The organism is Flavobacterium sp. (assembly GCF_027482425.1).
Taxonomy (GTDB): Bacteria; Bacteroidota; Bacteroidia; order Flavobacteriales; family Flavobacteriaceae; genus Flavobacterium.
Map to the genome: position 1 here is coordinate 1 of NZ_JAIXWA010000013.1, position 43,616 is coordinate 43,616.

General features: G+C 42.6%; 40 protein-coding genes. 24 read left to right on the plus strand and 16 right to left on the minus strand.

All coding sequences use genetic code 11. The features are described 5' to 3' along the window. Positions 1 to 170: 170 nt before the first annotated feature. From Q0037_RS00820 to Q0037_RS00845, 6 genes are all read right to left on the minus strand, one after another. The gene (locus tag Q0037_RS00820) at positions 171 to 395 is read right to left on the minus strand and encodes a hypothetical protein (RefSeq protein ID WP_297513940.1); all 225 of its coding nucleotides are present in this window, start codon (positions 393 to 395) and stop codon (positions 171 to 173) included. 8 nt (positions 396 to 403) lie between these two features. Continuing rightward, positions 404 to 991: a nicotinate (nicotinamide) nucleotide adenylyltransferase gene (gene nadD / locus Q0037_RS00825; protein ID WP_297513943.1), complete on the minus strand. Its 588-nt coding sequence runs from the start codon at positions 989 to 991 to the stop codon at positions 404 to 406. A gap of 77 nt (positions 992 to 1,068) precedes the next feature. Next, a complete protein-coding gene (gene gmk, locus Q0037_RS00830) occupies positions 1,069 to 1,647 on the minus strand; it encodes a guanylate kinase (protein WP_297513946.1) in 579 nt (192 codons plus the stop codon). Positions 1,648 to 1,671: 24 nt separating this feature from the next. After that, complete coding sequence (locus tag Q0037_RS00835; RefSeq protein ID WP_297513949.1) at positions 1,672 to 2,532, minus strand: YicC/YloC family endoribonuclease; 861 nt, start codon at positions 2,530 to 2,532, stop codon at positions 1,672 to 1,674. A gap of 193 nt (positions 2,533 to 2,725) precedes the next feature. Next, a complete protein-coding gene (locus Q0037_RS00840) occupies positions 2,726 to 3,643 on the minus strand; it encodes a DMT family transporter (RefSeq protein ID WP_297513952.1) in 918 nt (305 codons plus the stop codon). Next, complete coding sequence (locus tag Q0037_RS00845) at positions 3,640 to 3,990, minus strand: arsenate reductase family protein (RefSeq protein ID WP_297513955.1); 351 nt, start codon at positions 3,988 to 3,990, stop codon at positions 3,640 to 3,642. The genes Q0037_RS00840 and Q0037_RS00845 overlap by 4 nt, the downstream gene beginning before the upstream one ends. A gap of 204 nt (positions 3,991 to 4,194) precedes the next feature. Between Q0037_RS00845 and Q0037_RS00850 the strand changes: the two genes are divergently transcribed. Then, positions 4,195 to 5,337 carry a cystathionine gamma-synthase gene (locus Q0037_RS00850; protein WP_297513958.1) on the plus strand — a complete coding sequence of 381 codons (1,143 nt, stop codon included), beginning with the start codon at positions 4,195 to 4,197 and terminating at the stop codon, positions 5,335 to 5,337. Positions 5,338 to 5,413: 76 nt separating this feature from the next. Here Q0037_RS00850 and Q0037_RS00855 read toward each other — a convergent pair whose 3' ends face one another. Beyond that, the gene (locus tag Q0037_RS00855) at positions 5,414 to 6,208 is read right to left on the minus strand and encodes a glutamate dehydrogenase (protein WP_297513961.1); all 795 of its coding nucleotides are present in this window, start codon (positions 6,206 to 6,208) and stop codon (positions 5,414 to 5,416) included. Positions 6,209 to 6,463: 255 nt separating this feature from the next. On the opposite strand from Q0037_RS00855, the gene gdhA reads away from it, so the two are divergent. From gdhA to Q0037_RS00885, 6 genes are all read left to right on the plus strand, one after another. Continuing rightward, a complete protein-coding gene (gdhA, locus tag Q0037_RS00860) occupies positions 6,464 to 7,807 on the plus strand; it encodes an NADP-specific glutamate dehydrogenase (RefSeq protein ID WP_297513965.1) in 1,344 nt (447 codons plus the stop codon). A 113-nt stretch (positions 7,808 to 7,920) separates the two neighbouring features. Next, entirely contained in the window at positions 7,921 to 10,248 is a 2,328-nt protein-coding gene (locus Q0037_RS00865) for a T9SS type A sorting domain-containing protein (RefSeq protein WP_297513969.1), read from the plus strand. 79 nt (positions 10,249 to 10,327) lie between these two features. Then, entirely contained in the window at positions 10,328 to 11,041 is a 714-nt protein-coding gene (recO, locus tag Q0037_RS00870; RefSeq protein ID WP_297513972.1) for a DNA repair protein RecO, read from the plus strand. A gap of 212 nt (positions 11,042 to 11,253) precedes the next feature. Next, on the plus strand, positions 11,254 to 14,655 hold the full coding sequence (ileS, locus tag Q0037_RS00875; protein ID WP_297513975.1) for an isoleucine--tRNA ligase: 3,402 nt from the start codon (positions 11,254 to 11,256) through the stop codon (positions 14,653 to 14,655). A 7-nt stretch (positions 14,656 to 14,662) separates the two neighbouring features. Continuing rightward, a complete protein-coding gene (locus Q0037_RS00880) occupies positions 14,663 to 15,043 on the plus strand; it encodes a TraR/DksA C4-type zinc finger protein (RefSeq protein WP_073361760.1) in 381 nt (126 codons plus the stop codon). Positions 15,044 to 15,147: 104 nt separating this feature from the next. Further along, positions 15,148 to 15,819, plus strand: coding sequence for a lipoprotein signal peptidase (locus tag Q0037_RS00885; protein ID WP_297514055.1), 672 nt, complete (start codon positions 15,148 to 15,150; stop codon positions 15,817 to 15,819). Here the strand turns inward: Q0037_RS00885 and Q0037_RS00890 are convergent. After that, positions 15,789 to 16,370 (minus strand): 5-formyltetrahydrofolate cyclo-ligase, encoded by a 582-nt coding sequence (locus tag Q0037_RS00890; protein ID WP_297513981.1) that lies wholly within the window; start codon positions 16,368 to 16,370, stop codon positions 15,789 to 15,791. The two genes, Q0037_RS00885 and Q0037_RS00890, sit on opposite strands and share 31 nt — an antisense overlap. 179 nt (positions 16,371 to 16,549) lie before the next feature. Between Q0037_RS00890 and uvrC the strand changes: the two genes are divergently transcribed. The 12 genes from uvrC (at position 16,550) to Q0037_RS00950 (ending at position 31,387) form a co-directional block, all read left to right on the plus strand. After that, positions 16,550 to 18,376: an excinuclease ABC subunit UvrC gene (uvrC, locus tag Q0037_RS00895; protein ID WP_297513984.1), complete on the plus strand. Its 1,827-nt coding sequence runs from the start codon at positions 16,550 to 16,552 to the stop codon at positions 18,374 to 18,376. Then, a complete protein-coding gene (locus tag Q0037_RS00900; RefSeq protein ID WP_297513987.1) occupies positions 18,369 to 20,603 on the plus strand; it encodes a patatin-like phospholipase family protein in 2,235 nt (744 codons plus the stop codon). The genes uvrC and Q0037_RS00900 overlap by 8 nt, the downstream gene beginning before the upstream one ends. Positions 20,604 to 20,681: 78 nt before the next feature. Then, the gene (locus Q0037_RS00905; RefSeq protein WP_297513990.1) at positions 20,682 to 22,322 is read left to right on the plus strand and encodes an amino acid permease; all 1,641 of its coding nucleotides are present in this window, start codon (positions 20,682 to 20,684) and stop codon (positions 22,320 to 22,322) included. A 179-nt stretch (positions 22,323 to 22,501) separates the two neighbouring features. Further along, positions 22,502 to 23,659 carry a homogentisate 1,2-dioxygenase gene (locus Q0037_RS00910; protein WP_297513994.1) on the plus strand — a complete coding sequence of 386 codons (1,158 nt, stop codon included), beginning with the start codon at positions 22,502 to 22,504 and terminating at the stop codon, positions 23,657 to 23,659. 4 nt (positions 23,660 to 23,663) lie between these two features. Next, positions 23,664 to 24,125 carry a hypothetical protein gene (locus Q0037_RS00915; protein ID WP_297513997.1) on the plus strand — a complete coding sequence of 154 codons (462 nt, stop codon included), beginning with the start codon at positions 23,664 to 23,666 and terminating at the stop codon, positions 24,123 to 24,125. 11 nt (positions 24,126 to 24,136) lie between these two features. Continuing rightward, the gene (gene hppD / locus Q0037_RS00920) at positions 24,137 to 25,297 is read left to right on the plus strand and encodes a 4-hydroxyphenylpyruvate dioxygenase (RefSeq protein WP_297513999.1); all 1,161 of its coding nucleotides are present in this window, start codon (positions 24,137 to 24,139) and stop codon (positions 25,295 to 25,297) included. A 290-nt stretch (positions 25,298 to 25,587) separates the two neighbouring features. After that, the gene (locus tag Q0037_RS00925) at positions 25,588 to 26,364 is read left to right on the plus strand and encodes a DUF3108 domain-containing protein (protein ID WP_297514002.1); all 777 of its coding nucleotides are present in this window, start codon (positions 25,588 to 25,590) and stop codon (positions 26,362 to 26,364) included. Next, positions 26,361 to 27,293, plus strand: coding sequence for a tryptophan 2,3-dioxygenase family protein (locus Q0037_RS00930; RefSeq protein WP_297514004.1), 933 nt, complete (start codon positions 26,361 to 26,363; stop codon positions 27,291 to 27,293). Before Q0037_RS00925 ends, Q0037_RS00930 begins: the two co-directional genes overlap by 4 nt. Next, complete coding sequence (locus Q0037_RS00935) at positions 27,290 to 28,528, plus strand: peptidoglycan DD-metalloendopeptidase family protein (RefSeq protein ID WP_297514007.1); 1,239 nt, start codon at positions 27,290 to 27,292, stop codon at positions 28,526 to 28,528. Before Q0037_RS00930 ends, Q0037_RS00935 begins: the two co-directional genes overlap by 4 nt. A 109-nt stretch (positions 28,529 to 28,637) precedes the next feature. Beyond that, positions 28,638 to 30,281, plus strand: coding sequence for a glucose-6-phosphate isomerase (pgi, locus tag Q0037_RS00940; RefSeq protein ID WP_297514012.1), 1,644 nt, complete (start codon positions 28,638 to 28,640; stop codon positions 30,279 to 30,281). A 102-nt stretch (positions 30,282 to 30,383) separates the two neighbouring features. After that, positions 30,384 to 30,806 (plus strand): hypothetical protein, encoded by a 423-nt coding sequence (locus Q0037_RS00945; protein ID WP_297514057.1) that lies wholly within the window; start codon positions 30,384 to 30,386, stop codon positions 30,804 to 30,806. Positions 30,807 to 30,880: 74 nt separating this feature from the next. Continuing rightward, on the plus strand, positions 30,881 to 31,387 hold the full coding sequence (locus Q0037_RS00950; RefSeq protein ID WP_297514015.1) for a septal ring lytic transglycosylase RlpA family protein: 507 nt from the start codon (positions 30,881 to 30,883) through the stop codon (positions 31,385 to 31,387). Here the strand turns inward: Q0037_RS00950 and Q0037_RS00955 are convergent. Next, the gene (locus Q0037_RS00955) at positions 31,379 to 31,846 is read right to left on the minus strand and encodes a CYTH domain-containing protein (RefSeq protein ID WP_297514018.1); all 468 of its coding nucleotides are present in this window, start codon (positions 31,844 to 31,846) and stop codon (positions 31,379 to 31,381) included. The two genes, Q0037_RS00950 and Q0037_RS00955, sit on opposite strands and share 9 nt — an antisense overlap. 82 nt (positions 31,847 to 31,928) lie before the next feature. Here Q0037_RS00955 and dinB point away from each other — a divergent pair, with 82 nt between their 5' ends. Then, complete coding sequence (gene dinB, locus Q0037_RS00960; RefSeq protein WP_297514021.1) at positions 31,929 to 33,011, plus strand: DNA polymerase IV; 1,083 nt, start codon at positions 31,929 to 31,931, stop codon at positions 33,009 to 33,011. Positions 33,012 to 33,300: 289 nt separating this feature from the next. Here dinB and Q0037_RS00965 read toward each other — a convergent pair whose 3' ends face one another. The 6 genes from Q0037_RS00965 to Q0037_RS00990 form a co-directional block, all read right to left on the minus strand. Further along, entirely contained in the window at positions 33,301 to 34,053 is a 753-nt protein-coding gene (locus tag Q0037_RS00965) for a Bax inhibitor-1/YccA family protein (protein ID WP_297514025.1), read from the minus strand. A gap of 109 nt (positions 34,054 to 34,162) precedes the next feature. Next, complete coding sequence (pyk, locus tag Q0037_RS00970; RefSeq protein WP_297514028.1) at positions 34,163 to 35,593, minus strand: pyruvate kinase; 1,431 nt, start codon at positions 35,591 to 35,593, stop codon at positions 34,163 to 34,165. Positions 35,594 to 35,596: 3 nt separating this feature from the next. After that, positions 35,597 to 36,082, minus strand: a complete 486-nt coding sequence (locus Q0037_RS00975) for an IPExxxVDY family protein (RefSeq protein ID WP_297514032.1) — start codon at positions 36,080 to 36,082, stop codon at positions 35,597 to 35,599. Positions 36,083 to 36,195: 113 nt separating this feature from the next. Continuing rightward, a complete protein-coding gene (gene rnc / locus Q0037_RS00980; RefSeq protein ID WP_297514035.1) occupies positions 36,196 to 36,942 on the minus strand; it encodes a ribonuclease III in 747 nt (248 codons plus the stop codon). 8 nt (positions 36,943 to 36,950) lie between these two features. Beyond that, positions 36,951 to 38,204, minus strand: coding sequence for a beta-ketoacyl-ACP synthase II (gene fabF / locus Q0037_RS00985; protein ID WP_297514038.1), 1,254 nt, complete (start codon positions 38,202 to 38,204; stop codon positions 36,951 to 36,953). Positions 38,205 to 38,375: 171 nt separating this feature from the next. After that, positions 38,376 to 38,612 (minus strand): acyl carrier protein, encoded by a 237-nt coding sequence (locus tag Q0037_RS00990; protein ID WP_026980165.1) that lies wholly within the window; start codon positions 38,610 to 38,612, stop codon positions 38,376 to 38,378. Positions 38,613 to 38,802: 190 nt separating this feature from the next. Between Q0037_RS00990 and Q0037_RS00995 the strand changes: the two genes are divergently transcribed. Next, complete coding sequence (locus tag Q0037_RS00995) at positions 38,803 to 39,363, plus strand: phosphoribosylglycinamide formyltransferase (protein ID WP_297514041.1); 561 nt, start codon at positions 38,803 to 38,805, stop codon at positions 39,361 to 39,363. Positions 39,364 to 39,393: 30 nt separating this feature from the next. Continuing rightward, positions 39,394 to 39,870, plus strand: a complete 477-nt coding sequence (gene rnhA / locus Q0037_RS01000; protein ID WP_297514044.1) for a ribonuclease HI — start codon at positions 39,394 to 39,396, stop codon at positions 39,868 to 39,870. Here the strand turns inward: rnhA and Q0037_RS01005 are convergent. Further along, the gene (locus Q0037_RS01005) at positions 39,865 to 40,191 is read right to left on the minus strand and encodes a hypothetical protein (RefSeq protein ID WP_297514047.1); all 327 of its coding nucleotides are present in this window, start codon (positions 40,189 to 40,191) and stop codon (positions 39,865 to 39,867) included. The two genes, rnhA and Q0037_RS01005, sit on opposite strands and share 6 nt — an antisense overlap. Before the next feature lie 319 nt (positions 40,192 to 40,510). Here Q0037_RS01005 and Q0037_RS01010 point away from each other — a divergent pair, with 319 nt between their 5' ends. Both Q0037_RS01010 and Q0037_RS01015 read left to right on the plus strand, forming a co-directional pair. Then, the gene (locus Q0037_RS01010) at positions 40,511 to 41,434 is read left to right on the plus strand and encodes a PfkB family carbohydrate kinase (protein WP_297514050.1); all 924 of its coding nucleotides are present in this window, start codon (positions 40,511 to 40,513) and stop codon (positions 41,432 to 41,434) included. A 129-nt stretch (positions 41,435 to 41,563) separates the two neighbouring features. After that, positions 41,564 to 43,462, plus strand: coding sequence for an amidophosphoribosyltransferase (locus Q0037_RS01015; protein WP_297514053.1), 1,899 nt, complete (start codon positions 41,564 to 41,566; stop codon positions 43,460 to 43,462). Positions 43,463 to 43,616 lie beyond the last annotated feature (154 nt).

The following is a 43,616-nucleotide window of genomic DNA, read 5'->3' on the forward strand; positions in this document are numbered from 1 at the left end:
ATGGACCGGATTGTATAGTTCAAAATTATGCATCATTCAAAAAATTATGAGTCCAAAGGTAATTCATTCCCCCAACAACAGGTGGTAAGGGAATGTTAAGGTTCAAACCATTCTTGTGAAATTATTTTTCCTTTTAAAACCAATTTACGTAAAGAAAATTTGGTTGACTGTTATTTTTTTTCAACCCATCGATGGAGTAAAAATAAACCCAATCCAACGACATAAAATAGAGTAACATATTCAGGGGTGTTTTTTTCCATAAATTTGGCCCCCAATTGAATTAAGGCCCCCACAAAAAGGATAATTAAACCCACAAAGCGTAATTGAAAGCGAAGAAAGGTAAAGAGGGATTTCATTTCAGGATTTACGTTGGGATTGTCATGAGATGATTTCATGTCTAACGCTATTTTTTTTCACGATACAACAAATTCGCATCCACATACGCCCATACCGCTTCGGGAAGCAACGGCCGAACATTCTTCTGTTGGGCAATGCCCTCGCGTATCGCAGTCGAGGAAATTTCGACTACGGGTGCGTTAATTTTATGCACGTTTGGATGCTGTAGCAATTCAGGTAAGGCTTCCCCTGCGGCTATGCGGGGATAGACATAAATCGCATGGTGCGCCAACATGTATTCGTAGTTTTTCCATTTGTGCAACGAATTCAGATTGTCTTCGCCCATAATCAGTGCAAATTCATGCTGGGGAAATTTCTCCTGCAAATGCACCAAGGTAGTCACGGTGTAGTTGGGTTGCGGCAACTTAAATTCAATGTCCGAGGGTTTGATTTTCGGATAGGCTTCTGTGGCCAAATGCACCAAATGCAAGCGTTGGTAATCGTCGAGCAAGGTGCGCTTCTCCTTATGCGGATTATGCGGCGTCACCACCATCCAAATTTGATCCAAATCGGCATACTCCGCCAAATGATTCGCAATAATCAAATGCCCCACATGAATGGGGTTGAAGGTGCCGAAGTAAAGACCGATTTTCATTTGTTTTGAATTGTAAATTATAAATTATAAATGGTATTCGATTCATTCATAATTTATAATATAAAATTTAAAATAGCTTATAACTTTCCGTCAATAAAATCCCTTACCAACTCCACCGCCTCCTGCTTCGCCGTATCCAAATCATAATTCTTGATGATCTTGTCAAACTGGGGAGCCGTTGCCAATTCGACGTGGGCTTTGGCAATGCGCATATTGATTTTTTCGTCGGTTTCGGTAGAGCGCTCTTTCAAGCGGCGTTTCAATTCGTCTACGCTAGGCGGTTTCACAAAGACGGCCAAGGTTTGCTCGGGAAATTTCTTTTTGATGCGCAACCCACCTGCCACGTCGATGTCAAAAATTACATTTTTACCCAAGGCCCAAATGCGTTCCACCTCACTTTTTAAGGTGCCATAAAAATTGTCGCGGTACACTTCTTCCCATTCTACAAAATCCTCCGCTTTGATGTGCTGTTTAAAATCGGCAATGCTCATATAGTAGTAGTCTTTGCTATGGACTTCGGTGCCGCGCGGGGCACGGGTGGTGCAGGAGACCGAGAACTCCAAATTCAAGTCGGGAATACCCAGCAAGTGACGCACAATAGTAGTTTTCCCCGATCCCGAGGGCGCCGAAAAGACGATTAATTTTCCTGTTGCCATGGGTGTTGTATAGCGTGCAAATAGTTATAAAACATTTAGCACCTGTTCCTTAATTTTTTCCAATTCATCCTTCATCAAAACCACGCATTTTTGCATTTCCGCATGATTCGATTTTGACCCCATCGTATTGATTTCACGGCCCATTTCTTGGGTGATAAAGCCCAATTTACGTCCGTTGGCTTCCTTCCCGGCAAGGGTTTCCAGAAAATAGTTGAGGTGATTATCGAGGCGCACGCGTTCTTCCGTAATGTCGTATTTCTCGAGGTAGTAAATAAGTTCCTGCTCAAAGCGGTTTTCATCGACATTGGCTTCCAGTTCTTCCAAAGCGGTACGCAAACGCGTTTTCACCGTTTCGATACGTTCCGCGTCATAACTGACAGCCTCTTGCATTAGCGCGCGAATGTTGGCAATGCGTTGCGTAAATTCTTTTTCCAGCGCCAATCCCTCATCACAGCGAAAGTGAATCATCGCACTCAGGGCCTCGTCAATCACCGTTTGAATCTGGGCCCATTCGGACGCGTCAATATCGTCGCGTTCAGTTTTTAAGGCATCGGGCATGCGCACGGCCATTTTCATGAGTTCGGTGGCATCAGCTTCGGGCAGAATTTCCCGCATTTGTGCGATATAGCCCTTTACTATGGGAGCATTGATCTTAGAAGCCGTTTCCTCGCCCGTAATTTCAATAAACAGCGAAAAATCAACCTTCCCGCGCTCCAGGCGTTGCGAAAGTAAGTTCCGCACTCCCAATTCCATCTCCCGATACAACGAAGGCATCCGCGTATTGACATCCAGCCCCTTACTGTTCAACGATTTGATTTCAACGGTTATTTTCTTGGTGGGCAGTTGCAACGAAGCCTTCCCAAAACCAGTCATGGATTGTATCATAGGTAAAGTAAAGGGGCAAAGATAGTTTTTTTAGGGGGAATGTGGTAATGGGGTAATGAGACAATGTGCCGATGAGACAATGTGCCGATGTGGCAATGAGTCAATTTGAGTGCCTGCCTGCCTGCAGGTTTGAAAATTCACGTCCAAACCCGACTTACGACTTTTCTAACGTCTAACGTCCAACGTCTAACGACTAATCACCATTCCCCCTTTGGGGGCTAGGCGGCTCACTAGTTACTTTCTTCGTCACCAAATACACGCCCGCAAAAATCAATCCCGCCGAGAGGAGCTTAATCAGATTTACGTCGTCTTTGCCCAAACTCACCGCAAAAATCGTGGCAAACAAGGGTTGTAAGTAGATAAATACCGCTACTGTGGTGGGTTTTAACTCCCGCATCGACACCAAGTTCAATAAATAGGTCAGAAACGTTGAAAACACGACCACAAAGCCAATTTTCCAAAGAATGTCAACACCCAGCGTTGGCCAGGCAATGGCTTGAAATTCACTCCACCCAAAGGGCAACACCATAAGGAACCCAAAGGTGTAAATCCATTTCACAAACGTAAAAGCATTGTATTTGTCCATGAGTTTTTTGACGATGATCAGGTAAAACCCATACGATACCGCATTTACAAACACGAGCAGGTTTCCCAACGTTGCATTGGAAGCATTCACTACCGATTTTCCATACAAAATCAAGGTAACTGTTCCGATCAGTCCCAACACGATTCCCAAAATCTTTGAGGTTTTCATGCGCTCTTTCATCAAAAGGGCCGAGAGCACCAGCACAATCATCGGCGTAGTGACCATCAATACAGCACCCATAATTGGCGAGGTATAACTCAATCCTTTGAAAAACGTAAGCATATTGAACGCCACGCCAAACAAGGCTGCGGCGGCAATTCGGGGAAAATCAGTGCGGGCAATTTTTTCTTTGGGTCCAAAAAACGATAACAGCCAAAACAGGATGACCGAACCCCCAACGCGCAACACGATAAACCCAAACGGTTCAACGTATCGCGGCATGACGTCTTTGGCAATCGTAAACGTGACCCCGTAAATGACCGAAACTAAGGTGGCAGCGACTAGCGCCCAGGCACGTTTACTCATGATAAAGCGGCTTGGGCTTGTGCAACAACTTTCGGACTGTTCCCCACAAATACTTGGTCGTCCACCATAATCACCGGACGGTTCAAAAAGGTATAATGCTCAAGGATATAGCGTTTAAAGTCGGTTTCCCCTAAGGTCTCGTCTTTTAATCCCATCTCCTTGTACAGTTTCGCACGCTTGCTAAACAAGACCTCATACGATCCTGTCAGCGCATGAATTTCTTCGAGCTGCGCCACGGTTAATGGTGCTTCTTTGAGGTCCTGAAATACAAATCCTTCCGTGTTGGGGAGCGATTTCAATATCCGTTTGCAGGTATCACACGTTTTGAGGTAGTATATTTTTCGCATGAGAAATTTTTTTGCAAAAGTAGCGATTCTAGTGTAGTTATCAGTATACAGTGTACAGTCCCGAAGGGTCGGGAGCAGTTTTCAGAAATTAACGAATCTAATAACTAATAACTATTCACTATTCACTAATCACTATTCCCCCTTTGGAGGCTAGGGGGCCAACCAAATTCCCTACCTTTGCCCACACATTTAGATTTTTACCCTATGAAATTTAATACTAAAGTAATTCACGGTGGTCAACACCACGAACCTGTTACGGGAGCCGTAATGCCTCCTGTGTTTCAAACGTCAACATATGCGCAAGCGAGTCCCGGAAAACCTGTAGGCGACTACGAATATAGCCGTGCGGCCAATCCTACGCGTCAAGCCCTAGAAGATGCCTTGGCTTCGATTGAAAACGGGGCACGAGGGTTAGCCTTTGCTTCCGGTTTGGCAGCAACCGATTGCTTGTTGCGATTGTTTAAAGCGGGAGATGAAATCATCGCCATGGACGATTTGTATGGCGGTACATACCGTTTGTTTACCCGTTTGTATAAAGACAGCGGCCTCAAGTTTCATTTTGTCGACATGAACGATTTGGAGGCTTTTCAGGCATTGATCAATGAAAACACCAAATTGGTTTGGGTAGAAACCCCTACCAATCCCTTGATGAAATTGGCCGACATTGCTGCTATTGCCGAAATCACCAAGAAACACAACATCTTATTTGCGGTCGACAATACGTTTGCCACCCCGTATTTACAAAAACCGTTAGACCTAGGAGCGGATATCGTGATGCACTCGGCGACCAAATACTTAGGAGGTCATAGCGACGTTATTGCGGGAGCTTTAGTCATCAAAGACAAAGCGCTCGGGGATGAATTACACTTTAAACAATTTGCTACCGGGGGAACCCTCGGCCCTATGGATAGTTATCTCGTATTACGCGGTATCAAAACCTTGCATTTACGTGTACAACGTCATTGCGAAAACGGCCACAAAGTAGCCGAGTTCTTAAGCAGCCATCCAGCCGTTGATAAAGTATTTTACCCAGGCTTACCCGATCATCCTTTTCATACGATTGCCAAAAAACAAATGCGCGATTTCGGAGGAATGGTATCCTTTACGTTTAAATCTGGAAAAGGAGAAGATGCTATTGCCTTCTTAGAGAAAGTAAAAGTGTTTACGTTGGCAGAATCATTAGGCGGTGTAGAATCGTTGGCCAATCACCCGGCGTTGATGACCCATGCCTCGATTCCTGAAGATGTGCGAAAAGCGGGAGGCATCTCTGACGACTTAGTTCGTTTAAGCGTGGGCGTCGAAGATATTGACGATTTGCTTGCCGATTTGGAACAAGCGTTTCGATAGACTGTTTTTAATAAAAGGTATATAAAAATAAAGCTCCAAATGTACTTGGAGCTTTATTTTTTGGAATTAATAAATCCTATTGTAAGTAATAAATATAACCGAAGTTTAATATAAGGTTCCAGTCGTTCGCACGGTTTTCTGTGAAAACGCGCGGATCTGGACTTAAACCATCTACCCAGTTGGAGAAGTAATATTGCCAACGTAATTCTAGCATTAAATCGGATAGTTCCGTTAACTTATATCGGGTTCCGATACTGGATACCAAAGACCATGTTGTACCTCCACGGGTGTCAAACGCTTCCAAATACTTGATAGGCGTTACGGTTGGTAATTCTCCAAGACCAGGTCCCAATTCAGAATAGGCGGTGGGTTTGAAAAACGAGAATTGCGCTCCAAATCCTAAGAACGGAGCCCAAGCTCCAGTTGTCGCTGTAAAATCACGAATACTAAACGGATAAAATTCCAACTGCATTCCAATGTTGGTGACCGCAGTGCTTCCTCGCATGGCGCGTAATTGTTGTGCAATTAACGAGTTTTTCTTAGCGTCTACCCATTGGCCAAAATGCTGTAAGTTGGTTTTATTATAGGAAAGTTCCGTACGTAATTTGAAGTGGTCATTGAAATACGTCTCAGGGGTGTAACAGTTACACTCCGCACGATACGAAAAGTTAAGGTAATGAATCAATCCTATTCCAAATCCTGTATTTCCAGCATTGGTTGAAAAGTCATTACGCTCCCCATAATCGGATTGAAAGGCCACCGGACCAAAAATACCCCCGATTTCGTGGGAAAACCCAAATTGCGCTGCCGTACGGTGGGTTAAACCCAGCAAAAGCAATAAGGTCAAAATAAAATACTTAGACGTCCGCATACGAGTTTTTTCAATTCCCGACAAATATATAAAAACATCATTCACTTGGAAAACAAATTAAAAAAATACTTCTTTATATACGAAAAAAAGCATAAAATGTTTTAAAATGGCTTCAAAACCACAATCTTCTTCAAGATATCTTAACGTTTAAATAAAAATTATGAGGATTTAAAAAAAATGAACCCCATATTTTTATAAAATGTATATTTGTCGAAATTAAAACGAAAACGTTTTCTTAAACAAACTGATAATAGTATGTCACAAGCAATCCACAATTTCTTAGCCGAAGTGGCTAAAAGAAATGCCAATGAGCCTGAGTTCATGCAGGCCGTAAAGGAAGTGGCGGAGACCGTAATTCCTTTCATTGAACAGAATGCCAAATACCAAAACAAAATGCTCTTAGAGCGAATGGTTGAGCCCGAGCGTGTCATCATGTTCCGCGTGTGTTGGATTGATGATCAAGGGAATACACAGGTAAACCGTGGCTATCGTATTCAAATGAATTCAGCCATAGGGCCCTATAAAGGAGGGATTCGTTTCCACCCTTCAGTGAACTTGAGTATTTTGAAATTCCTTGCCTTTGAACAAGTATTCAAAAACAGTTTAACCACACTTCCTATGGGGGGTGGTAAAGGAGGTTCCGATTTTGACCCTAAAGGAAAATCAGACAATGAGATTATGCGTTTTTGTCAGGCCTTTATGACAGAACTTTCGCGCCACATTGGAGCAGATACTGACGTGCCTGCAGGTGATATCGGTGTGGGCGGTCGTGAAGTAGGCTATATGTTTGGTCAATATAAAAAATTACGCAACGAATTTACGGGTGTTTTAACCGGAAAAGGGATCACGTTCGGAGGTTCATTAATCCGTCCTGAAGCGACAGGTTACGGCGATGTTTATTTTGCCCAAAACATGTTGGCTACCCGTGGCAAAAGTTTTGCAGGGAAAACAGTAGTGGTTTCTGGTTCAGGAAACGTAGCCCAATACGCCATCGAAAAAGCAACCCAATTAGGAGGGAAAGTAGTGACCGCTTCCGACTCTTCAGGGTATATTTATGATGCCGATGGAATTGATGCCGATAAATTGGCTTACATTATGGAAATCAAAAATGTACGTTACGGCCGTATCAACGAATATGTTGCGAAATATCCCAATGCAACGTTCGTAGCGGGGAAACGTCCATGGGAAGTGAAATGTGACATCGCGTTACCTTGTGCTACGCAAAATGAATTAAACGGGGATGAAGCCAAAATGTTGATTGCCAACGGTTGTTTTTGTGTGGCAGAGGGAGCCAATATGCCTTCAACACCAGAAGCTATCGAGGCATTCTTGGCGGCCAAAATCTTATTTGCTCCCGGAAAAGCTTCCAATGCAGGTGGGGTGGCGACTTCTGGATTAGAAATGTCGCAAAACTCATTGCGTTTAAGCTGGACCCGTGAGGAAGTAGACCAACGTTTACACAAAATTATGAGTGATATCCACGAATCATGTGTGAAATACGGAAAAGATGAAACTGGATTTGTCGATTACGTTCGTGGCGCAAATATCGCAGGCTTTGTGAAAGTAGCCGATGCGATGTTAGGTCAAGGCGTCGTCTAGTCTTTGAAAACAACACCTTATATCAAACCTTCTCTCGTTTTGAGAGGAGGTTTTTTTATGGTTTCGATATGATTTTACGTAATATTGCGTTACGATACTACGACCCTTTCGCTATGAAAAAAAACGTACTGATCTTCCTTTTTCTCGTCCAAATTGTTGGAGCACAAACCAACCGCTTGTGGCAGGGGTATTTTTCATTTAATCAATTGGGGGCTTTAGCCCAGCGCGAGTCAACAGTATATGCCGCCTCTGAGAACGCTATTTTTTTTCAAAAACCCGATGGATTCTTAGAGACTATTACGAGTGTCAACGGGTTAAAAGCCGAAACGATCACAGCCATACATTACAGTGAAGCTTTTCAAGTGCTTTTAGTAGGCAACAGCAATGGCTTACTTTTGGTTATACAAGCCGATGGAACCGTAGCTTTTAAAAACGGCATCCTTACCGAGGTACCTGTACCCGCAGGCCAAAAGCGTATCAATCATTTTTCGGAGTTCGATGGCAAGGTTTATCTCTCAACCGATTATGGGATTTCGGTCTTCAATTTGAACCAACAAGAATTCAGTGACACCTATTACATTGGGGATGGCGGTGCCCAAACACGGGTTATTCAAACCACTGTGTACAACAATTCGATCTTTGCGGTAATGGGTAACTTCCGTATCAAAAAAGCAGCAGTAACCAATCCGTTTTTGATCGACTTTTCCCAATGGGTCTTGCATGACAGTGGCTTCTGGTATGGCGCTCAAGCTTTTCAAAATCAATCTGTTTTCTTCAATACCGATGGCAACGTTTACCGTTGGAATGGGACGTCGTATACCTTATTGTTTGCTGTGGGACAACCGCCCATTGATTTTCGAACCACCGCCGATTACATTGTTGTCACTACCGCCCAAAAGGTCATGGTCGCCAATGCGGCAGGCGTGGTTTTGGTTAATTACAACACATCCAATTACACGCCGCAACCCGTAACCTTCAATGCTGCCACCGTAGCTGATGAAACAGTGTATATTGCCACCAATGAAGTGGGCTTGCTACAATTTCCCATAAGCGCTCCCAGTAATGCCGCATCGCTTAAACCTGATGGTCCCGATTTGAATCAGCCTTTTCGCTTGAAAAAAACCGAGGATAAATTGTTTGTGACCTATGGGCGTTTCAATTTTACGTACAATCCCTATAATCCAAATCCGCCGTTTCAGCCCTACCTTTTTCCCATCAATTATTTTGATAAAGAACAAGGATGGAGCAAAATCCCAACTACCGATGTACTCAACGCTCGAAGTTTGACGAGCTTGGTGGTTAACCCTTCCAACGCGAATGAAATTTTTATCAGCTCCTATTTCTCGGGCATTTTAAAATTGGAAGATTTGGTACCCACCACTTTATTCAACCAAACGAATACCGGTGCCAATGGGTTGGAATCCCTACAATTGACCCCTCCAGATCCTTCGTATGTTGACATTCGTATCAACGGTTTAGCCTACGATTCCCGCGGGGATTTGTGGTTGACCAATGCCTATGTTGATAAAGGATTGAAAGTGTTTCGTAAAACAGGGCAGTGGCAATCGTATGATTTGACCAATATTCTTACAGAACCCTTTTTTGAGCGTTACGGACAAATGGCCATCGATAAAAACAACACCAAATGGATTCCCACCTACCGGGCCAATGGGTTGGTTGCATTTAACGAAAATTACAGCAATAAATTTTTATTTGTTAAAACCGGAACCGAAGGTAACCTCCCTAGTTTGGATGTGCGTTGTGTAGCCATTGACAACCGAAATCAAGTTTGGATTGGTACGGCTCGGGGACTGCGTACGTTATCCTCAGCCGATGCATTTATCACCGCCGAGTCATTGCAATCACGTCCCATCATCATCAATGAAGTCATCAACGGTCAAACCCTAGCGCAAGAACTCTTTTTTGAACAAGTGGTGTTGGATATTTGTGTCGATGGGGCCAACCGTAAATGGGTTTCACTCGCCGATTCTGGCGTCTATTTGGTGTCTTCCAACGGTCAAGAAACGATTTATCAGTTTACCAAAGAAAATTCCCCTTTACCCAGTAATACCGTTAATGATATCGAAATTGATGGTACAACCGGAGAGGTCTTTTTTGCTACCGAGAAAGGACTGGTTTCCTTTAAAGCCAATGCTACCGCACCCAGCGATGATTTGGCTAGCGTATATGTGTATCCCAATCCCGTTCGTCCAGAATATTCGGGTACGGTAAAAATTGCCGGATTGACCGATAAAGCCGTGATAAAAATTACCGATATCGAAGGGAATTTGGTTTTTGAAACCACCGCAGCGGGAGGCACCATGGAATGGGATACGACCGCTTTTGGAAAATACCGGGTAGCCTCGGGAGTGTACATGATTTTTATTTCGGCCCAAGACGGTGTTGAAACCACCGTTCGTAAGGTCATGATCATTCGATAGGGATACCATGAAAGTTGTGTTTTTACATCAAGTAATTTCTTCATCATTACTTTTTTAAAAAAAAGGGAAATCCTAAACCATGCTTGTTAAAACCAAAGCCATCGTTTTGTCGGCCTTAAAATATCAAGAGAAAAGCTTGATTGTGAAGTGCTACACCCAAAGTGACGGACTTAAATCGTATTTTGTGTCGAATGCGTTTTCGGGAAAAAAGAGCGCCTCCAAAATGGCCTATTTTCAGCCGTTGACGCTGCTCGAAATTGAAGCCAATCACAAGAACAAAGGGACGTTGGAGCATTTTCGGGAAATTCGATTGGCGGTGCCCTACCAATCCATTCCGAGTCATATTGTGAAAAGCACCATCGTGATTTTTCTCTCCGAAATATTACACCACAGCATTCGGGAGGAAGAGAAAAACAGCCCACTGTTTGCCCTGCTAGAATCCGCTTTATTGTGGTTGGATGCCCACGATGATATTGCCAATTTTCATTTAATTTTATTACTGGAAGTCACCAAATACCTCGGATTTTACCCTGAACGCGACAATACCACCGATCCGTTTTTTGAAATGATAGAAGGCATATTTGTGCCTTTTCAAGGGGTGAGTTGCTTGAGTGCGCACGAAACGGTACTATGGCGCAAACTTATGGAACAAAAAATCGAAAATCCCGGAAAAGTGTTCACCAACACCGAACGCGCGATTTTACTCAAAATTCTTTTGGATTTTTATGCCATCCACCTCGATGCTTTCAAAAAACCTAAATCATTGGAGGTGCTGCGGGAGGTGTTTGCTTAGGGGAGAGATTAGCCCCGAAACTCTGGGTCACGAAAAAACCCTCCATCAATCGATCCGTCTTCGTTTAGGTTAACATAGGCTGCCTTAACAATAATGCAATTCTAGCAAACGCTACCCAAATTATTCCTAAAAATCAGTGCCGTTGCATCAAATTTAGCTACTTATATGCCAAATTTCATTACTTTCGCAAACTGATTTAAGAAAACCACAAAATGCGTACTAAGTTTGCTGAATACAAAGGACTTGACTTGCCGCTAGTAGCCGAGGAAGTGCTGAAGTTTTGGAAAGAAAATAACGTTTTTGAACAAAGTGTTACCTCGCGTGACGGAGCTACGCCGTATGTGTTTTTTGAAGGACCTCCATCAGCCAATGGCTTGCCGGGTATTCACCACGTGATGGCACGCGCAATCAAAGATATTTTTTGCCGGTATAAAACCCAAAAAGGGTTCCAAGTCAAACGAAAAGCGGGATGGGATACGCATGGGTTGCCCGTTGAATTAGGAACCGAGAAAGAATTGGGCATTACCAAAGAAGATATCGGCAAAACCATTACGGTAACCGAATATAACGAGGCCTGTAAACGCACCGTTATGCGCTACACCGATGTGTGGAATGATTTGACCGAAAAAATGGGCTACTGGGTCGATATGACCGATCCGTATGTGACCTATAAATCCAAATACATGGAAACGGTATGGTGGTTGTTGCAACAAATCTATAACAAGAACTTGTTGTACAAAGGCTACACCATTCAACCCTATTCGCCCAAAGCAGGAACGGGCTTGTCTTCGCACGAAGTGAACCAGCCCGGCACCTACCGCGATGTGACCGATACCACGATTGTGGCACAATTTAAAGCGGTTCCCAATAGCTTGCCGACGTTCTTACAAGGGTTTGGCGACATTCATTTCTTGGCGTGGACGACGACTCCTTGGACATTACCTTCGAATACCGCGTTGACCGTTGGACCCAAAATCGATTACGTTTTAGTAAAATCATTTAACCAATACACGTTCGAACCCATTCAAGTAATTTTGGCCAAACCCTTATTGGGTAAAGTCTTTGGGGGAAAATATGCAGTTGCTGAAAGTGATGCTGATTTTACCAACTATAAAACGGAAAATAAAAAGATTCCCTTTTCAGTAATCGCAGAAGCCAAAGGAGCTGATTTGGTAGGAATTCGCTACGAACAACTGTTGCCGTATGTGTTGCCGTTCCAATCGCCTGAAAACGCATTCCGCGTGATTGAGGGTGATTTCGTTACCACCGAAGACGGTACCGGTATCGTGCATACCGCGCCCACGTTTGGGGCCGATGACGCCAAAGTAGCCAAAGAAGCTACGCCCGAAGTTCCGCCGATGTTGGTGTTGGATGAGGCAGGGAATCCAGTGCCGCTCGTGGATTTACAAGGGCGTTTCATTCAAGGTTTGGGTGACTTGTCGGGTAAATACGTGAAAAATGAATATTACAACGATGGTGAAGCACCCGAGAAATCGGTGGATGTGGAAATCGCCATTCGTTTAAAGGAAGAAAATAAAGCCTTCAAAGTGGAGAAATACGTACACAGTTATCCCCACTGTTGGCGCACCGATAAACCGATTTTGTATTATCCCCTGGATTCTTGGTTTATCAAAATTACGGAAGTTAAAGACCGTATGTTTGACCTGAACGACACCATCAACTGGAAGCCCAAAGCGACTGGGGAAGGCCGTTTTGGGAATTGGTTGAAAAATGCCAACGATTGGAACTTGTCGCGTTCACGGTATTGGGGAATTCCCCTCCCGATTTGGCGCACCGAAGACAAAACAGAAGAAATCTGTATCGGTTCGGTAGAACAGTTGTACAACGAAATTGAAAAAGCGGTGGCTGCTGGGGTGATGTCCGAAAATCCGTACCGCGGTTTTGAAATCGGCAATATGGACGAAGCCAACTATGATTTGGTGGACTTGCATAAAAACATCGTGGATACCATTGTCTTGGTGGCGCCTTCTGGGAAAGCCATGAAACGGGAATCTGATTTGATTGACGTATGGTTTGATTCGGGTGCGATGCCCTATGCCCAATGGCACTATCCATTTGAAAACAAGGCGTTCATTGACAATAACGAAGCGTTCCCTGCCGATTTTATCGCAGAAGGCGTAGATCAAACCCGTGGATGGTTTTACACCTTACACGCCATTGGAACCTTAGTATTTGATAAAATCGCATACAAAAATGTCGTTTCTAACGGCTTGGTGTTGGATAAAAACGGGCAAAAAATGTCCAAACGTTTAGGCAATGCGGTAGATCCGTTTGAAACACTTAAAGAATACGGTCCTGATGCCACGCGTTGGTACATGATTTCCAATGCGAATCCTTGGGATAACTTGAAATTTGACATCGAAGGCGTTGCGGAAGTGCGACGTAAATTCTTTGGTACCTTGTATAATACGTATTCGTTCTTTGCGTTGTATGCCAATATCGATGGATTTACCAATCAAGAAACCGAAGTGCCGTTAGCGGAGCGCCCTGAAATCGATCGTTGGATTCTCTCCGAATTGCATACGTTAATCCAAACGGTAGATGAAGCCTATGCCGATTACGAACCCACCAAAGCGACCCGAGCGATATCCGATTTCGTCCAAGAGAACCTCAGCAACTGGTATGTGCGTTTGTGTCGTCGTCGTTTTTGGAAAGGGGAATACGGTACCGATAAGATTGCGGCCTATCAAACCTTGTACACTTGTTTGAAAACGGTTGCCCAATTGTCGGCTCCTGTGGCTCCGTTCTTTATGGATCAGTTGTACCGCGACTTAGTTAATGCCACGGGAAGCCCCGATTTTACTAGCGTTCACTTAGCAAACTTCCCTCAATTTGTTGAAAAATTTGTTGATAAATCGCTGGAGCGTAAAATGTTAAAGGCGCAAACCGTTTCTTCGTTGGTGTTATCCCTGCGTAAGAAAGAGATGATTAAAGTTCGTCAACCCCTGCAAAGAGTAATGATTCCAGTACTTGACGCCACTTTTAAAGCAGAGATTGAAGCGGTTACGGACTTGATTAAATCAGAGGTAAATGTCAAAGAAGTGGCATTATTAGACGACGCTTCTGGGGTGTTGGTGAAGCAAATTAAACCTAATTTTAAAACGCTCGGCCCCCGTTTTGGAAAGGATATGGGGTTGATTTCCAAAGCGATACAAGAGTTCACGCAAGAGCAAATCAATACTATTGATACCAAAGGAGAGTTAGCTATTGAAATTTCAGGAAAAAATTTAACTTTAACATCCCAAGACGTGGAGATTACTTCGCAAGACATTCCGGGATGGTTAGTGGCTCACGCAAATGGAATAACAGTCGCTTTAGACATCACGTTAACCGAAGAGTTAAAAGAAGAAGGGATGGCTCGTGAGTTGGTCAATCGAATCCAAAACCTTCGCAAGGATTCAGGATTTGAAGTGACCGACACCATCGAAGTGGTATTGCAACGCAACGGGGAACTAGAACAGGCCATTGAAAACAATAAGGCGTATGTTTGTTCTGAAACGTTAACCCGTTCGTTAACATTTGCCGATGTCTTGGATGGAGGAACCGAACTCGAATTTGATGATATAACAACCAAAATACTAATCTCAAAATAGGAAAATTATGGTAGAAGAAAAATTGAGATATTCAGATGCTGATTTAGCAGAATTCAAAGAATTAATCTTAAAAAAGATTGAAAAAGCACAAGCCGATTTAGAGCTAATTAAAAGTGCGTATATGAACGATTTAAACAACGGAACAGACGATACATCGCCTACGTTTAAAGCGTTTGAAGAAGGAAGTGAAACCATGAGTAAAGAAGCAAACTCTCAATTGGCGATTCGTCAAGAGAAGTTTATTCGCGACTTGAAAAATGCATTATTCCGTGTAGAAAACAAAACCTATGGTATCTGCAAAGTAACCGGGAAATTGATTTCCAAAGAACGCTTAAAAATTGTTCCGCACGCCACGATGAGTATCGAGGCCAAGAACATGCAACGCTAAGAAATTCCAATGATAAAGTGAAACGCTCCGATACGGGGCGTTTTTCTTAAAAAATGAGTACTTTTGCTGCACACAAAAACAAACCCGTTACATTCCTGTTTGTCATGAAATTTAGAAATGCCGCCTTACTAATTTTCCTCTTATTGGTGATCGACCAGTACTCCAAGATTTACGTGAAAACCAATTTTATCTTGGGAGATCAGGTGAAGGTATTTAGTTGGTTTAAATTGTATTTTATAGAAAATGAAGGAATGGCTTGGGGTACCGTGATTCCCGGGGAGTATGGTAAATTGTTTCTAACGCTTTTCCGCATCATCGCCGTGGGAGTCATCGCCTATTGGTTATGGGATTCGGTAAAAAAACGTAAAAACAACTTCTTGATTGTTGCCATCAGTTTAATTTTTGCAGGAGCCCTCGGGAATATTATTGACTCGGTATTCTATGGGGTTATTTTTGACGATAGCACCAATCGTTTGGCCACTCTTTTTACCGATCAACCTTACGGAACGCTTTTTCACGGAAAAGTGGTGGATATGTTTTACTTTCCTATCATTGAAGATTATATGCTGCCCACTTGGATACCCATCTGGGGCGGTAAAGAAATCACCTTCTTCAATGCGATTTTTAATGTAGCCGATGTGGCCATTTCCACAGGCGTCGGTATCTTGATTGTGTTCAACAAACGCGCGTTTGCCCACACGCCTGAACCTTCCAATGTAACAATCGGCCCATGGGAAGGCGAACCTCAAGAGGAAGTTTCAACGCCAAACGAATAAACCTTTTCGGGCGTTACACAATAATCCAAGCGAATATCTTCCACCGATGTATCGGTAATTTCTGGAACCGCTTCAAAGAGCGACAACCCTATTTTTAAAGTGTCTGGCCGACATTTTGCCAAAAATCGGTCATAAAAACCTTTGCCATAGCCTACGCGATTGCCTTGGATATCAAAAGCTAGTAAAGGAATAAAAACCACATCCAATTTGCTTTCGGGCACTTCAATTCCGTCCACTGGTTCAGGAATGCCATAGGTGTTTTTAAGAAGTGAGGTGTTTTCAGTGAGTAAATAATGGGAGAGTGTCCCCAATTCAAAGTCGCTTTTCGACAACACCACTTCTTTATCTTTTCCAAAAAGAATCTGTAAAACACACTCGGTTTGAATTTCATTTTGGGTTTCTATCGTCAAGAAAAGATGGTAATATAAGTAGTCCCAAATGGGCATACGCAGCAGTTGGTTGGCAATTTGCAGGCTTTTGGAATCGATTTGGTCTTCGTTCAATTCCGTGCGTTTGGCTTTGAATAAAGACCGCAATTCTTTTTTGAGCATGGGATGCATTTTCAGTTTCAAGGTAAAGGTACGCAATTGCACTCAAGTCGCCCAAACCATTCGAGATTAGAATACAGAAATAAAAAGCAGGTCGCCCTCAAGTGAGGTATGGCGTTAAAAATTAATTTCAAGACAACTTTCCGCGCTTCTTCTGTGTATTTTTGTAAAAAAAGAATTCGATGGCGCTTCCTCCTTCATTGGAACTTCAAGTACAAACGTTACCCGATAATCCCGGCGTGTATCAGTATTTTGACACCGAGGGAAAGCTCTTGTACGTAGGGAAGGCCAAGAATTTGAAAAAGCGAGTCTCCTCGTATTTCAATAAAGTCCACGACAATGCCAAGACCAATGTCATGGTACGAAAGATTCACGACATTCGCCATATTGTTGTAGCCACCGAAGCAGATGCCTTGTTGTTGGAAAATAATTTGATTAAAAAACTACAGCCACGGTACAACGTATTGTTGAAAGATGATAAGAGCTATCCATGGATTTGCATCAAGCGCGAACCCTTTCCGCGGGTGTTTTCCACCCGAAAAATGATCAAAGACGGGTCGGAATACTTTGGCCCTTATACCAATTTTAAAGTGGTGCATACGATTTTGGACATGATCAAAGAATTGTATCCGTTGCGCACATGTCAGTTGGATTTAAAACCGGCCAACATCAAAAGTGGCAAGTTTAAAGTGTGCTTAGAGTACCATATTGGCAATTGCAAAGGCCCCTGTGAAGGCTTGGAATCGGAGCAACATTATTTGGACCAAGTGGCGGCGATACGTGAAATCTTAAAAGGGAATTTCAAAGACAGTTTGCGTGATTTCAAAAAGAAAATGCAAGACTTTGCCACCGACATGCAGTTTGAAGAAGCCCAAAAGATGAAGGAGAAAATCGAAGTTTTGGAGCATTACCAAGCCCGTTCGACCATTCTCAATCCGAAGATTTCCAATATCGACGTTTTCTCTATCGTTTCCGATGAAAGCTTGGCTTTTGTCAACTTTTTACAAATAGCCCACGGCGCCATCATTCGCTCGCATACCCTAGAACTTAAAAAGAAATTGGACGAAACCGACGAAGAACTCTTAGCCCTTGCTGTTGTGGAAATGCGCGCGCGTTTTGGGTTGACTTCCAAAGAAATTGTGGTGCCTTTTCCCCTAGATTTTGGCGAAAATATAAAAGTGACCGTCCCTCAATTGGGGGATAAAAAGCAAATCTTAGAATTGTCAAAACGCAATGCCAAATACCATCGCTTGGAACAGTTGAAGCAATTGCAAATCGTCGATCCTGAGCGGCATACGCAACGAATCATGGCGCAGATGCAAAAAGACTTGCGCTTGTCGGTTGAACCGAGGCACATCGAGTGTTTTGACAACTCCAATATTCAAGGAACCAATCCCGTTTCGGCTTGTGTAGTGTTTAAAGATGGCAAACCGAGTAAAAAAGACTACCGCCATTTTAACGTAAAAACGGTGGAAGGGGCCAACGATTTTGCCACTATGGAAGAAGTGGTGTACCGACGCTATAAACGCTTGTTGGACGAGAACGAACCCTTGCCTCAGTTAATTATTATTGACGGGGGAAAAGGGCAATTATCGTCGGCATTAAAGAGTTTGGAAGCCTTGAATTTACGAGGTAAAATTGCTATCATTGGCATTGCAAAACGCCTGGAAGAATTGTATTATCCCGGTGATTCCGTCCCATTGTATTTGGATAAAAAATCGGAAACCTTAAAAGTCATTCAGCATTTACGCAACGAAGCCCACCGTTTTGGGATTACCTTTCACCGCGATAAACGGAGCAAGTCGGCCTTACAATCGAGCATGGAAACCATTCCAGGCATTGGAGAAAAGACGATGCAAACGTTATTAAAACATTTTAAAAGTGTTAAAAGATTGAAATTGGCGTCTGAAAGTGAAATTTCGCAGGTTGTAGGGGCCTCAAAAGCCAAAAAAATTTACGAATTTTACCAAACCAATACCAATACAGACCAACTTGAAACCAATGCGTAAACGCCCTATCAAAGTTTTTCCAACCTTTCACATCTTGTGGTTGCTTGGGATGCTATGCTTCGGAATCACTTGGGGGTACAGCCAAGCAGAAACAACGCGTCCCAAAGTAGGAGTGGTTTTGAGCGGTGGTGGTGCCAAAGGGTTTGCTCATATTGGAGTACTGAAGGTTTTGGAGGATGCGGGCGTAAGAATAGACTACATCGGAGGTACTAGTATGGGTGCTGTGGTAGGAGGATTGTATGCTTCAGGATACAGCTCGCGTCAAATTGACTCCATTTTTCATGATACCAATTTCGACGAGTTATTGAGTGATTATATTCCTAGAGAATCCAAAAGTTTTTATGAAAAGCACAACGACGAATTGTATGCGCTGACGCTCCCTTTTGACAAATTGACGATAGGCATTCCAATTGCTTTATCGCGCGGCTTGTATAATTTCAATTTGTTGAATAAACTGCTACACAATGTCCGTCATGTACGAAAATTTGATCAGCTCCCGATACCTTTTGTGTGCGCTGCTACCAATATTGAAACAGGCGAAAAGGTCATATTACGCGAGGGTTATCTCCCTGAGGCCATTCTAGCTAGTTCCGCCTTTCCCAGTTTATTTTCACCCATTGAAATTGATGGGAAGTTATTGATTGATGGTGGCGTTACTAATAATTACCCGGTGGAGGAAATTCGTCGCATGGGTGCCGATATTATTATTGGAGTGGATGTGCAAGATGATTTACAAACCCGCGAAAAGCTCTCGGAAGCTACACGAATTTTGGTGCAAATTTCCAATTTGGAGATGATCCAAAGTATGAAAAGAAAACAGTTGTTGACGGATATTTACATCAAACCCGACATTAAAAATTATTCGGTAATTTCTTTTGATAAAGGTAAAGAGATTATCGCCAAAGGGGAAGAAGCAGCCCGGGAATCGTGGGAAAAAATTAAAAAGCTTACGAACCGCAACTACCAATTGATTGAAAAACCGTTACAACAAGATAGTTTACAAATTGACCGTATTACCATCAATACGTTAAACAATTATACTCGAGCTTTTGTAATCGGGAAATTGGGATTCAAACAAGGGTCGAAAATCAGTTATAGCGATTTAAAAAACGGGATCAACAAACTTACATCCACTGGGAACTTTAGTGCTATTTTATATCAAATTAATCCTTTTAATCAGGGTGAAGAATTGGAACTTCGTTTGACAGAAAGTAAAAACAAAACTTTTGTTCGGTTTGGTCTTCATTATGATGGCCTTTATAAAAGTGCGGCTTTGGTAAATTTGACACAAAAGAAAATCCTTTTTCGCAATGATGTTTTTTCGTTGGATGTTGGGTTAGGCGATAACTTCCGATACAATCTTGATTACTATATTGACAATGGATTTTACTTCAGTTTTGGGTTGAAATCTCGTTTCAATCAATTCAATCGAAATGTATCGACCGATTTCAATAACGGAGCCTTTTTTGATCAAGCAGGCATCAATGCAATCAATGTGGATTATTCCGATTTTTCACACCAAGCCTATCTTCAAACGGTATTTGCGCAGAAGTTCTTAATCGGAGGTGGAATCGAATTGAAGCATTTAGAAATTAAATCCAAAACCCTTGAAAATCAAAATCAGGTTTTTGAAGATAGCAATTATTTTAGTGTTTTTGGCTATTTAAAATACGATTCGCTGGACAACAAATACTTCCCCAAAAAAGGGTGGTTTTTTAACGGGGAGCTCAATTCCTATCTTTACTCTTCTGACTATGCCAACAATTTTGAGCGGTTCACCATCATCAAAGGGGAAGCAGGCATCACGCGAACGTTTTATAAAATTTTCAACCTGCGCTTACAGTCCGAAGCGGGCATCAATATCGGGGATAACGGGTCGCATTATTTAGACTTTGTTTTGGGCGGGTATGGCTATCAAACCATCAACAACTTTAGGCATTTTTACGGGTACGACTTTGTGGGTTCTGCTGCTGACAGTTACATTAGAGTGTTGGCCACTGTAGATGTGGAATTCTACAAAAAGAATCACATTAATTTTTCGGCCAATTATGCCAACCTAGAGAATAAGTTGTTTAAAACGGGCAACTGGTTGCAAACACCCATGATGTCGGGGTATGCGGTGGGATATGGTTTGGAAACCGTTATTGGTCCTATTGAGGTCAAATACTCTTGGTCACCTGAACTCCCGAAAGGCTTTTTATGGTTTAGTGCCGGATTTTGGTTTTAAGCCAACCGTTTCCTTTGTTTGTTTTTTCCACAAATACGTTATATTTGAAAGCTATAACATAACCAAAAACAAAATTATATGTCAATTTGGAGAGTAAAACCTGTTTCAGCCTTTGAAGCAGATATGAAAAAAGGCGGACTCAACCGCGTATTAACCCGTTGGGGACTTACCTCGCTGGGAATTGGGGCCATTATCGGGGGAGGTATTTTTACGCTAACCGGAATTGCAGCTCATGATTATGCAGGTCCCGCTTTAGCTTTATCATTTGTAATCGCTGGAATTGGCTGTTTATTTGCCTCTTTGTGTTATGCAGAGTTTGCCTCAGTATTGCCCGTTGAAGGTTCGGCTTATGCTTATGCCTACGGTACCATTGGAGAGGTTTTCGCTTGGTTTATTGGGTGGAATCTAATCCTGGAATACATGATGGGTGCGACGACAGTTGCGGTGGCCTGGAGTGGATATTTCACCAAATTGTTGGGTTTGTTTCACCTGAAACTCCCCCTTTCGTTACTTTCCGATAAAGCTACGGCCATGGAAAAACTCAACCATGCCAAAGCGGTTGATGCGGTAAAGGACTATTTAGCGACGCATGCTACAGCAACCTTTGATCAGATCAAAGACCACTTTGCCAATGCCGAATTTGCAAGTGCGTTTAAGAGTTTGACTACCCTCAAAGATTTTCAAAATTTTGCTACCGGAGAAGGAGTTACGCAATTTGCCGAGCATTACTCTTCAATAGATTTATCGGGGATTGTATTCAATTTACCTGCGTTTTTAATCACCTGGGTCATCACCGCTATTTTGATAAAAGGAATCAAAGAAGCCGCAAAAACGAATAATATCATTGTGATTATTAAAATTGCGGTGGTGCTTTTCGTAATTATTGCCGGTGCCTTTTTCATTGACACCGACAATTGGGTACCTTTTATTCCTGCCGAAACCAAAACAATAGTAGATGGGGTAGAAAAAATTAATTTTGGATTTGGGGGCGTTTTAACAGCCGCGACCATTGTCTTTTTTGCGTATATCGGATTTGATGCCGTATCAACCCAAGCAGGAGAAGCCATTAATCCGAAAAAGGATGTGCCTTTTGCCATTGTCGCCTCGTTGGTGATATGTACTATTTTGTATATTTTGGTTTCCTTGGTGCTCACCGGAATGGTTCGTTTTGATCAATTGGATAAAGCGGCTCCCGTAGCTTCTGCCTTTAGTGGTGTTGGTTTGACGTGGGCTACGTTTTTAATCACCATTGCCGCCACCGCCGGATTAATGTCGGTGATGTTGGTGATGATGTTGGGACAAACGCGTATTTTCCTTGGCATGTCCAAAGACGGTTTACTCCCTGGTTTTTTCAAAGATTTACATCCCAAATACCTTACTCCCCATAAGAGTACGTTGTTGGTCGGATTAATTATTTCTATTGTAGCTGCGTTAACGCCTATTGAAAAAGTTTCTGAAATGTGTTCCATGGGTACCCTTTTAGCTTTTGCAATGGTGTGTATGGCCGTAATGGTGTTGCGTGTGAAAAAACCAGAATTGGAGCGTCCTTACAAAACCCCTGCGGTTTACGTGGTAGGAACTCTTGGCGTTGGGTTTAACTTGTTCTTGATGACCCAAGTCCGCACAGAAACTTGGTATACCTTTATCATTTGGGGTTCCCTGGGGATTTTGGTTTATCTATTGTACAGCAAACGTCATTCCAACCTAGAAAAAGAATAAATTGAAAGCCACAATACTGTGGCTTTTTATTTTTTACGATATTTGTTCATATGAACGGTTGGAAAGGTTTACGGTCCTATCTCAAATACCTCATCAAGAGAAATCCTGAGTGAGAAGGGTATTTGTAGCCTTTCTTTTCGACCCTTTCGGGGGTATTGTTAACCACAAACAGTTCAATTATGCCGATTTATCACAAATTAGGAGATACTCCACACAAGCGACACATTCAGTTTCGCAAACCCAACGGCGACTTGTATTATGAGCAACTTTTTGGCACCATCGGTTTTGATGGTATGTATTCCAATTTGTACCATGTACACCGTCCCACTCAAGTCAAAGAAATTCGCCAGCAATACAGTGTTGCCCCCAAAATCGCGAAAGCCAATAACATTCAATCCTATCGACTACGCGGATTTGAAGTTGCGCCTGAGGATGATTTCTTGGAGAGCCGCAAAATTGTCTTGACCAATAGCGATTGTCACATTGTGTTGGCCGCTCCCCGTCAATCGATGAAGACCTATTTTTACAAAAACACCGATTCTGACGAAGTTATCTTTATCCATAAAGGTTCAGGAAAACTTCGCACGATGATGGGAATTTTGGACTTCAAATACGGCGATTATTTGGTCATACCAAGAGGGATGATTTACCAAATGGATTTTGACACTACCGACAACCGATTGTTTATTGTCGAGTCCCATCGTCCCGTGTATACCCCCAAGCAATACCGCAATTGGTTTGGTCAATTGCTCGAACATGCCCCGTTTTGTGAGCGCGATATTCGTCGTCCGTATGCTTTGGAAACCCATGATGAAAAAGGTGACTTTTTGATGAAAATCAAGAAGAAAGACGAGATTTTTGAGTTGATTTATGCTACACATCCTTTTGATGTGGTGGGCTATGACGGGTTTAATTATCCGTATGCGTTTTCGATTCATGATTTCGAACCCATTACGGGACGGATTCACATGCCTCCACCGGTGCACCAAACGTTTGAAACCGATGCTTTTGTCATCTGTTCGTTTGTACCCCGACTCTACGATTACCATCCCGAGTCCATTCCCGCTCCCTATAATCACAGCAATATCGACGCCGATGAGGTGTTGTATTATGTCGATGGCGATTTTATGAGTCGCAATGATGTAGAGGCGGGACATATTTCGTTGCACCCAGCGGGGATCCCTCACGGACCCCATCCCGGAGCTGTCGAGCGCAGTATTGGGAAAAAGGAAACGCTTGAATTGGCGGTTATGATCGATACGTTCAAACCCTTGATGGTTACTGAGGAAGCGATGCGTATTGCCGACGATACCTATTATCAATCTTGGCTTGAGTAATACCATGCAAAATTATAGACTGCCTGCCGATCCGTTAGTCCTCATTCTGGGAGTAACCAGTTTGTTTATTCTTTTTTTTGTGTGTTGCTGCGGATTTTTAATTCCTTTATCTCTGGGATTAGCTATTGTAGGATGGGTGCTAGCAGGTAAAAGTTTACGCCTTTATGACGCACAACCCCAGCAGTATACTGAAGGCAGTCGATCTATCGTTTCTATGGGAAAAATATTGTGTATGATTAGTGCCATTATCAACGGGATTTTAGCACTCTTGATTACCGTCTTTTTCCTCTTTTTGGATTATGACATCATTGAAAAATTTTCAAACCAAAACCTATTACAACAAACCAAACAAATCACAACGCGCGCAAAGGATTCAGTAGTGCACGATTCGGTGTATGACGATGCCTTATTTAAACACCCCTCAACCGATACCGCAGCAACACCCGCTCCTAAAACGCGTCCTTAACATTTAATTTTATGGCAAAAGAAATAAAATCCGTAGAGTACGGACTGGAAAAAATCTTTCAAGGGGCCCAAGACTTTTTACCCTTGTTAGGTACCGATTACGTTGAATTTTACGTGGGTAACGCCAAACAATCGGCCCATTTTTATAAAACAGCCTTTGGTTTTCAATCATTGGCCTATAAAGGATTGGAAACGGGCTCCCGAGATGCGGTGAGCTATGTGTTGCAACAAGGCAAAATCCGGTTGGTATTGACTACCCCATTAACGAGTGAATCGCCGATTAACGATCATTTGCGCAAACACGGTGACGGCGTAAAAGTGGTCGCTTTATGGGTTGAAGATGCTCGTTCCGCATGGGAAGAAACGACCCAACGCGGCGCCCGTTCGTTTATGGAGCCAACCGTAGAAAAAGATGCTCATGGCGAAGTTATTCGTTCAGGAATTTACACCTATGGCGAAACCGTGCATGTTTTTGTAGAACGTAAAAACTATTCGGGAACCTTCCTTCCTGGATTTATGGATTGGAAATCCGATTACAATCCCGAGCCCCTTGGGTTAAAATACATTGACCACATGGTAGGAAATGTAGGTTGGGGTGAAATGAACCAATGGGTTAAATGGTATGAAGACGTGATGGGATTTGAAAACTTCCTATCCTTTGATGATTCGCAAATTCATACCGAATACTCCGCTTTGATGAGTAAAGTTATGTCCAATGGCAACGGACGCATTAAGTTCCCCATCAACGAACCCGCCGAAGGGAAAAAGAAATCGCAAATTGAAGAATACCTAGATTTTTTCGAAGGACCTGGGGTACAGCACATCGCGGTTGCCACAGATGATATCATTCAAACCGTAGCGGGCTTACGGGCACGTGGGGTCGAATTTTTACCCCCTCCACCACAAGCCTATTATGATGAGATACCCGCGCGTTTGGGTAAACATATGGAGGTGATGAAAGAAGACATCAAAGCTCTGCAAGCCTTATCCATTTTGGTCGATGCGGATGAAGAAGGGTATTTGTTGCAAATTTTCACCAAACCCGTGGAAGACCGTCCCACGTTGTTCTTTGAAATCATTCAACGTATGGGAGCCAAAGGATTTGGTGCAGGTAATTTCAAAGCCTTGTTTGAATCTATTGAGCGTGAGCAAGCGTTGCGAGGCACACTGTAAAAACCTCAAAATGTTGAATAATTGTTAAAATACAACGTTGTAGTACCGTTGTTTCTAATAATTATTTGTTAAAGTAGACGTTCTGTTGTTGATTATTTAAAAATAGACAGTACTTTTGACCTCAGAAAATAAGAAAGGTGTAGTTTCCTTTTGAAAGTAATTACGTTTTTCATAATTTATAGTTTTTTGGTTGGTTAATAGCATAAAAACCCGGTCACTTTTGGCTGGGTTTTTTTGTTTTTTTACATTTGGAACAGTAATTGTACGCGGTAAATAAAATATAGACCATTATGAAAAATCTTGTTTTGCTCAGTCTTTTATTTTTTACCGTATCCTTTGATTTGGAGCGCCCATCGGCTTTTGATGTGGGCGAATGGTTTAAATTTCGTATTCATTATGGTTTAGTCACTGCGGGTTTCGCTACATTGGAAGTTAAAGAATCCACGCGCAACAATAAAAAAGTGTTTCATGCTGTCGGCAAAGGATATACTACAGGCATGTCCCGATGGTTTTTTAAAGTGGATGACAACTACGAATCGTATTTTGATAAAAACACAGGAAAGCCCTATCAATTTGTGCGTAAAATTGACGAAGGAGGGTATACCAAAAATCAGGAAGGTTTTTTCAATCAAGATAAAAATACGGTGTTGGTCAAAGATTATAAGAACAACACCAATGCGGTTTTTGAGACCCCCGAGCAAGTGCAAGATATTGTCTCAACCTTTTATTACCTTCGCAACCATCCAAATGTTGACAAACTAAAGGTGGGGGAATCCATCAATGTGGATATGTTTTTTGACAACGAAACCACAAAGTTTCGGTTAAAATTTATAGGTCGTGAGGATTTAGACACTAAATTTGGCACCGTTCCTTGTATGATTTTCCGACCTTTGGTGCAAACCGGTCGCGTTTTTAAGGAACAAGAAAGTTTAACGGTTTGGATTTCGGCGGATGACAATAAACTGCCGATACGAATCAAAGCCAGTTTGATGGTAGGTTCCTTGAAAGCGGATTTAGATGCGTTTAAGGGCTTGGCCAACCCTTTTGAAATTAAAGTAAAAAAATGAGTAGCGAACAAACCCCTACCTTGATTGATGCCTTGGATGAAAAATTCCAAAAGATAAATCAAAACACCGACACCCATCTTGAAGGCCTTTTGTGGGCGAAACCCATCACGTATTGGGATTATATTCAAACTGATGCGCTTTTGAATTTGCAAATTCAACGCACTACACTCCCCGACGAAATGGTATTTATCATGTACCATCAAGTTAACGAGTTGCTGTTTAAAATGGTGTTGTGGGAAATCGATCAAGTATGTCATGCGCAAACATTGACGACTGATTTTTTTACCGAAAAACTACGTCGGATCAGTCGTTATTTTGACATGTTAACCACTTCTTTTGACATTATGGGCGAGGGTATGGAAATCGCGCAATACATGAAGTTTCGCAATACCTTGACTCCCGCCAGTGGCTTTCAAAGCGCGCAATACCGCAAAATTGAATTTGCATCCACCGATTTAATCAATTTAATTGACTACCGTTTTCGAGCGACTATTGACCGCAATACGCCTTACCGTCATGCCTTAGAACATTTGTATTGGCAAGCCGCTGGGAAAGATCATCGAACGGGCACCAAAAACTATTTGATTCAAGCGTTTGAACAAAAATATGATGCCGAGTTTCTTCGGTTTATGGAGGAATATAATACCATCAACTTGTGGCAAAAGTTTTCACAACTTCCTGAATCCGATCGTCAAAATCCCGAACTCATCGCCGCCATGCGTCATTATGACCGTACCGTCAACATCACTTGGGTGATGGGCCATTACAATGCCGCTCGTAAATACATTGAAAGCGGACAAGGGAACGGCGAAGCGACTGGAGGTAGTGATTGGAAAAAGTACATGCTTCCCAAATATCAACGTCGTATCTTCTTCCCTGAATTGTGGAGTGAAACCGAATTAAAACATTGGGGAGAGGATTGCGAATGAAAAGGTCGTCGCTAAAAATACTAGGCGTTTTTGGACTCTTTTGGCTCTTGTTTTCCTGTTCCCAAAAAGCAGAAGAATACGTTATTGAACCCATGGAGCCGCGGAAACCTATGGTGGATTTTGGATTCAATTTTGACGATTTTAATGTGCATTTTGATACTATTCGCAGCCAAGATACTTTTGAGCGAATTTTAAAAAAACAAAATCTCAACGGACGCAAACCGGCTGAAATTATCGCCAAGGTTAAAGATTCTTTTCCTACCTCTGTGCGGTTTATGAAGCCCTATATTTGTTTGCGCTCCAAAGACAAATACCACAAACTTCAGTACTTGATTTACCAACCCAACAAAATCGATTACTATTTGGTCGATTTAACCGATTCCATCGTTGGCTATAAAAAATCACGTCCGCTTACATTCAAAGTTCGCACGATTGCTGGAAAATTAGATGGCTCGCTTTCCACCACTTTGCGTGGTATGAAGGTCGACCCTTCGTTATCCAACAAATTGCTAAAAGTGTATGCGTGGTCGATCGACTTTTTTAAACTGAAAAAAGGAGACCGATTTGCCGTTAGTTTTACCGAACGGTATATTAATGATACCATTTACGATGGGGTCGATAGTTTGCGCTGTGCTTTTTTTGAATACAAAGGCGACAAAATCTATGCTTTCCCTTTTCAACAAGAGCGCAAAGGACGCACTGATTATTATGATGAAAACGGAAAAGCACTCAAGAATTTCTTCCTCAAAGCGCCCCTGAAGTACATCCATATCACGTCGCGTTTTTCCAAAAGCAGGTTCCATCCTGTTCAATTGCGTTGGAAAGCGCACAACGGAACCGATTACGCGGCTCCCACAGGTACGCCCATTATGACTACGGCTTCGGGGGTTGTGGAACAAGCGGGGTATACCGCTGGAAATGGAAATTTTGTCAAAGTCAAACACGACCGAACCTTTGCCACGCAATACCTTCACATGTCGCGTATCTTGGTACGACGAGGCCAACGGGTAAAGCAAGGGGATGTGATTGGAAAAGTGGGCAGTACCGGATTAGCAACAGGACCGCATGTGTGTTATCGTTTTTGGAAAAATGGGGTACAGGTCGATCCACTTCGCATACAACTGCCCAATGCGCAACCCATGGAAGGAAGAAATTTACCTCGATTTAAGGAACAAATGCGTCCGTTGAAGCGCGAATTGGATAGTGTGGCCCAAGTGGTTTTCAAAGGGCGTTAATTTTTTTCCAACGAAAACGATTTCTTAGCGTTACCGGTCACTTTTTTGAAAGACTTTAACGATTATTCCCCTATTATTTTAGTTAATTTTGTAAGGCAAAAAATTTCTTATGGCATTACAAGCAATTAATCCAACGCATACCGCTGCTTGGGCAAAGTTACAAGCACATTACGACTTCATACAGCAGCAATCGATTAAAACGTTGTTTGCGGAACAACCCGATCGTGCGCACACGTTTCATATTCAATGGGAAGACTTTTTAGTCGATTATTCCAAAAATGCTATTACCCGTGAAACACTACAGTATTTGTTGGAGCTCGCTGACGCAGTGCACCTCAAAGAAGCCATTGCTGCTTATTTTGATGGGGATTTAATCAATCAAACCGAACAACGAGCGGTATTGCATACGGCATTGCGCAATCCAGCATCGGCTACAGTTCAGGTCGACGGACAAAATGTAATGCCCGAAATTTATGCAGTTAAACAGCGAATCAAAACCTTTGCCGACGCGATTATATCGGGAACGCACAAGGGGTATACGGGAAAATCGATTACCGATGTAGTTAATATTGGTATTGGAGGTTCTGATTTGGGGCCGGCCATGGTGGTTGAAGCCTTACAGTTTTACAAAAACCACTTGAACGTCCATTTCGTGTCCAATGTCGATGGCGATCATGTGCAGGAAGTTTTGAAGAAAGTCAATCCCGAAACGACCTTGTTTGTCATTGTTTCCAAAACATTTACCACACAAGAAACCCTTACCAATTCGGAAACCATTCGCCATTGGTTTTTACAATCGGCTCAGCCTGCCGACGTAGCACGCCATTTTGTGGCGGTGTCGACCAATATTCAACGGGTAACTGCTTTTGGCATCCATCCGGAGAATATTTTCCCGATGTGGGATTGGGTAGGAGGTCGTTTTTCGTTGTGGAGTGCGGTCGGACTTTCGATTGCCTTGGCCGTGGGATACGAGCATTTTGATCAACTCTTATCGGGGGCGCATGCCATGGATGAGCATTTTAGAACGACTCCATTCGATCAAAATATTCCTGTTGTGTTGGCTTTGTTGAGCGTTTGGTATAATAATTTTTATGGTGCCGAAAGTGAAGCTTTGATTCCGTATACCCAATACTTACAGAAACTAGCTTCCTACTTGCAACAAGGGATTATGGAGAGTAACGGAAAAAGTATTGGCCGTGATGGAAATCCGGTCAATTACCAAACGGGAACCATCATTTGGGGGGAACCCGGAACGAATTCGCAGCATGCCTTTTTTCAATTGATTCATCAAGGGACCAAGTTGATTCCTACAGATTTCATTGGTTTTGTCAAAGCCTTGCACGGCGATCAAAATCATCATGATAAATTGATGTCCAACTTTTTTGCCCAAACCGAAGCGTTGCTCAATGGAAAAACGGAGGCTCAAGTTTTGGCCGAATTTGAGCAACAAGGGATTTCGGGTGACAAAGCCGCCTTTTTGAAACCGTTTAAAGTGTTTTCGGGTGACCGTCCTACCAATACCCTTCTTATTCAGCAATTAACTCCTGCTTCTTTAGGAAAATTGATCGCGTTGTATGAGCATAAGATTTTTGTTCAAGGTGTTGTTTGGAATATTTTCAGTTATGATCAATGGGGGGTAGAACTCGGGAAACAGTTGGCCAATTCTATTTTGGAAGAAATCGAATCGCAACAGGTAAAAACCCATGACAGTTCGACAACCTTCTTATTGGAACATTTCTTAAAGAACCGCTAAAAGAAGTATAATTTCATGATAAATAACCGTATTCTCATGGGAGGGTGCGGTTTTTTTATCGTTTTTGCCTATTTTTGTTATCCACTAAAACTAAAATATATGTTGTACGAATTTATACAAAAGTTCCACTCCGGGTGGGCTTATATTGTCTTAGCCTTATTGGTTTTCACCGCGGTTAATGCTGTGATGGGCATCAGTTCAGGAAGAGCATTTTCGGCGCGCGACCGCAAAATCGGATTGTTTACGTTAATAGCTTCACACGTGCAATTGTTGGTTGGCTTGGTGTTGTATTTTATATCACCCCTTGGTAAAGCGTTGTTGGGCGATATGTCCAATGCGGAGGCGCGTTTAACGTCTTTAGAGCATCCGTTGATCAATATTATTGCGATTGTGTTGATTACCGTAGGCTGGTCAACCCACAAAAAAGCCACGGAATCGGGCGTTAAGTTTAAAAAATTCGCTATTTTCTATACCTTGGGATTGGTGTTGATTTTATCGCGTATTCCTTGGAAACTTTGGTTGTAAGTCAACCGTTTAGTATCTAATCGATGTCAAGATTTTAAGCTATAGAAGTCTTGAATCGCCCAAAAACAAGTCCAATGCGAACAAAATCAATACTTTTTTACGGGATCACCCTAGGCATAGGTCTTTTCTTTAGTAGCACTTTTTTGGCTCAAAATACGGTCAATCCCGAATTAAAAAAGCAAAAAAATGATACCGTCAAGAAAGAAAAAGTACCAACGGATGTCCCTGTAACCGATACTTTATCCGTGGTCAAGGGGAAGTTTAAGCTTTTTAAAAAGAAAGCCCACGCCTCCTATTATTCTGATCGATTTCATGGTCGCAAAACGGCTAGCGGTAAGCGTTATGATCGAAACAAACTGACGGCGGCGCACAAAAAATTACCTTTGGGAACGTTGGTTCGTGTTACCAATGAAGCCAATGGGAAAACGGTTATTGTTGAAATTACCGATCGAGGTCCGTTTGCTCGTGGTCGAGAAATCGACTTGTCCAAACGCGCATTTTTCTTGATTTCGGGGTCACGAAATTCCGGTTCGGCTACCGTTACCCTGGAAGTGATTGAAGTCGAGAAAAAATCACCATAATTGAAAAGGATGGTGCGACAAATAGGCGTTGTAATACCGTTTGTCGTGCGTCACTTCTTCGCCCAGCCATTCGGGTTTTAGGTAAGTTTCGTTTTCCGATTGCAGTTCAATCTCAGCGAGTATGAGTCCCCCATTTTCACCCTCAAAAACATCCACTTCAATAATATGTTGCCCCGATACCACTTCGTATCGGGTTTTTTGTATCGTTCCTTTTTCACACAACGGTAAAAGCAATTGCGCTTCTGCTACCGTAATCTCCTTTTCCCATTCCAACCGACTTGTACCTGAGGCACTGCTTTTTCCTTTGATGGTTAAAAACCCTTGATTCCCTTTAATACGCACACGTACGGTTCGTTCAGGAATAGAAGAGAGGTAGCCTTGGGCAATCGGAATAGCGGCCCGGCTTTCTGCTTTGAATTGCTCGTTTCGCACTAGGAATTTACGTTCAATTTCGATCATTGATGGATATTTTTTTCAAAAGTAGGAATTAAAGCCTGTTCAAAAGTAAATCGCTTTTGAGAAATTCTAGTAAATTTGAGTCATGTCGGATTCCCTTAGATTACGGAAAATTATTCACATCGACATGGATGCTTTTTATGCCTCGGTGGAGCAATTGGATTTCCCGGAGTTAAAGGGTAAACCCATCGCCGTGGGCGGAAGTGAAGTGCGCGGCGTGGTTTCGGCGGCCAGTTATGAAGCCCGTAAATTCGGGGTACGCAGTGCCATGAGCGGCGTCCAGGCCAAACGCTTGTGTCCGGACCTGATTTTTGTACGACCGCGGTTTGATCGCTACACCGAAATTTCCAAGCGCATACGGGCTATTTTTCGGGAGTATACCGATTTGGTTGAACCCTTATCGTTGGATGAAGCGTATTTGGACGTGACGGTAAATAAAAAAGGGAATCCAAGTGCGACCTTGATGGCACAGGAGCTACGGCAGCGCATTTTTGACGAAATCGGGTTGACGGCTTCGGCGGGGATTTCCAACACCAAGTTTGTGGCCAAAGTCGCCAGCGATTTCAACAAGCCCAACGGACAAAAAACCGTGCCTCCCGATGAAGTGGAAGCCTTTTTGGAGGTTTTGGATATCAAAAAGTTTTATGGCATTGGCAAAGTAACCGCCGAAAAAATGTACCATCACGGGATCTTTACCGGGGCCGATTTAAAAGCGCGCTCGCGGGAGTACTTAGAGGAGCATTTTGGCAAAAGTGGGGGCTTTTATTATAATATCGTGCGGGGCATTCATTACAGTGAAGTCAAACCCAATCGGGTGTCAAAATCGGTGGCAGCAGAGCATACGTTTGAGGAGAATTTGACTTCGGAATTGTTTATGGAGGAAAAGCTCACGCATATTGCCGAAACCTTGGAACGGCGGTTGAAAAAATATACTATTTCAGGCAAAACGGTAACGTTAAAAATCAAATACAGCGACTTTACGACCCAAACCCGCAGCAAAACGTTGCCCTATTTCATTAGTGATAAGGGCTTGTTATTGGAAACCGCCAAAGAATTATTGTATCAAGAACGCCTGAAAGAATCGGTGCGCTTGTTGGGGATATCACTCAGTAATTTGAATACCGAGGTCAAGAAAACGGTCGTGGTGCAGTTGAAGTTTGCGTTTTGAGTTTACTGCTATAAATATTTTACCGCTACGCAACAGCTTCCTGAACCCGATAGCGGATTTACTCCGTCCGTTCGGCTAACGCTTCGTGTGCAATCCGTGCCCACAAAGTAAAAAGCAAAAACTACATCTTATTTGGTGTAGTTTTTTTATTTTTAAGAATTAATATATACGCCAATGTCTACCTGACTTTGCGGAAATTTTCTTCACTAAAACTGCAAATTTCCAATCTGCTGTTTAAAAACAAAAAAACCACCCCGAAGGATGGCTTTGTTTATTTTATCGAAGTGGCTTAGTCTCGGCTGTTTAATTTGGATAGCAATCGCAAGAACTCGACGTACAACCACACGAGAGTTACCATCAAGCCCATCGCGCCAAACCATTCCATATACTTGGGCATGCGGTTGGCAATGCCTTTTTCAATTTGATCAAAGTCCAAAAACAGGTTTAAGGCCGCAATAACAATGACAAAAACGCTAATACCGATACTCATTAGTCCGTTGCCATGATGAACGGGTTGGAAGTTGGTAAAAAGCGAAATCAACCAAGAGATGAAATAATAGGCGGCAATAGCCAACGTAGCGGCCACGACCACGGAACGAAACTTTTCAGTCACTTTTACGATTTGGTATTTGTATAAAGCCAAACAGATGAAAAACGTAACAAATGTGGCGCCCACGGCTTGGATTACAATGCCGGGGTAAGCGGCTTCAAAAAAGGCCGATAATCCACCGATGAACAATCCTTCAAACACGGCATATCCAGGCGCTAAATAGGGTGACAATGTAGGCTTGAACGTCGCAACTAATAGGGCAATTAAAGCTACAATAGCGCCCCCAAAAACGAGAATTAACGGGTTGTACCCTGCATTAATCATCATCCATGTTGTGACGGCACCGCCCACGAGTAACAACAACAATAGGAACGATTTGTTGATGGTTCCGTTTAAGGTCATCGTTTGGTTGTAATCAATCAATACCGCATCGTGTACGGTTTCACTTTCCTTGTAGGATTTGGTGTTGAAAAAAGGATTTCTAGATTCCATAGTTCTGTAGTTTATGTCTCAAAGATAATTTGATTTTTTGGAACGGAAAAAGGATTATCAAAATTCTAACAGGCTGATAATCCTTTTTCCGATGTATTCCGCGTTGCGTTTATTCAATTTCAGAAATTCGCAAGGTGTTGACCATTCCGCGTTCAACTACGGGCATCGCAGCAAGGTTGATCAAGATGTCGCCTTTTTGAACAAACCCACGGTCTTTGGCCATTTGATTGATGTCGTCAACGGTATCGTCGGTGGTGACAAACTTGTCGTAATAAAACGCATTGACACCCCATAACAAATTCAATTGCGTTAGAATATACTTATTCGAAGTGTACACGAGGATATGCGCTGAGGGGCGCCATGCCGAAATTTGGAACGCTGTATACCCACTGTTGGTGAGTGTTGAAATTGCTTTGGCTTTAATATCGTTGGCCATTGTTGCAGCGTGGTAGCAAATGGATTTGGTGATGAATCGTTTGGTGCGCACGTGTGGCGGATTTTGAGGCACTTGAATCAAAGGAGAATCTTCAACAGCCTCAATGATTTGCGTCATTTTTTCTATGACTTGTACGGGAAAGTTCCCTACCGAAGTCTCGCCCGAAAGCATTACCGCATCAGCGCCATCCATTACCGAGTTGGCCACGTCATTGACTTCGGCACGGGTGGGTGTCAAACTCGTAATCATGGTTTCCATCATTTGGGTTGCTACGATCACAGGGATACGGGCTGTTTTGGCACGGTGGATTAATTTTTTCTGAATTAACGGTACTTCGTGCGCTGGAATTTCCACCCCGAGATCACCCCGCGCTACCATCAATCCGTCGCAGTAGGCTACAATTTTATCAATGTTTTCTACGGCTTCCGGTTTTTCAATTTTGGCTACGATTGGAATTTTATGATCGGTATGTTCCGAAATTAATTCTTGCAATTCCATCAAGTCTTTGGGGGTGCGCACGAAGGAAAGTGCAATCCAATCCACATCGTTTTCAATCGCGAAAATGGCGTCTTTGATGTCTTTTGGGGTCAAAGCAGGAAGAGAGACTTTGGTATTGGGAAGGTTAACCCCTTTTTTGGATTTTAAGGGTCCGCCTTGAATGACTTTGGTTTTTACCTCGTTTTTCCCGTCGGTTTCGATGACTTCAAAAATGAGTTTTCCGTCGTCGAGTAGGATGCGTTCGCCCGGATTTACATCACTAGGAAATGCTTTGTAGTTCATGTATACACGTTCGGCATTACCGGGAACATCTTCGGCCGTTTGAAAAGTGATCACATCGCCCGGATTGACCACGACGTCTTCTTTCATGACGCCCACGCGTAATTTAGGTCCTTGTAAATCGCCTAAAATAGCGGTGGTGTATCCAAATTCTTGGTTCAATCCACGGATAATGTCAATTCGCTCTTTTACATCGGCATAATCGGCATGAGAAAAGTTAATACGGAACACATTGACTCCGGCGTCGATCATCTCTTTGATTACCTCGCGGGTACTACACGCCGGCCCCAAGGTGGCCACGATTTTGGTTTTTTTTCTAGTCGGCATTCTTTAAAAAATTAGATTGTGTTTGGACTTTAGTTTGTTTTTATCAATACGGTAAGCCATACTTACCCATTCAATTTCACTGATTTTTCGTACAACCTCTTCCAAATCGATATCGTTTTCTAGGTTGTCAATTTTGAGAATATAATCTACTTTTTTGTGTTCGGGCAATAAATACACCGAAGTGGCAACGTCATTTGTTAGCGTGGCAAACAGCACCCCGGGGCCTTGCGTTTCGGTGATGACTTCACTTTTATTTTGCACCAAATGCCAGGTAATGAATCGAGATTCGTCATAAAATTCAAAGCGTGAAAGTCCGGTGCTTCCCTCTTTGATTTGTATGTGAAGGTCTTCTTGGGTTCGTGCCAATAAAACCTCGAGCTGTTGGTTGAGGTGAAAGGCCAAACGGGAATCTTCCAACGAAGTATGCAAGGCAATTACCTCGTAATCTTGCGCTTCAAATTCATGGATGTAGATTTTTTGCGTCGCCATTTCCGCCCAAATAAGTTGTAAATATACTTCATATCGGAATGCATTTTACCGAGAAGAAGTTAGATTAACGTTATTTTATGAACGAAATCGTTGTAGGATTTTAAGGTATTGCTTTATATTTTGTTAATTTTTTCTTGAAAAGCAAAATAGGCCCGTTTGGCTGCGATTTCTTCTGCTTTTTTCTTGGAGGTAGCGCGGGATTTGGCCACTACTTTTTGGTCGATGCTTAAGCGCACGCCGAAATATTTTTGACCGTCGTTACCGTTGTCATCAAAAACATCAAAGTGAAAGTTGTATTTTTCTTTTTGGCACCATTCGATGACAAGACTTTTATAGCTGATGACTTTTCCCTCTAATTTTGCGATATCTACGTAGGGGATGATGACTTTTTCGTGGATAAATTTTTCACAAAAATCATAGCCTTTGTCCAAAAATATGGCCCCAATTAAGGCTTCAAAGATATTTCCGTGGATGTTTTCGCCAAAGTGTTGGGCGGGAACTTTACTTTCCACAAATTGAATGAGATTGAGGTCGCGCCCGAGTTCGTTTAAATGTTCGCGACTCACAATTTTGGAGCGCATTTTGGTGAGGTATCCTTCGTCGCCAGTAGGTACTTGACGGTATAAATGGGCGGCAATTACGGAGCCCAACATGGCATCACCCAAAAACTCCAAACGTTCGTAATTCATCGGACGTCCGTTTTCGTCCATCAAGTTGGAGGAACGGTGGGTGAACGCTTTTTTGTAATATTTTAATTGCCCTGGAGCGAATCCCAAGATGGTTTGTAGGGTCTCAAAAAAAATCCCGCCTTCTGTCTGAGGACGGGAGTTTTTAGCAAATATTTTTTTAATAATTCTCATAGACGAGATTACGCGTCAATTTTTTTAAAAAGTACACAAGCGTTGTGACCTCCAAAACCAAAGGTGTTGCTCATCGCCACTTTGATATCGCGTTTTTGCGCTTTATTCAGGGTTAGATTCAATGATGGATCAATGTTTTCATCGATAACTTCATGGTTGATGGTAGGCGGAACGATGCTGTGTTGCATGGCCAAAATCACAGCAATCGCCTCAATCGCTCCTGCTGCACCCAACAAGTGGCCAGTCATTGATTTGGTAGAATTGATGTTGAGGGTTTTGGCATGGTCTCCAAATACCGCGCTAATTGCTTTTAACTCGGCTACATCTCCAAGAGGCGTAGAGGTTCCATGGGTGTTGATATGATCGACATCGGCGGGTTGCATTCCTGCATCGCGAAGGGTATTTTGCATTACGGCAATAACACCAACCCCTTCGGGATGGGGTGCTGTAAGGTGGTAAGCATCTGAGGAGAGTCCACCGCCTCCGATTTCACAATAAATTTTAGCACCACGAGCTTTGGCGTGTTCGTATTCTTCCAACACCAACGCACCTGCTCCTTCACCAAGGACGAAACCGTCACGGGTGGCATCAAACGGGCGCGAGGCGGTTTCAGGGCTGTCGTTGCGGGTTGATAAAGCGTGCATCGAATTGAATCCGCCCATTCCAGCAATGGTTACTGCCGCTTCAGAACCACCTGAGATGATGACATCACACATGCCCAATCGAATATAATTGAAGGCATCAATGAGGGCATTGGCTGAGGAAGCACAAGCCGAAACGGTGGTGTAGTTAGGGCCCATAAAGCCGTTGCGCATGGAGATGTGTGCAGGGGCAATATCGGCAATCATTTTGGGGATAAAGAACGGATTAAATTTAGGTGTTCCGTCGCCTTTAGCGTAGTTTAAAACCTCTTCTTGGAACGTCTCTAAACCACCGATTCCAGCACCCCAAATCACGCCTACACGAGCTTTATTGACATTGGTGTCGGTGATTCCCGCGTCTTTGATGGCTTCATCACTTGCAGCAATAGCATATTGTGAGAATTTGTCCAAACGTCGGGATTCCTTACGGTCCATGAATTGTTCGATGTCAAAATTTTTGACTTCGCAAGCAAACTTGGTTTTGTGTTTTTCGGTATCATAGTAGGTAATGGGGGCAGCCCCACTTTTCCCATTGACCAACCCTTCCCAATAGGCTTCGATAGAATTTCCGATGGGAGTTAAGGCGCCAAGACCGGTAACAACAACACGCTTTAATTGCATAAATATGGATTTAGTTTGTTCTGTATATAAAGAATACCCTTGTTCCTTTTTGGCAAATCGCAAAGAGACAGGGGTATTTATCTTTAGGATTGATTTACAATCGCAATGTAGTGATTTTGAAAATAATAAAAACCCGCATGCCCAAAAGGTAAGCGGGTTTGGTATATTTTATTATTTTTTAGCTTCTTCGATGTAAGAGATAGCTTGACCAACTGTTGAGATGTTCTCAGCTTGATCGTCTGGAATTTGGATGTCAAATTCTTTTTCGAACTCCATGATAAGCTCAACAGTATCTAATGAATCGGCTCCCAAGTCATTGGTGAAGCTTGCTTCAGATACAACTTCATTCTCGTCAACTCCTAGTTTGTCCACGATAATCGCTTTAACTCTTGATGCAATGTCTGACATAGTTTCTAATTTTTAATTTTTAATTGTTGGCAAAAATAAAAAACTTTATTTTATTTCAGCATTTTGATTTACAAATGTTACCACGAAGGTAATAAATTATTTTAACAAACCTTTTACGGCAGTTCAATTATCTCGTCAAATATTCGTTTTTTTGTAGGCAGTATTTTTGTCGTTAAACTGAATCCGATTTATGTCCAAAATTGTTTTATTTGCCTCGGGAGAAGGCACCAATGCTGCGGCCATTATCAGGCATTTTCAGGAAAAATCCAGTGTAGCTGTTGTGGCAGTGTTTTGCAATAATCCACAAGCTGGTGTGTTGCAACGAGCGGCAGATTTTGGGGTGCCCACGGTGTTGTTTGATCGGCAAGCCCTTGAAGAGGATAAAGTGTTGCTTCAATTGCAAGAACTTGCCCCTGATTGGATTGTCTTGGCGGGATTCCTTTGGAAATTTCCCGAAACGATTTTGGAGGTCTTTCCCAACGTTATCAATATCCATCCCGCTTTATTGCCAAAGTTTGGAGGCAAAGGCATGTACGGTAAGCATGTGCACGAGGCGGTATTGGCTCAAGGCGAAGCCGTGACGGGCATAACGATTCATTATGTTAATGCGCATTATGACGAGGGTGCGATTATTGCGCAATTTGAAACTTCGATTGCCGACTGTACTACCGCAGCGAGTATTGCGGCTAAGGTTCATGCTCTCGAACAAGAACATTTTCCAAAGGTTATCGATCAACTCCTTAACTCATAACTCATAACTCACAACTCATAATTTTACTACATGCATCAAATTCATCTTTACACCGACGGCGCGGCCAAAGGAAACCCAGGAAACGGCGGGTACGGTGTGGTTTTGGAACAAGTGGGTACGGGCTACCGCAAAGAGTTTTATGAAGGATTTCGCATGACGACCAACAACCGGATGGAACTACTAGCTGTGATTGTGGGTTTGGAAAAATTAAAACAATCCGGAATCTCGGTATTGGTGGTTTCAGATAGCAAATATGTGGTCGATGCCGTTCAAAAAGGCTGGGTTTTCAGTTGGGAGAAAAAAGGGTTCCAGGGCAAAAAAAATCCCGATTTGTGGCTTCGTTTTTTAAAGATATACCGCAAGCATAAAGTTGATTTTCAATGGGTAAAAGGGCACAATCATCATCCCCAAAACGAGCGATGCGATCAACTCGCGGTAATGGCATCTATGCAATCGGATTTGTCGGTCGATGCTTGTTATGAGCAACTTCGAGACACACTACTATAAATCTGCATTATTTTTCAAAAGCAACGAATTATAGGCTTCTAACAATCGGATGTACTTATTTTTCCAATAATCAACGGTTTCCTCTTCGGGGTATTCTTCAGGAGGTTCGTGAAGGATGAGGGGATACATTTCTTTAATTTCCTTGCTAAAATCGTAACGGATAATTTTTCCGATGGTGAGTATCGTATCGATGGAGACATTTTTTTGCTCAAACATTTGATAAAACCATCGTCGGCTTTTCCCCATCTGTTTCGCTATAGCGCTGATAGGTATACCGCTTTGGTAAATCGCATTTTTGATGATTTCCCCCCTGTTTTCCATTCCTACAAAGTTTTACACTTATGTGGGAAAAATATTTCTCAAAAATTTCTCATATGTGTGTATTTTTTCGTAAGTTAGCTCAAGAAAATGGAATATTTCAAAAATAGTTACCGCATGGGCCTTTTCGGAGGTGCAACAGGTCGTGTTTTTACACGGTAGTTTTCGAGAGTAACGACTTGAGGACTATAATTCGAAAGTGACGCAACCCGGTTTAGACCGGGTTTTTTTTATGAAAAAATTATACTGCTTCATTTACAAGAGAAGTTTTATTCTTTTCATTTGAATACGTATCTTTGCGCCTTTATTATAAAACGAGTTCATGAACAAGCTTTTAATCGTGGGAACAGTAGCTTTCGATGCAATCGAAACGCCCTTTGGAAAAACCGATAAAATATTAGGAGGAGCAGGCACCTTTATTGGCTTGTCGGCTTCCCATTTTAATCTTCAATCGGCAATCGTTTCGGTAGTGGGCGATGATTTTCCACAAGCGTATTTGGATTTATTAACGGCACGCAACATTGATATTTCCGGTTTGGAAATCGTTCAAGGCGGAAAAACATTCTTCTGGAGCGGTCGTTACCATAACGATATGAACTCTCGCGATACGTTGGCTACAGAACTTAACGTGTTGGCTGATTTTAATCCTATTGTACCTGAGAATTTCAAAGATGCTGAGGTGGTGATGTTGGGCAATTTGCATCCCCTTGTGCAAACAGGTGTTTTAAATCAATTGACTGCAACACCCAAGTTAGTGGTATTGGATACCATGAATTTCTGGATGGATTGCGCCTTACCCGAATTGATGGACGTTATCAAGCGAGTCGATGTGATTACGATTAACGATGAAGAAGCCCGTCAATTGTCGGGAGAGTATTCGCTGGTCAAAGCAGCGGCAAAAATTCATGCAATGGGACCAAAATATGTGGTCATTAAAAAAGGCGAACATGGGGCATTGTTGTTTCATAACGAGCATATTTTCTTTGCGCCTGCTTTACCTTTGGCCGACGTATTTGATCCCACAGGTGCGGGCGATACGTTTGCAGGTGGATTTGCAGGCTATGTGGCGCAACAAGGTGACACCTCTTTTGAAACCTTGAAGACCGCTATCATTCAAGGATCGAATTTGGCTTCCTTTTGTGTGGAGCAATTTGGAACGGAGCGCATGGTGTGCCTTACGAAAGAAGAAGTGGCCGAGCGCTTGAAACAATTTAAAGCACTCACCCAATTTGAAATAGAATTATAGTAACTTTATGCCTCGAAATTTCGGGGCATTTTTGTTTACTTTAAAAATAGAAGTTCCGAGAATTTCATTGGTTTTCAGAACACTAAACCCCAACAACACAACAACACAAACTCAACACAACTACCATTTATGAGTGATGCCGTAAAACACGAATGTGGAATTGCACTCTTACGGTTGAAAAAACCGTTGGACTATTACAAACAAAAATACGGTTCGGCTTTTTATGGGGTACAAAAAATGTACTTACTCATGGAAAAGCAACACAACCGTGGCCAAGATGGCGCTGGTTTTGCCTCGATCAAGTTTGATGTGGCTCCAGGGGAACGCTACATCAGTCGTATTCGTTCCAATGACGCGCAACCGATTCAAGATGTCTTTTCCCAAATCAATCAACGAATTTCCAACGACTTGGCGGCGCATCCCGATAAAATCGACGATGTAGCTTGGCAGAAAGCAACGATACCTTATATAGGGGAGTTGTTTTTGGGGCATGTGCGTTATGGGACTTTTGGCAAAAACAGTATTGAAAGTGTGCATCCTTTTTTACGTCAAAACAACTGGATGCATCGCAATTTGATTGTCGCCGGGAATTTCAATATGACCAATGTAACCGAACTCTTTGCCAGTTTGGTCGAGTTGGGACAACATCCCAAAGAGATGGCCGATACGGTGACCGTCATGGAAAAAATTGGTCATTTCTTGGACGATGAGGTCACGGATTTGTATTTGGAATGCAAAAACGAAGGTTTGTCCAAACGGGAAGCCTCGCCAGTTATCGCCGAACGACTCAACATACAACGCATTTTAAAACGAGCCTCCAAAGGTTGGGATGGCGGTTATGCTATGGCCGGATTGTTCGGACATGGGGATGCTTTTGTATTGCGCGATCCTGCGGGAATTCGCCCTGCCTTTTTCTATGAAGATGATGAAGTGGTCGTGGTGGCTTCCGAGCGCCCGGTAATTCAAACCGTATTTAATGTGGCCTTCGAGTCGGTTCAAGAATTGCAGCCAGGCCATGCGTTGATTATCAAAAAAAGCGGCACCGTCACTTCGGACTTGATTATTCCAGCGGTTGAAAAAAGAGCTTGTTCGTTTGAACGGATTTATTTCTCTCGCGGGAGTGATGCGGCCATTTATCAAGAACGAAAAGCCTTGGGGAAACTAATTTTGCCCGATGTGTTGGAATCCATTCAAAACGATACTGATAACACGGTTTTTTCATACATTCCCAATACGGCTGAAACCTCCTTTTTTGGAATGGTAGAAGCGGCCAATGATTTTTTGAATCACCGCAAGAACCAATATATCTTGGATCACCGGAAAACGTTGACCAAAGAAAAGTTGGAAGAGATTTTAGCGGTCAAAATTCGCACGGAAAAAATTGCTATCAAAGATGCCAAATTGCGCACTTTTATCACGGAAGATAGCAGTCGGGATGATTTGGTAGCTCACGTATATGATGTGACTTACGGAGTTATTCAACCTAGTGATAATTTGGTAATTATTGACGATAGTATAGTGCGCGGGACGACCTTAAAAAACAGTATTCTTCGCATGATGGATCGTTTGAATCCGAAAAAGATTGTAGTGGTATCGTCGGCACCTCAAATTCGCTATCCCGATTGTTATGGTATCGATATGGCTAAGTTGGAAGGCTTGGTTGCTTTTCAAGCCGCGATAGCGCTTTTAAAAGAACGCGGGCAGTATGATTTGGTGGATACGGTTTACCAACAATGTAAAGCACAAGAAGGAAAGCCAGACGCTGAGATTATTAATCATGTGAAAGCAATCTATTCGCTATTTAGTGATAAAGAGATTTCAAAAAAGATAGTTGAGCTACTGAAACCAGAGGGTATTCATGCGGAAGTGGATATTATTTTTCAATCCGTTGACAACCTTCATAAAGCCTGTCCTGAGCATGTAGGAGACTGGTATTTTACGGGAGATTATCCCACTCCAGGGGGCAACCGAGTGGTGAATAAAGCCTTTATGAATTTTTATGAAGGTAAAGACGCACGTGCTTACTAAAATTCTGAAAAACATGCATTTTATCGATTTTTATGGTTGTTCATCAATAATATTTTGAATCACCTTGAGGGCAGGTATATATTTGAATCACCATAGCATTAGTAGGTTAAGTTTATAGAAAAAAAAAAAAAAAAAGGGTGAAAGTTTACTTTCA

Coding starts and splice junctions, on each gene's coding strand:
- Q0037_RS00820 (WP_297513940.1), bottom strand. CDS start 395: ATGAAATCATCTCATGACAATCCCAACGTAAATCCTGAAATGAAATCC.
- nadD (WP_297513943.1), bottom strand. CDS start 991: ATGAAAATCGGTCTTTACTTCGGCACCTTCAACCCCATTCATGTGGGG.
- gmk (WP_297513946.1), bottom strand. CDS start 1,647: ATGGCAACAGGAAAATTAATCGTCTTTTCGGCGCCCTCGGGATCGGGG.
- Q0037_RS00835 (WP_297513949.1), bottom strand. CDS start 2,532: ATGATACAATCCATGACTGGTTTTGGGAAGGCTTCGTTGCAACTGCCC.
- Q0037_RS00840 (WP_297513952.1), bottom strand. CDS start 3,643: ATGAGTAAACGTGCCTGGGCGCTAGTCGCTGCCACCTTAGTTTCGGTC.
- Q0037_RS00845 (WP_297513955.1), bottom strand. CDS start 3,990: ATGCGAAAAATATACTACCTCAAAACGTGTGATACCTGCAAACGGATA.
- Q0037_RS00850 (WP_297513958.1), top strand. CDS start 4,195: ATGAAATTTAATACTAAAGTAATTCACGGTGGTCAACACCACGAACCT.
- Q0037_RS00855 (WP_297513961.1), bottom strand. CDS start 6,208: ATGCGGACGTCTAAGTATTTTATTTTGACCTTATTGCTTTTGCTGGGT.
- gdhA (WP_297513965.1), top strand. CDS start 6,464: ATGTCACAAGCAATCCACAATTTCTTAGCCGAAGTGGCTAAAAGAAAT.
- Q0037_RS00865 (WP_297513969.1), top strand. CDS start 7,921: ATGAAAAAAAACGTACTGATCTTCCTTTTTCTCGTCCAAATTGTTGGA.
- recO (WP_297513972.1), top strand. CDS start 10,328: ATGCTTGTTAAAACCAAAGCCATCGTTTTGTCGGCCTTAAAATATCAA.
- ileS (WP_297513975.1), top strand. CDS start 11,254: ATGCGTACTAAGTTTGCTGAATACAAAGGACTTGACTTGCCGCTAGTA.
- Q0037_RS00880 (WP_073361760.1), top strand. CDS start 14,663: ATGGTAGAAGAAAAATTGAGATATTCAGATGCTGATTTAGCAGAATTC.
- Q0037_RS00885 (WP_297514055.1), top strand. CDS start 15,148: ATGAAATTTAGAAATGCCGCCTTACTAATTTTCCTCTTATTGGTGATC.
- Q0037_RS00890 (WP_297513981.1), bottom strand. CDS start 16,370: ATGCTCAAAAAAGAATTGCGGTCTTTATTCAAAGCCAAACGCACGGAA.
- uvrC (WP_297513984.1), top strand. CDS start 16,550: ATGGCGCTTCCTCCTTCATTGGAACTTCAAGTACAAACGTTACCCGAT.
- Q0037_RS00900 (WP_297513987.1), top strand. CDS start 18,369: ATGCGTAAACGCCCTATCAAAGTTTTTCCAACCTTTCACATCTTGTGG.
- Q0037_RS00905 (WP_297513990.1), top strand. CDS start 20,682: ATGTCAATTTGGAGAGTAAAACCTGTTTCAGCCTTTGAAGCAGATATG.
- Q0037_RS00910 (WP_297513994.1), top strand. CDS start 22,502: ATGCCGATTTATCACAAATTAGGAGATACTCCACACAAGCGACACATT.
- Q0037_RS00915 (WP_297513997.1), top strand. CDS start 23,664: ATGCAAAATTATAGACTGCCTGCCGATCCGTTAGTCCTCATTCTGGGA.
- hppD (WP_297513999.1), top strand. CDS start 24,137: ATGGCAAAAGAAATAAAATCCGTAGAGTACGGACTGGAAAAAATCTTT.
- Q0037_RS00925 (WP_297514002.1), top strand. CDS start 25,588: ATGAAAAATCTTGTTTTGCTCAGTCTTTTATTTTTTACCGTATCCTTT.
- Q0037_RS00930 (WP_297514004.1), top strand. CDS start 26,361: ATGAGTAGCGAACAAACCCCTACCTTGATTGATGCCTTGGATGAAAAA.
- Q0037_RS00935 (WP_297514007.1), top strand. CDS start 27,290: ATGAAAAGGTCGTCGCTAAAAATACTAGGCGTTTTTGGACTCTTTTGG.
- pgi (WP_297514012.1), top strand. CDS start 28,638: ATGGCATTACAAGCAATTAATCCAACGCATACCGCTGCTTGGGCAAAG.
- Q0037_RS00950 (WP_297514015.1), top strand. CDS start 30,881: ATGCGAACAAAATCAATACTTTTTTACGGGATCACCCTAGGCATAGGT.
- Q0037_RS00955 (WP_297514018.1), bottom strand. CDS start 31,846: ATGATCGAAATTGAACGTAAATTCCTAGTGCGAAACGAGCAATTCAAA.
- dinB (WP_297514021.1), top strand. CDS start 31,929: ATGTCGGATTCCCTTAGATTACGGAAAATTATTCACATCGACATGGAT.
- Q0037_RS00965 (WP_297514025.1), bottom strand. CDS start 34,053: ATGGAATCTAGAAATCCTTTTTTCAACACCAAATCCTACAAGGAAAGT.
- pyk (WP_297514028.1), bottom strand. CDS start 35,593: ATGCCGACTAGAAAAAAAACCAAAATCGTGGCCACCTTGGGGCCGGCG.
- Q0037_RS00975 (WP_297514032.1), bottom strand. CDS start 36,082: ATGGCGACGCAAAAAATCTACATCCATGAATTTGAAGCGCAAGATTAC.
- rnc (WP_297514035.1), bottom strand. CDS start 36,942: ATGAGAATTATTAAAAAAATATTTGCTAAAAACTCCCGTCCTCAGACA.
- fabF (WP_297514038.1), bottom strand. CDS start 38,204: ATGCAATTAAAGCGTGTTGTTGTTACCGGTCTTGGCGCCTTAACTCCC.
- Q0037_RS00990 (WP_026980165.1), bottom strand. CDS start 38,612: ATGTCAGACATTGCATCAAGAGTTAAAGCGATTATCGTGGACAAACTA.
- Q0037_RS00995 (WP_297514041.1), top strand. CDS start 38,803: ATGTCCAAAATTGTTTTATTTGCCTCGGGAGAAGGCACCAATGCTGCG.
- rnhA (WP_297514044.1), top strand. CDS start 39,394: ATGCATCAAATTCATCTTTACACCGACGGCGCGGCCAAAGGAAACCCA.
- Q0037_RS01005 (WP_297514047.1), bottom strand. CDS start 40,191: ATGGAAAACAGGGGGGAAATCATCAAAAATGCGATTTACCAAAGCGGT.
- Q0037_RS01010 (WP_297514050.1), top strand. CDS start 40,511: ATGAACAAGCTTTTAATCGTGGGAACAGTAGCTTTCGATGCAATCGAA.
- Q0037_RS01015 (WP_297514053.1), top strand. CDS start 41,564: ATGAGTGATGCCGTAAAACACGAATGTGGAATTGCACTCTTACGGTTG.